The sequence below is a fragment of the Streptomyces triticisoli genome (assembly GCF_003270085.1).
Taxonomy (GTDB): domain Bacteria; phylum Actinomycetota; class Actinomycetes; order Streptomycetales; family Streptomycetaceae; genus Streptomyces; species Streptomyces triticisoli.
Genome location: NZ_QFDQ01000005.1, coordinates 1 through 57,150 on the forward strand (window position 1 = coordinate 1; position 57,150 = coordinate 57,150).

Annotated in this window: 50 protein-coding genes and 3 pseudogenes (1 of these 53 only partly in view); 29 read left to right on the forward strand and 24 right to left on the reverse strand. The window is 71.8% G+C overall.

The genetic code is table 11. From position 1 onward, the window contains the following. The 3 genes and pseudogenes from DEP02_RS01230 to DEP02_RS01240 all read right to left on the reverse strand — a co-directional run. Positions 1-185: pseudogene (locus DEP02_RS01230) on the reverse strand (ATP-binding protein); the annotation flags it as partial. A 15-nt stretch (positions 186-200) separates the two neighbouring features. Further along, positions 201-1,313 carry a fatty acid desaturase gene (locus tag DEP02_RS01235; protein WP_232838904.1) on the reverse strand — a complete coding sequence of 371 codons (1,113 nt, stop codon included), beginning with the start codon at positions 1,311-1,313 and terminating at the stop codon, positions 201-203. Positions 1,314-1,383: 70 nt separating this feature from the next. Continuing rightward, positions 1,384-1,563, reverse strand: a complete 180-nt coding sequence (locus DEP02_RS01240) for a hypothetical protein (RefSeq protein WP_112465444.1) — start codon at positions 1,561-1,563, stop codon at positions 1,384-1,386. Here DEP02_RS01240 and DEP02_RS35240 point away from each other — a divergent pair. The 4 genes and pseudogenes from DEP02_RS35240 to DEP02_RS01260 all read left to right on the forward strand — a co-directional run bounded on the left by DEP02_RS35240 (position 1,562) and on the right by DEP02_RS01260 (position 6,708). Further along, complete coding sequence (locus tag DEP02_RS35240; RefSeq protein ID WP_112465445.1) at positions 1,562-2,491, forward strand: type IV toxin-antitoxin system AbiEi family antitoxin domain-containing protein; 930 nt, start codon at positions 1,562-1,564, stop codon at positions 2,489-2,491. The two genes, DEP02_RS01240 and DEP02_RS35240, sit on opposite strands and share 2 nt — an antisense overlap. A 270-nt stretch (positions 2,492-2,761) precedes the next feature. Next, a pseudogene (locus tag DEP02_RS01250) lies at positions 2,762-3,247 on the forward strand (DUF5753 domain-containing protein); the annotation flags it as partial. Further along, entirely contained in the window at positions 3,244-3,453 is a 210-nt protein-coding gene (locus DEP02_RS01255) for a DUF397 domain-containing protein (RefSeq protein WP_112465446.1), read from the forward strand. The pseudogene DEP02_RS01250 and the gene DEP02_RS01255, both read left to right, overlap by 4 nt. Positions 3,454-3,558: 105 nt before the next feature. Next, the gene (locus DEP02_RS01260; protein WP_112465447.1) at positions 3,559-6,708 is read left to right on the forward strand and encodes a sacsin N-terminal ATP-binding-like domain-containing protein; all 3,150 of its coding nucleotides are present in this window, start codon (positions 3,559-3,561) and stop codon (positions 6,706-6,708) included. A 110-nt stretch (positions 6,709-6,818) separates the two neighbouring features. Here the strand turns inward: DEP02_RS01260 and DEP02_RS01265 are convergent, their stop codons facing one another. Together DEP02_RS01265 and DEP02_RS01270 are read right to left on the reverse strand one after the other, a co-directional pair. Further along, positions 6,819-9,227 (reverse strand): HAD-IC family P-type ATPase, encoded by a 2,409-nt coding sequence (locus DEP02_RS01265; protein WP_112465448.1) that lies wholly within the window; start codon positions 9,225-9,227, stop codon positions 6,819-6,821. A gap of 456 nt (positions 9,228-9,683) precedes the next feature. Further along, positions 9,684-9,971: a DUF2530 domain-containing protein gene (locus tag DEP02_RS01270; protein ID WP_112465449.1), complete on the reverse strand. Its 288-nt coding sequence runs from the start codon at positions 9,969-9,971 to the stop codon at positions 9,684-9,686. 226 nt (positions 9,972-10,197) lie between these two features. Here DEP02_RS01270 and DEP02_RS01275 point away from each other — a divergent pair, with 226 nt between their 5' ends. Further along, a complete protein-coding gene (locus DEP02_RS01275; protein WP_112465450.1) occupies positions 10,198-11,649 on the forward strand; it encodes an NCS2 family permease in 1,452 nt (483 codons plus the stop codon). Positions 11,650-11,697: 48 nt separating this feature from the next. Here the strand turns inward: DEP02_RS01275 and DEP02_RS01280 are convergent, their stop codons facing one another. Continuing rightward, entirely contained in the window at positions 11,698-11,880 is a 183-nt protein-coding gene (locus DEP02_RS01280) for a ribbon-helix-helix protein, CopG family (RefSeq protein WP_198668237.1), read from the reverse strand. A gap of 155 nt (positions 11,881-12,035) precedes the next feature. On the opposite strand from DEP02_RS01280, the gene DEP02_RS01285 reads away from it, so the two are divergent. From DEP02_RS01285 to thpR, 3 genes are all read left to right on the forward strand, one after another. Beyond that, complete coding sequence (locus tag DEP02_RS01285) at positions 12,036-12,473, forward strand: MarR family winged helix-turn-helix transcriptional regulator (protein ID WP_112465452.1); 438 nt, start codon at positions 12,036-12,038, stop codon at positions 12,471-12,473. 211 nt (positions 12,474-12,684) lie between these two features. Next, on the forward strand, positions 12,685-13,956 hold the full coding sequence (locus DEP02_RS01290) for an MFS transporter (RefSeq protein WP_112465501.1): 1,272 nt from the start codon (positions 12,685-12,687) through the stop codon (positions 13,954-13,956). Positions 13,957-14,005: 49 nt separating this feature from the next. Continuing rightward, complete coding sequence (thpR, locus tag DEP02_RS01295) at positions 14,006-14,578, forward strand: RNA 2',3'-cyclic phosphodiesterase (RefSeq protein ID WP_112465502.1); 573 nt, start codon at positions 14,006-14,008, stop codon at positions 14,576-14,578. Positions 14,579-14,723: 145 nt separating this feature from the next. Here the strand turns inward: thpR and DEP02_RS01300 are convergent, their stop codons facing one another. After that, a complete protein-coding gene (locus tag DEP02_RS01300; protein WP_112465453.1) occupies positions 14,724-15,581 on the reverse strand; it encodes an aldo/keto reductase in 858 nt (285 codons plus the stop codon). A 57-nt stretch (positions 15,582-15,638) separates the two neighbouring features. Between DEP02_RS01300 and DEP02_RS01305 the strand changes: the two genes are divergently transcribed. From DEP02_RS01305 to DEP02_RS01320, 4 genes are all read left to right on the forward strand, one after another. Then, positions 15,639-17,315 carry a recombinase family protein gene (locus DEP02_RS01305; protein ID WP_232838905.1) on the forward strand — a complete coding sequence of 559 codons (1,677 nt, stop codon included), beginning with the start codon at positions 15,639-15,641 and terminating at the stop codon, positions 17,313-17,315. Between the two features lie 257 nt (positions 17,316-17,572). After that, positions 17,573-17,923, forward strand: coding sequence for a hypothetical protein (locus tag DEP02_RS34255; RefSeq protein ID WP_232838906.1), 351 nt, complete (start codon positions 17,573-17,575; stop codon positions 17,921-17,923). An 88-nt stretch (positions 17,924-18,011) separates the two neighbouring features. Further along, positions 18,012-18,347, forward strand: a complete 336-nt coding sequence (locus tag DEP02_RS01315; protein ID WP_232838909.1) for a recombinase family protein — start codon at positions 18,012-18,014, stop codon at positions 18,345-18,347. 56 nt (positions 18,348-18,403) lie between these two features. After that, complete coding sequence (locus DEP02_RS01320) at positions 18,404-19,396, forward strand: aldo/keto reductase (protein ID WP_112465455.1); 993 nt, start codon at positions 18,404-18,406, stop codon at positions 19,394-19,396. 146 nt (positions 19,397-19,542) lie between these two features. Here DEP02_RS01320 and DEP02_RS01325 read toward each other — a convergent pair. The 3 genes and pseudogenes from DEP02_RS01325 to DEP02_RS01335 form a co-directional block, all read right to left on the reverse strand. Beyond that, a pseudogene (locus DEP02_RS01325) lies at positions 19,543-19,683 on the reverse strand (aldo/keto reductase); the annotation flags it as partial. A 60-nt stretch (positions 19,684-19,743) separates the two neighbouring features. Continuing rightward, positions 19,744-20,289, reverse strand: a complete 546-nt coding sequence (locus DEP02_RS01330; protein ID WP_112465456.1) for a Uma2 family endonuclease — start codon at positions 20,287-20,289, stop codon at positions 19,744-19,746. Positions 20,290-20,400: 111 nt separating this feature from the next. Beyond that, complete coding sequence (locus DEP02_RS01335) at positions 20,401-21,075, reverse strand: GDSL-type esterase/lipase family protein (protein ID WP_112465457.1); 675 nt, start codon at positions 21,073-21,075, stop codon at positions 20,401-20,403. 87 nt (positions 21,076-21,162) lie between these two features. Between DEP02_RS01335 and DEP02_RS01345 the strand changes: the two genes are divergently transcribed. After that, positions 21,163-22,242, forward strand: a complete 1,080-nt coding sequence (locus DEP02_RS01345; RefSeq protein ID WP_198668238.1) for a TolB-like translocation protein — start codon at positions 21,163-21,165, stop codon at positions 22,240-22,242. A 96-nt stretch (positions 22,243-22,338) separates the two neighbouring features. After that, positions 22,339-23,865 carry a cellulase family glycosylhydrolase gene (locus DEP02_RS01350; RefSeq protein ID WP_112465460.1) on the forward strand — a complete coding sequence of 509 codons (1,527 nt, stop codon included), beginning with the start codon at positions 22,339-22,341 and terminating at the stop codon, positions 23,863-23,865. A 38-nt stretch (positions 23,866-23,903) separates the two neighbouring features. Here the strand turns inward: DEP02_RS01350 and DEP02_RS01355 are convergent, their stop codons facing one another. The 3 genes from DEP02_RS01355 to DEP02_RS01365 all read right to left on the reverse strand — a co-directional run bounded on the left by DEP02_RS01355 (position 23,904) and on the right by DEP02_RS01365 (position 25,618). Continuing rightward, a complete protein-coding gene (locus DEP02_RS01355; protein WP_112465461.1) occupies positions 23,904-24,515 on the reverse strand; it encodes a TetR/AcrR family transcriptional regulator in 612 nt (203 codons plus the stop codon). A gap of 17 nt (positions 24,516-24,532) precedes the next feature. After that, positions 24,533-25,114: a sugar O-acetyltransferase gene (locus tag DEP02_RS01360; protein ID WP_112465462.1), complete on the reverse strand. Its 582-nt coding sequence runs from the start codon at positions 25,112-25,114 to the stop codon at positions 24,533-24,535. A 330-nt stretch (positions 25,115-25,444) separates the two neighbouring features. Continuing rightward, positions 25,445-25,618 (reverse strand): DUF397 domain-containing protein, encoded by a 174-nt coding sequence (locus DEP02_RS01365; RefSeq protein WP_112465463.1) that lies wholly within the window; start codon positions 25,616-25,618, stop codon positions 25,445-25,447. Between the two features lie 861 nt (positions 25,619-26,479). Between DEP02_RS01365 and DEP02_RS01370 the strand changes: the two genes are divergently transcribed. Together DEP02_RS01370 and DEP02_RS01375 are read left to right on the forward strand one after the other, a co-directional pair. Beyond that, entirely contained in the window at positions 26,480-27,490 is a 1,011-nt protein-coding gene (locus DEP02_RS01370; protein WP_232838907.1) for a M48 family metallopeptidase, read from the forward strand. A gap of 101 nt (positions 27,491-27,591) precedes the next feature. Next, positions 27,592-27,948 (forward strand): hypothetical protein, encoded by a 357-nt coding sequence (locus DEP02_RS01375; RefSeq protein WP_112465503.1) that lies wholly within the window; start codon positions 27,592-27,594, stop codon positions 27,946-27,948. An 82-nt stretch (positions 27,949-28,030) separates the two neighbouring features. Here DEP02_RS01375 and serC read toward each other — a convergent pair whose 3' ends face one another. The 7 genes from serC to DEP02_RS01410 all read right to left on the reverse strand — a co-directional run bounded on the left by serC (position 28,031) and on the right by DEP02_RS01410 (position 35,293). Continuing rightward, the gene (gene serC, locus DEP02_RS01380; protein WP_112465464.1) at positions 28,031-29,149 is read right to left on the reverse strand and encodes a phosphoserine transaminase; all 1,119 of its coding nucleotides are present in this window, start codon (positions 29,147-29,149) and stop codon (positions 28,031-28,033) included. Positions 29,150-29,332: 183 nt separating this feature from the next. Then, on the reverse strand, positions 29,333-30,580 hold the full coding sequence (locus DEP02_RS01385; protein ID WP_112465465.1) for a cytochrome P450 family protein: 1,248 nt from the start codon (positions 30,578-30,580) through the stop codon (positions 29,333-29,335). Then, complete coding sequence (locus DEP02_RS01390; protein WP_112465466.1) at positions 30,577-31,818, reverse strand: cytochrome P450; 1,242 nt, start codon at positions 31,816-31,818, stop codon at positions 30,577-30,579. The genes DEP02_RS01385 and DEP02_RS01390 overlap by 4 nt, the downstream gene beginning before the upstream one ends. Next, positions 31,815-32,468, reverse strand: a complete 654-nt coding sequence (locus DEP02_RS01395) for a GTP-binding protein (protein ID WP_198668239.1) — start codon at positions 32,466-32,468, stop codon at positions 31,815-31,817. The genes DEP02_RS01390 and DEP02_RS01395 overlap by 4 nt, the downstream gene beginning before the upstream one ends. After that, positions 32,449-32,796, reverse strand: coding sequence for a DUF742 domain-containing protein (locus DEP02_RS01400; RefSeq protein WP_112465467.1), 348 nt, complete (start codon positions 32,794-32,796; stop codon positions 32,449-32,451). The genes DEP02_RS01395 and DEP02_RS01400 overlap by 20 nt, the downstream gene beginning before the upstream one ends. Next, positions 32,793-33,200, reverse strand: coding sequence for a roadblock/LC7 domain-containing protein (locus DEP02_RS01405; RefSeq protein ID WP_112465468.1), 408 nt, complete (start codon positions 33,198-33,200; stop codon positions 32,793-32,795). Before DEP02_RS01405 ends, DEP02_RS01400 begins: the two co-directional genes overlap by 4 nt. Then, entirely contained in the window at positions 33,197-35,293 is a 2,097-nt protein-coding gene (locus tag DEP02_RS01410) for an ATP-binding protein (protein WP_112465469.1), read from the reverse strand. Before DEP02_RS01410 ends, DEP02_RS01405 begins: the two co-directional genes overlap by 4 nt. 347 nt (positions 35,294-35,640) lie before the next feature. Here DEP02_RS01410 and DEP02_RS01415 point away from each other — a divergent pair, with 347 nt between their 5' ends. The 11 genes from DEP02_RS01415 to DEP02_RS01465 all read left to right on the forward strand — a co-directional run bounded on the left by DEP02_RS01415 (position 35,641) and on the right by DEP02_RS01465 (position 50,306). Continuing rightward, on the forward strand, positions 35,641-38,526 hold the full coding sequence (locus tag DEP02_RS01415; protein ID WP_112465470.1) for an FAD-binding and (Fe-S)-binding domain-containing protein: 2,886 nt from the start codon (positions 35,641-35,643) through the stop codon (positions 38,524-38,526). A 112-nt stretch (positions 38,527-38,638) separates the two neighbouring features. Next, positions 38,639-39,598, forward strand: coding sequence for an EamA family transporter (locus tag DEP02_RS01420; protein ID WP_112465471.1), 960 nt, complete (start codon positions 38,639-38,641; stop codon positions 39,596-39,598). Between the two features lie 96 nt (positions 39,599-39,694). Then, positions 39,695-40,489 (forward strand): TIGR03084 family metal-binding protein, encoded by a 795-nt coding sequence (locus DEP02_RS01425; protein ID WP_112465472.1) that lies wholly within the window; start codon positions 39,695-39,697, stop codon positions 40,487-40,489. Further along, positions 40,486-42,183 (forward strand): acyclic terpene utilization AtuA family protein, encoded by a 1,698-nt coding sequence (locus tag DEP02_RS01430; protein ID WP_112465473.1) that lies wholly within the window; start codon positions 40,486-40,488, stop codon positions 42,181-42,183. The genes DEP02_RS01425 and DEP02_RS01430 overlap by 4 nt, the downstream gene beginning before the upstream one ends. Then, the gene (locus DEP02_RS01435) at positions 42,180-43,778 is read left to right on the forward strand and encodes an acyl-CoA carboxylase subunit beta (RefSeq protein ID WP_112465474.1); all 1,599 of its coding nucleotides are present in this window, start codon (positions 42,180-42,182) and stop codon (positions 43,776-43,778) included. Before DEP02_RS01430 ends, DEP02_RS01435 begins: the two co-directional genes overlap by 4 nt. A gap of 12 nt (positions 43,779-43,790) precedes the next feature. Continuing rightward, positions 43,791-45,674, forward strand: a complete 1,884-nt coding sequence (locus tag DEP02_RS01440; RefSeq protein ID WP_112465475.1) for an acetyl/propionyl/methylcrotonyl-CoA carboxylase subunit alpha — start codon at positions 43,791-43,793, stop codon at positions 45,672-45,674. Beyond that, positions 45,671-46,852 (forward strand): acyl-CoA dehydrogenase family protein, encoded by a 1,182-nt coding sequence (locus tag DEP02_RS01445; protein ID WP_112465476.1) that lies wholly within the window; start codon positions 45,671-45,673, stop codon positions 46,850-46,852. The genes DEP02_RS01440 and DEP02_RS01445 overlap by 4 nt, the downstream gene beginning before the upstream one ends. A gap of 48 nt (positions 46,853-46,900) precedes the next feature. Beyond that, on the forward strand, positions 46,901-48,502 hold the full coding sequence (locus tag DEP02_RS01450) for a 4-coumarate--CoA ligase family protein (RefSeq protein WP_112465477.1): 1,602 nt from the start codon (positions 46,901-46,903) through the stop codon (positions 48,500-48,502). Then, entirely contained in the window at positions 48,499-49,233 is a 735-nt protein-coding gene (locus DEP02_RS01455; RefSeq protein WP_112465478.1) for an enoyl-CoA hydratase family protein, read from the forward strand. The genes DEP02_RS01450 and DEP02_RS01455 overlap by 4 nt, the downstream gene beginning before the upstream one ends. Next, positions 49,221-49,886, forward strand: coding sequence for a TetR/AcrR family transcriptional regulator (locus DEP02_RS01460; protein ID WP_112465479.1), 666 nt, complete (start codon positions 49,221-49,223; stop codon positions 49,884-49,886). The genes DEP02_RS01455 and DEP02_RS01460 overlap by 13 nt, the downstream gene beginning before the upstream one ends. Before the next feature lie 36 nt (positions 49,887-49,922). Further along, complete coding sequence (locus tag DEP02_RS01465) at positions 49,923-50,306, forward strand: RidA family protein (protein WP_112465480.1); 384 nt, start codon at positions 49,923-49,925, stop codon at positions 50,304-50,306. Between the two features lie 4 nt (positions 50,307-50,310). On the opposite strand, the gene DEP02_RS01470 is transcribed toward DEP02_RS01465, so the two are convergent. The 3 genes from DEP02_RS01470 to pdxH all read right to left on the reverse strand — a co-directional run bounded on the left by DEP02_RS01470 (position 50,311) and on the right by pdxH (position 53,471). Beyond that, positions 50,311-51,801, reverse strand: a complete 1,491-nt coding sequence (locus DEP02_RS01470; RefSeq protein ID WP_232838908.1) for a PAS domain-containing protein — start codon at positions 51,799-51,801, stop codon at positions 50,311-50,313. A gap of 112 nt (positions 51,802-51,913) precedes the next feature. Continuing rightward, on the reverse strand, positions 51,914-52,669 hold the full coding sequence (locus DEP02_RS01475) for an SIS domain-containing protein (protein ID WP_112465481.1): 756 nt from the start codon (positions 52,667-52,669) through the stop codon (positions 51,914-51,916). A gap of 124 nt (positions 52,670-52,793) precedes the next feature. Further along, positions 52,794-53,471 carry a pyridoxamine 5'-phosphate oxidase gene (gene pdxH / locus DEP02_RS01480; protein WP_112465482.1) on the reverse strand — a complete coding sequence of 226 codons (678 nt, stop codon included), beginning with the start codon at positions 53,469-53,471 and terminating at the stop codon, positions 52,794-52,796. A 318-nt stretch (positions 53,472-53,789) separates the two neighbouring features. Here pdxH and DEP02_RS01485 point away from each other — a divergent pair, with 318 nt between their 5' ends. Further along, a complete protein-coding gene (locus DEP02_RS01485; RefSeq protein WP_112465483.1) occupies positions 53,790-54,890 on the forward strand; it encodes a citrate synthase 2 in 1,101 nt (366 codons plus the stop codon). A 40-nt stretch (positions 54,891-54,930) separates the two neighbouring features. On the opposite strand, the gene DEP02_RS01490 is transcribed toward DEP02_RS01485, so the two are convergent. Beyond that, positions 54,931-55,959 (reverse strand): isopenicillin N synthase family dioxygenase, encoded by a 1,029-nt coding sequence (locus DEP02_RS01490; RefSeq protein WP_112465484.1) that lies wholly within the window; start codon positions 55,957-55,959, stop codon positions 54,931-54,933. Between the two features lie 651 nt (positions 55,960-56,610). Between DEP02_RS01490 and DEP02_RS01495 the strand changes: the two genes are divergently transcribed. Beyond that, a protein-coding gene (locus DEP02_RS01495; protein WP_112465485.1) for an iron-dependent transcriptional repressor DtxR crosses the window boundary here: on the forward strand, positions 56,611-57,150 show its 5' portion. The gene runs 153 nt beyond the window's last position; only the first 540 of its 693 coding nucleotides appear in the window; its start codon is at positions 56,611-56,613; its stop codon lies off the right edge, out of view.

Consider the following 57,150-nt stretch of genomic DNA (forward strand, 5'->3'; position numbering starts at 1 on the left):
GCCAGCTCGGCCACGAGAAGGTTCGCGGGCTCCGTGGGCAGCCCCCAGCGGCGCAGCTGCGCCTGGGCGAGCAGACGCGCGAGGCGGGCCCCGCGCCGTGTGGACGACAGCAGCACGCTGAAGTTGGGGAACTGGACGCTTTGCCCGGCCGTGAGGTCGGCGATTTCCTGATTCACGTCACTCAGAGTGGCCGAGCGCACCTAGCGTGGGGAGTGACTGAGGGGTTGCGTGTGGTGACTGTCGGTGACGTGTCCGGTGCTGTCCGGGCTGTCGGCGGGGGCGGCCGGGCGTGCCGCGAGAGCGCGCCGGTGGCGGCGGAGTACGGCGGACTCGCCCAGCAGCAGCGCGTGCGGCCGGTAACCCGGGCCGGACAGTGAACGTTCCAGCGAGGGCAGGTAGTTCCAGCGCACCGCCGGGTGCGCCGAGTGCGCGAAGTGGTACAGGTCGCCGTACGGCAACCACGTACCGCGCGCGAGCAGGGCGAGAAGCACGTTGCGCGGATACAGCCGCAGGCACCGCCCGGCCTCCACCGCGACCGGCGCCCCAGTGACCACCTCCGGGTCGAACCAGCGGTGTTCGACCAGCAGCGACATCCAGGCGAGCTGCGGATGCAGCAGCAGCCGGGGCAGCAGGAAGACGAACACCGCCGCCTGCCACCCGAAGACCAGAGTCACGGCCGCCGTCACGGCCACCGGCCCGGCCACCCGCAGCCGCCCGGCGCCCGGCTCCCGCCACAGAGCGGCCAGGCTTCGTACGGTGCCGGACACACCGGCCGGCGTGAGCGGATGGACTGTGCCGAGCACATACCGTGCTGTTCCGGCCCCGGTCCGCAGGCCCGCCCGGTGCAGCTCCGCCAGGTTCGGGTCGGCTCCGGCGATCGTCGCGTTCGGATGGTGCTCGCGTACGTGCCGACGGCGGCGTACGGCCACGGGTCCGAAGCCGAGCGGGACATGGACGGCCGCCTCGGCGAGCAGCGTGTTCAGCCGGCCGCCGCGCACCAGCACGCCGTGCACCGCGAAGTGGCTGACCTCCTGCAAATGGCGGAATTTCACCGCACCGGCGAGGGCGGCGACCGCACACCCCACGCCACCGCCGTGCACGGCAACCACGCACCATCCGACGATCTCCAGCCAGTGCCCGATCAGCAGAAGCACAGGCGTGACGTCGTTCAGCCGCTCACGCTGGAGCGCCGTCACCGACCGGAGCGAGCCCGGCCCGTGCCGCCCCCGTGCCGGACTGAACCACCACCGGTCCGCCTGCCGCAGCACGATCCCCACCGCGATGACCACCAGGCCGCCCGACAGCGCCCCCAATGCCCGCTCCCTCCGTAGCCCCAGCAGACCCGGCACGGAGCCGAAGCCCACCGGCCCGACCAGACGACGATCAGACCTCGGGCGGGTGGATCCCGGCCTCGGGCAACACCTTCATGCCTTCCCGGCCGAGCGCGGCGAACGCGCTGATTTCCGCCATGTGCGCCGAGTCCGCGTACGCCACGGCGCCAGGGGCGGGGGAGTTGTCCACAGCCCACGCGAACCGTTCGCGCCGCACGCCATAGTGCGGCATGACGATCAGCAGCGAAACCCTCCAGCAGGTCCGTGCCACCGCCTCCCGGCAGGACTGGGTGGTGACGATCCCACAGCTCGGGTCGGCCGGCGCCGATCGGAACACCGTACGGCGGATGGTCAGGTCGGGCCGGTGGGTTCCGCTGACCCGGGGCAGCTACTGGGTGGGACAGGACAGCCAGGGCCCCTCACTGCGTTCCCGAGTCCGGGGCGCCCTTCTCACCTGCGGTCCACATGTGGTGGCCGCAGGCCCCACGGCCGCCCGCCTGCTGGGCATCCAGGGCCTCCCCCGGGACGACGGCACCCTGCACCTGGCCGCTCCACCGGGCCACGAGATCCGCAGCCGCCCCGGCATCCGCGTCCACCGGAGCGCCCTTCCCCCCACTTCCCGCACGACCCTGCGGGGCATCCCCGTGACCACCCCGGTTCGCACCTGCGCGGACCTCCTGCTCCACCTCCCGCGCACCGAGGCGGTGAGCGTGCTGGACTCGGCCCTCCACCAGGGCCTGCTGACCGAGCCCGACCTCCGCACCATCCCGCCCCTGCTGTCCGGCCGCCCCCACGCGCGCAGGGCCCGGGAGTGGCTGCGCCTGGCCGACGGCCGGGCCGAATCCCCCCTGGAAACCCGGGTGCGCCTCATCTGCCTGGACGACGGCCTGCCCCCGCCCCTCCTGCAGTGGCGCATTGTGGACCCGGCGCAGGGCTGCTCCTACCGCATCGACCTGGGCTGGCCCACCCACCTGGTGGGCGTGGAGGCGGACGGCAAGGCCCCCCATGGCACCCCCCAGGCCCTCTACCAGGACCGCCACCGCCAAAACCGCCTGACCACCCTCCTCCCCGGCCTCACCCTGCTCCGCTTCACCTGGTCCGACACCCACCACCCCCCGCTCGTCCTGCTCCCCCTCCGCCGCGCCCTGGGCCTTCCATGATCCCGACGAGTGCGACGCCGGGGCCATTTTGGGCACCTGGAGACGGCCCTAACGTCACAACGGATGGGGCACAACCGTGCGACACGGCCGCACGCGCGGCGGGGCGGGGTGGTGGTCAGAGCTCGGTCGGGTGGATTCCGGACCCGTGCAGCACCTTCAGGTTTTCCCGGCTGAGCTCGGCGAAGGCGCCGATTTCCGCCATGTGCGCAGTGCCCGCGTACGTTACGGGGCCATTGCCCAGCATCACGGTGGGGTCGAGCTCGGTCTCGCGGTCTCCTGCAGACCTCTGACCACGCGAGGGCGTTGTTCGAGGCCATGCAGCCCCCATATTCCCCGGACGAGGTGGAACGGATGGTGGCTGCCCGTATGGCTCGCGCGTCGATCTTCGAGCGTTCACCTGCTCCCGCGCTCAGTTTCGTCCTGGAAGAGGCGGCCCTACGCCGCCCGATCGGGGGCACAATGGCGTGGCGACGGCAGCTCGAACGGCTGTTGGAGGTGGGTCGACTGCACAACGTCGTGCTTCAGGTGATGCCGTTGAACTGCGAGACGCATTCCGGCATGGACGGCAAGATCGAGTTGCTGAAGTTCGCGGATGGTTCGGCGGTGGGCCGCTCCGACGGCGCGTTCAACGGTCGGCCGACCTCCGATCCCAAGCAACTGCGCATCCTTGAGCTGCGGTATGGCACGATCCGGGCCCAGGCACTCTCTCCACGGGAGTCGCTGCCTTTCATCGAACAACTTCGGGGAGAGACATGACCCTCAAGCCCTCTGGTGGCGGCAGCTCCGAGCTGGTGTGGTTCAAGAGCAGCTACAGCAGCGGCAACGACGGCAACTCCTGCGTCGAGATCGCGACAGCGCCTCGCACGGTCCACGTCCGTGACTCCAAGACCATCGAGGGCCCCCGGCTCGCGCTCACTCCCGACGCCTGGGTGCGCTTCGTCCCGTACGTCTCCGAAGGCTGATCCCGCCCCCCCGTCAGGGCTGCTCGGCGCACCCGCCGGGGACAATGGAAGCCTGCGTCCGGTGGAGCGGTACCTTCGACCTCACAGCCGTGAGGAGAGTGGGACGTGAGCATGTTCGTGCAGCCGGCCGCCGGAGGCGATCCGTTGGGGACCGCGCGCCTGCGGCGTGGCGTGCTGGATGCCTGGGCCACGAGTCCGGCGCGGTTCCGGGAGGACGCCAACGCCGAGGAGGACCTGGTCCTCGGCGGCTACCGGGACCGGCTCGTCGTCGAGCTGGCGCAGAACGCCGCCGATGCCGCCGCGCGGGCGGGTGTGCCCGGACGGCTGCGGCTCACCCTGCGGGACGGTGTCCTCGGCGCCGCCAACACCGGCGCCCCGCTGGACGCGGCCGGTGTCGAGTCGCTGTCCACGCTCCGGGCCTCCGCCAAGCGGGACGCGCGTGAGAGCGCCGTCGGCCGCTTCGGCGTCGGCTTCGCCGCCGTCCTCGCCGTCACCGACGAGCCCGCGGTGGTCGGCCGGCACGGCGGGGTGCGCTGGTCGCTGGCCGAGGCCCGCGGCCTCGCCGAGGAGACCGCCCGGCACAGCCCCGGCCTCGGGGACGAGATCCGCCGCCGCGACGGACACGTACCGCTGCTGCGGCTGCCGTTCGCCGCCGAGGGCACCGCCCCCGACCCCTACGACACGGTCGTCATCCTGCCCCTGCGCGACACGGCCGCCGCCGACCTCGCCGAACGGCTCCTGCGCTCCATCGACGACGCCCTGCTCCTCGCCCTGCCCGGCCTGGAGGAGGTCGTGGTCGAGATCGGCGACGAGGAGCCACGTACCCTGAGCCGCCGTACGGACGGCGCGTTCACGGTTGTCGAGGACTCCCGGGACGGCGTCACCCACTGGCGCACCGCCGCCGCCCACGGCGCCCTCACCCCCGACCTGCTCGCCGACCGCCCGGTCGAGGAGCGGCTGCGCCCGCACTGGTCGGTCACCTGGGCGGTGCCCGTCGACGCCTACGGCAACCCGGTCCGCCCCCGCACCAGCCCCGTCGTGCACGCGCCCACCCCGAGCGACGACCCCCTCGGCGTCCCGGCCCTGCTCATCGCGTCGTTCCCGCTGGACAGCACCCGCCGGCACACCGCGCCCGGACCGCTCACCGACTTCCTGGCGCAGCGCGCGGCCGACGCCTACGCCGAGCTCCTCGCCGAGTGGCGGCCGGTGAGCGAGGGCGTCATCGACCTCGTGCCCGGCCCGCTGGGCAAGGGCGAGCTGGACGGCGTACTGCGGCAGGCGATCCTCGACCGGCTGCCGCGCACCTCCTTCCTGCCGCCGGCCGCCGTGCCCGCCGACCACGACTCCCACCTGCCCGAATCCCTCCGTCCGCGGGACGCCGAGGTGGTCGAGGGGGCGGGCGCCGACACCGTGCGCGTCCTCGCCGAGGTGCTGCCCACCCTGCTGCCCGCCGGACTGGAACGGCGGGTGGAGCTGCGCACACTGGGCGTGGCCCGCCTGCCGCTGACCGACGCCGTCGACCGGCTGGCCGGGCTGGAGAAGGAGCCCGGCTGGTGGCGGCGGCTGTACGACAGCCTCGCGGGCGTCGACCCCGACCGGCTCTCCGGGCTGCCCGTGCCGCTCGCTGGGGGTACCTCCCAGGCGTCCAGCACTGGGGGAAGCCGTACGACCATCGGGCCCCGGCAGGTCCTGCTGCCCGCCCCGGGCACCCCCGGCACCGATCCGGAGGTGCTGGCCCGGCTCGGACTGAAGGTCGCCCACCCGGACGCCGCCCATCCCATCCTGGAGAAGCTCGGCGCCCTGCCCGCCACCCCGCGCGCCGTGCTCACCACCCCGCAGGTGCGGGCCGCCGTCGCCGCCTCCCTCGACGAGGACACCGGCGGATGGGACGAGGACACCCCCGACGCCGAGGAACTCGCCGACACCGTCCTCGCCCTCGTCCGGGACGCGGGCCTGGAGCCCGGCGACGAGCCCTGGCTCGGCGCGCTCGCCCTGCCCGACGAGGACGGCGAACTCGCCCCGGCCGGCGAACTGGTCTTCCCCGGCGGCCCGTTCGCGCGCGTCATGCACGAGGGCGAACTTCCGACGGTGGACGCAGAGCTGGCCGAGAAGTGGGGCGAGCAGCCGCTCGCCGCGTGCGGTGTGCTGGTGAACTTCGCCCTCGTACGGGCCACGGATGTCGTTCTTGATCCGGATGAACTGGAGCCCCGGGAAGGGGACTTCCCCGAGCCGGACGACCCCGGGCTGCTGGACGCGGTGGACGTGTGGTGCGAGGACCTCCTCGACCGGTTCCCGGACACCCCCGTGCCGCCGGTCGCCACCGAGGTCGTGGCGGTACGGGACCTGGACCTGGTGGACGACGACCAGTGGCCCCGGGCCCTCGCCCTGCTGTCCCGGCCGCCGCTCAGGGACGCCCTCACCCAGCCGGTGCGGATCCTGCTGCCGGACGGCACCCACGAGATCGTCCGGCCGTACACCGCCTGGTGGCTGCGCGGCCACCCGGTGCTGGGCGGGCGCCGCCCGGCCGGTCTGCGCGCCGCCGGCTCCGACCCGCTGCTGCGCGGCCTGTACGACGAGGCGGACGCCGCCGGCTTCGACGACGAGCAGGTGCTGCGGGCGCTGGGCGTCCGGACGTCCGTCGCCGCGCTGCTCGACGAGCCGGGCGGCGCGGCTGAGCTGCTGGACCGGCTCGCCGACCCCGAACGTCCGGTGACCTCCGCCCAACTGCATGCCCTGTACGGGTACTTGGCCGAGGTCGACCCGGAACAGGTCACGTTGCCGGAGGAGTTGCGGGCCGTGGTCGACGGCCGGGTGGAGGTCGTGGACGCCGCCGACGCCGTGGTGTGCGACTCCCCGGACCTGCTGCCGTTCACCTCCGGTGTTCCGCTGCTGCCCGTACGGCCGTCCCTGGTCGCCGAGTTGGCCGAGCTGTTCCAGGTGCGGCGGCTGAGCGAGTCCGTCATCGGCGAGGTCGACTCCGAGGGCGCCGAGCACGACGTACCGGAGCCGGTACGCGTCCTGCTCGGTCCGCGTACGCCCGCCACGTACGTCGAGCACGAGGAACTCGTCGTCGACGGCACCGAGCTGGACTGGCGCCTGACCTCCGACGGCGTCCTGCACGCGGCCACCCTGGAGGGCGTGGCCGCCGGCCTGGCCTGGGCGGCCGGCCAGTGGCCCCGCCGCTTCGAGGTGGCGGCGCTGCTGGAGGACCCCTCCCGGACGGAGGAGCTGGCGCGGGACCGCTGGTTCGACTGACGGGCGTCCACAGAAATCCAACTTCACGCTGGTGCGGCGCTACGGCTTCGCGGGCACCTCGACCACCCCGGCGGTGAAGCAGGCCGCGTCAGACGGGGAAGCAGGCCGCGTCAGACGGGGAAGCGGCGGTCGACCCACCTCCACAGGAGTTCCAGGACGGCCGCCGCCACCACGGCGATGCCCACCGCCAGCCAGGGCATCGCCGTACCGACCAGGTGCAGTGCGAAGAAGCGCTGCAGGGTCGGCACGAGCAGGACGAGGACGAAGACCGCGCCCATCGAGGCCACCAGGGCGACGCGCCACCAGGTGTAGGGGCGGGCGACGATCGCCAGGACCCACATCGCGACCAGGAACAGCGTGAGCGTGGCCGCGCTGGTCTCCGCGTCCAGGGTGTCCGGGCCGGTGTAGTGGTGGCGGGCGGTCAGGTACGTCGTGAAGGTCGCCACGGCGGTCACGGCCCCGCCCGGCAGCGCGTAGCGCATGACCCGACGCACGAAGTGCGGCCTGGCGCGTTCCTTGTTCGGGGCGAGGGCCAGGAAGAAGGCCGGAACGCCGATGGTGAGGGTGGACAGCAGGGTCAGGTGGCGCGGCAGGAACGGGTACTCCACCTGCGAGCACACCACCAGCACCGCCAGCAGCACCGAGTAGACCGTCTTCACCAGGAACAGCGTCGCGACCCGGGTGATGTTGCCGATGACCCGCCGCCCCTCGGCGACCACGGACGGCAGGACCGCGAAGCTGTTGTTCAGCAGCACGATCTGCGCGACGGCCCGGGTGGCCTCCGAGCCCGAGCCCATCGCCACGCCGATGTCGGCGTCCTTCAGGGCGAGTACGTCGTTCACGCCGTCGCCGGTCATCGCGACCGTGTGCCCGCGCGACTGCAGGGCGCCGACCATGTCCCGCTTCTGCTGCGGGGTGACCCGCCCGAACACCGTGGTCCCGTCGAGCACCCGCGCCATCTCCTCCCGCTCGGCGGGCAGCCGGCGGGCGTCGACGGCGCTGCCGTCCAGACCCACCTTCGCGGCGACCGCGCCGACGGACACCGCGTTGTCGCCGGAGATGACCTTGGCACGGACGTTCTGCTCGGCGAAGTAGCGCAGGGTGTCGGCGGCGTCCGGCCGCAGCCGCTGCTCCAGGACGACCAGGGCGGCGGGCGCGACGGTCCGGGCGACGTCCGGGGCGTCCAGGTCACGGGTGGCGCGGGCGAGCAGCAGCACGCGCAGGCCCTGCTCGTTCAGCCGGCCGGTCTCGGTGAGGGCGGGCGCGTCGGCGGGCAGCAGGACGTCCGGGGCGCCGAGCAGCCACGTACTGGACTCGCCGTTGCCCTCGCTGAAGCTGGCGCCGCTGTACTTGCGGGCGGAGGAGAAGGGCAGCGACTCCACGCAGCGCCACTCGTCGGTGTCGGGGTAGGCGTCGATGATCGCCTGCAGGGAGGCGTTCGGGTGCGGGTCGGACTCGCCGAGGGCGCCGAGCACCTTGCGTACGTACGTCTCGTCGTAGCCGTCCAGGGATCTCAGTTCGGTGACGTCCATGCCGCCCTCGGTGAGGGTGCCGGTCTTGTCCAGGCAGACCGTGTCCACGCGGGCCAGGCCCTCGATCGCGGGCAGCTCCTGGACCAGGCACTGCTTGCGGCCCAGCCGGATCACACCGATGGCGAAGGCGACGGAGGTGAGCAGGACCAGACCCTCGGGGACCATGGGGACGATGCCGCCGACGGTGCGGGCGACGGACTCCCTCAGGTCGCTGTTCTTCACCACCAGCTGGCTGATGACCAGGGCGATCGCGGTCGGGACCATCATCCAGGTGACGTACTTGAGGATGGTGGAGATACCGGTGCGCAGCTCGGAGCGGACGAGCGTGAAGCGGGACGCCTCCTCGGCGAGCTGGGCGGCGTACGCGCGGCGGCCGACCCTGGTCGCCTGGAAGGCGCCGCCGCCGGCGACGACGAAACTGCCGGACATGACGGGGTCGCCGGGGCGCTTGACGACGGGGTCGGCCTCGCCGGTGAGCAGCGACTCGTCGATCTCCAGGCCGTCGGCCTCGACGCAGGTGCCGTCGACGACGACCTTGTCGCCGGGGCCGATCTCGATGAGGTCGCCGAGGACGATCTCCGAGGTGGCGATCTCGGTGGCGGTGCCGTCGCGGCGGACCGTGGGGCGGGCCTCGCCCACGAGGGCGAGGGAGTCCAGGGTCTTCTTCGCCCGCCACTCCTGGATGATGCCGATACCGGTGTTCGCGATGATCACGAAGCCGAAGAGGCTGTCCTGGATCGGGGCGACGGCGAGTGTGATCAGCCACAGGACGCCGATGATCGCGTTGAACCGGGTGAAGACGTTGGCGCGGACGATCTCGGGGAGGGAGCGGCTGCTGCGGACCGGTACGTCGTTGATCTCGCCGCGGGATTCGCGTTCCGCGACTTCGGCGGAGGTGAGGCCGGTCGAGCGGGCCGTCGCCGGGACGGGCACGGGGTGCACGGGGTGCACGGGGTCGAGCTCCGTGTCCGCGTCGGTGTGCGTCATGTCTCCGACGGTACGTGCGGTTGTGCTGCCGCACGCGTTGAGGGGGGGAAGATCCGACCTGGGGAGGAGGGGGGTCGTGCGGGGGGTGTACGGGGGTGGCTTTGTCCTCGGTGGGGGGGAGGGGTCCCGTCCCCGGGGCTCCGCCCCAGGCCCCTGTTCGGGGCTGCGCCCCGGCTTGGCCCACCCGGCCCGCCCGTCTCGGTGGGGAGAGGGGTTCCGTCCCTGGGGCTCCGCCCCAGACCCCGGCGGGGGCTTCGCCCCCTGCGCCCCGGTTTCCCACCCTCCCGCCCGTCTCGGTGGGGAGAGGGGAGACCGCCCTGGGGCTCCGCCCCAGACCCCGGCGGGGCTCCGCCCCTGCGCCCCGGCGGGGACTCCGTCCCCTGCACCCCGGCGGGGCTCCATCCCCTGCACCCCCGGCAGGGCCTCGCCCCAGACCCCCAGCGAGGGCTCCGCCCCCTACTCCGCCGACGCCGGCTGTCCCATCCGCGCGGATTCCTCCTCCTCCGCCACCCGCCTGATCGCCGCGTCCCGCTTCCGCACGTACCAGATGCCGATCAGGCCCAGGCCACCCCCGGCCAGGCAGGTCCAGAGCCACCAGGCGTGGCCGTGGTCGTGGAACCAGCCGTAGAAGGGGAGCTGGATCAGGAAGAGGGCGAACCAGACGATCGTGCCGCCGGTGATGGTGGCGACCACGGGGCCCTCCAGGGGCTCCGGCGCCTCGTGCTTGGGGGTCCACTTCGCCATGGGGGTCAGTTTATGGCCCCTGCTGCCCAAGGGGTCCTCCCCTGGCAGTGCACGTATCTACGCGCGGAGATGGTGTTTCCGGCTTCATATGTTCATACTGAAACGGTTCGAGTCTGGCCACTTCTCTTCGTAGAAATCTCCAAATGTGAGACGACGGAGGCGTGGGGGAACCCGTCGGCCCAGACTCGGTACCCCGTCCCCACCCGCATTCTCTGAGGTCACACGCATGTCCACCTCGGCCACCGCCAAGGCCCCCGCCCCGGAGCAGCCGGGAACTCCGCCGGCGTACGGCGCTCTCGACCGCTTCTTCAAGATCTCCGAACGGGGCAGCACGCTGTCCCGGGAGATCCGCGGCGGTTTCGCCACCTTCTTCGCGATGGCCTACATCATCGTGCTGAACCCGATCATCCTCAGCAGCGCGAAGGACATGTACGGGCACCAGCTCGACAACGGGCAGCTCGTCACCGCCACCGCCGTGACTGCCGCCTTCACCACGCTCCTCATGGGTGTCGTCGGCAACGTGCCGATCGCGCTCGCCGCCGGCCTCGGCATCAACACCGTCGTCGCGCTGCAGCTCGCGCCGCGCATGGCGTGGCCGGACGCCATGGGCATGGTCGTCCTCGCCGGGTTCGTCGTCATGCTGCTCGTCGCCACCGGGCTGCGCGAGCGCGTCATGAACGCCGTGCCGCTGGGCCTGCGCAAGGGCATCGCCATCGGTATCGGCCTGTTCATCATGCTGATCGGGCTCGTCGACTCCGGTTTCGTCTCCCGCATCCCGGACGCCGCCCAGACCGTCGTCCCGCTCCAGCTCGGCGCCAACGGTCACCTCACCGGGTGGCCGGTCCTGGTCTTCGTCCTGGGCGCGCTGCTCACGCTCGCACTGATCGTGCGCAAGGTGCCCGGAGCGATCCTCATCTCGATCATCGCGATGACCGTCCTGGGTGCCGTGATCAACGCCGTCGCGCACGTGCCCTCCTGGGGGCTCACCACCCCGAAGTGGCCCGGCAACCCCGTGTCGACCCCCGACTTCGGGCTGATCGGCCAGGTCAGCCTGTTCGGCGGCTTCGCCAAGGTCGGCGTGCTGACCGGCATCCTGTTCGTCTTCACCGTGCTGCTGTCCTGCTTCTTCGACGCCATGGGCACGATCATGGGCATCAGCGACGAGGCCAAGCTGACCGACGCCCAGGGCCAGATGCCCGGCATCAACAAGGTGCTCTTCGTCGACGGCATCGCGGTCGCCGCCGGTGGCGCCAGCTCCTCCTCGGCCACCACCTGCTTCGTGGAGTCGACGGCCGGTGTCGGTGAGGGGGCCAGGACCGGCTTCGCCAACATCGTCACCGGTACCCTGTTCGCCCTGGCGCTCTTCCTCACGCCCATCGCCACCATGGTCCCGTCCCAGGCGGCCACCCCGGCCCTGCTCGCGGTGGGCTTCCTGATCCTGGCCGGGGGGATCAAGGAGATCGACTGGGCGGACTACACGATCGCCATCCCGGCCTTCGTGACGATGGTGATGATGCCGTTCACCTACTCGATCACCAACGGCATCGGCATGGGCTTCATCACCTTCGCGCTGCTGCGCCTGGCGGCCGGCCGGGGCCGGGAGGTCCCGGTGGCGATGTACGTGGTGGCGGGCGTCTTCGCCTTCTACTACCTGATGCCGGCCCTCGGCCTGACCTGATCCCCGTGCCACGCTGCACGAGGGCACGGGGCACACGGGGCACGGCGTTCAGGTGACCCCGTAGAACCTCTCCGTCTCCTCGACGGCGGACTGGAACCGCTCGTCGAAGTCATCCCGAATGAGCGTCCGGACGACATAGTCCTGGACGCTCATTCCTCTTTTCGCGGCATGGCTCCTGAGCCGTTCGAGCAGCTCATGGTCGATGCGCACGCTCAGCACGCTGGATCCCATGGAGATGAGGGTCGCGGGACCTCTCGGCGGGAGGCGTCACGTTCCGTATCGAGCTCACCCGAAAGAGTGATTCGATCTTTCAGTGGCAGGCATCACGGGTGTAGAGGCATGTTTTCGGTGGTATTTAGCGAGAGTAATGAGTTAATCTAAAGAACATGCCGGACCTTAGCCATGGCGACGACGCAGCCGCCGTGAACTCCCTGCGCTCCGCCGTGATGCGGCTGTCCCGTCGGCTCAAGCACCAGCGCGTCGACGAGTCGCTGAGCCCCACCGAGATGTCGGTGCTGGGCACCCTGTCCATCTGCGGAAGTGCCACCCCGGGCGAGCTCGCCCGCAGGGAGCACGTCCAGCCCCCCTCGATGACCCGCATCGTGGCGCTGCTCGAGGGCAAGGGACTGGTCCGCCTGGAGCCGCACCCCGAGGACCGGCGCCAGAAGGTGGTCACGAGGACCGCGCAGGCCGAGACAATGCTCGCGGAGAGCCGCGGCAAGCGGAACGCCTTCCTGGCCGGCCTGGTCGAGGGGCTGGACGAGGACGAGTGGGCGAAACTGCGCGACGCCGCCCCCGTACTGGAAAAGCTCGCGCACCTGTAAAGCACGTCAGCCGAGGAGGCGAATCCTTTTGAGTACGGGATCCGGAGCAGACTCCGCCCCCGCACCGACCACCCACGACTCCCCCGACGACACCCAACCCGTACCCGACGATACTCAGCCCGTCCCCGACGGCACCCGGACCGTCCCCGACGGCACCCGGACGGTCCCCGACGGCACCCGGACGGTCCCCGACGCCCCTCGCAAGTACTCGATGTTCAGCTCGCTGAGGGTCAGGAACTACCGCCTGTTCTTCCTCGGCCAGGTGGTCTCCAACACCGGTACCTGGATGCAGCGCATCGCCCAGGACTGGCTGGTGCTGAGCCTCACCGGCTCCTCCGCCGCCGTCGGCATCACCACGGCCCTGCAGTTCCTGCCGATGCTGCTCTTCGGACTCTACGGCGGCCTCCTCGTCGACCGACTCCCCAAGCGGCCCACGCTGCTCGTCACCCAGTCGGCCATGGCCCTCTCCGGTCTCGCGCTCGCCGCGCTCACCCTCACCGGGCAGGTCCAGGTCTGGCACGTCTACCTCGCCGCGTTCGCGGTCGGCCTCGCCACGGTCGTCGACAACCCGGCCCGCCAGTCCTTCGTCGCCGAGATGGTCGGCCCCCAGCAGCTGCCGAACGCGGTCAGCCTGAACTCCGCCAACTTCCAGTCCGCCCGTCTGATCGGCCCCGCCGTCGCGGGCCTCATGATCACCGGTGTCGGCACCGGCTGGGCGTTCCTCGCCAACGGCCTGTCCTTCCTCGCCCCCATCGCCGGCCTGCTCATGATGCGCGCCCGCGAGCTGCAGGTGGTCGAGCGCACCCCGCGCGGCAAGGGCCAGCTCCGCGAGGGCCTGCGCTATGTCGCCGGCCGCCCCGAGCTGATCTGGCCGATCGTCCTGGTCGGCTTCATCGGCACCTTCGGCTTCAACTTCCCGGTGTGGCTGTCGGCCTACGCCGAGGACGTCTTCCACTCCGGCGCCGGCGCCTACAGCCTGTTCAACACGGTGATGGCGGTCGGCTCGCTGGGCGGTGCCCTGCTGGCGGCCCGCCGCGGCACGGCCCGGCTGCGCCTGCTCATCGCGGCGGCCGCAGCCTTCGGCGCCCTGGAGATCGTGGCCGCGATGGCCCCGTCGTACTGGCTGTTCGCCCTGCTGATGGCTCCCATCGGGATCTTCGGCCTGACGGTCAACGTCACGGCGAACACCGCTGTGCAGATGGCCACCGACCCGGCCATGCGCGGCCGGGTGATGGCCCTGTTCATGATGGTCTTCATGGGTGGTACGCCGCTGGGCGCGCCCCTCGTCGGCTGGATCACCGACGTCTACGGCGCCCGCGCCGGCTTCGCCTTCGGCGGCGTGGTCTCGCTCGCCGCGGCTGCCACCATCGGCCTGGTCCTGGCCCGCGTCGGCGGCCTGCGCCTGTCCTTCGGCTGGAACCGCGGCCACCCGCGCGTCGGCCTGGTCCCGCGCGGGCGGAGGAAGGAACTGGTGGTGGCGTAGAAACCGGGTGCGCGTCCCGGCCGGCGGGAAGACTGACTCCATGGGCTCCATGAGACTCTTCGCCGCCGTACTGCCCCCCGAGCACGTCCTCGGCGCACTCGCGCACGAGGTCACCGGGCTGCGGAAGCTGCCCGGCGCGGACCGGCTGCGCTGGACGCACCACCCCGGCTGGCACTTCACCCTCGCCTTCTACGGCGAGGTCGACGAGGAGGTCGTACCGGAGCTGTCGGCACGCCTGGAGAAAGCCGCGCGGCGCACGGAGCCCTTCGCGCTGGCGCTGCGCGGCGGCGGGCAGTTCGGGCGAGGCAAGGCGCTGTGGACGGGGGCGGAGGGCGATCTGGTGACCATGCGGCTGCTGGCCGAGCGGGCGCAGGCGGCGGCCCGCAAGGCGGGTGTACGGATGGAGGAGCACCGCTCGTACAAGGCCCATCTCACGGTGGCCCGCGGCCGGGGCACGGTGGACGTACGGTCGTACGTCCAGGCGCTGGCGGACTTCACGAGCCCCGCGTGGACCGTGCAGGAGCTGGTTCTCGTCCGCAGCCATCTGCCGAAGTCCGGTGTGGCGGGTACACAGCCCCGCTACGAGCCGGTCGCCCGCCGGCCACTGCACGGGGCCGGTTAGTCTCGAATACGTGGACCCGAAAACCCGGAACCGGATCATGGCCGGTGCACTTGTGCTGATGTTCGCCGTCGTCGCCCTGGCAGCCGCGTTCGGCAGGTGATGCCTCCGAGCGCGGCCGCCGGGGTCGGTCAGTGGCCGGTGACGGTCACCAGGCGAAGGCCTCCGGGGACGGCCCCGGGCCCGGGAAGATCTCGTCGAGTCCGTCCAGCAGCTCCTGGCTCAGCTCCAGCTCGACCGCCCGCAGGGCCGAGTCGAGCTGCTCGGCGGTGCGCGGACCCACGATCGGGCCGGTCACGCCGGGCCGGGTGAGCAGCCAGGCCAGCGCGGCCTCGCCGGGTTCGAGGCCGTGCTTGTCGAGCAGGTCCTCGTACGCCTGGACCTGGGAGCGTACGGAGGTGTTGGCGAGCGCTTCGGCGGACCGCCCGGAGGCGCGCCGGCCGCCCTCGACCTCCTTCTTGAGGACGCCGCCGAGCAGTCCGCCGTGCAGCGGCGACCAGGGGATGACGCCGAGCCCGTAGTCCTGCGCGGCCGGGATGACCTCCATCTCGGCACGGCGCTCGGCGAGGTTGTACAGACACTGCTCGCTGACCAGGCCGATGGTGCCGGAGCGCCGCGCGGCGATCTCGTTAGCCTGGGCGATCTTGTAGCCGGGGAAGTTGGACGAGCCGACGTAGAGGATCTTGCCCTGCTGGATCAGTACGTCGACGGCCTGCCAGATCTCCTCGAAGGGGGTGCTGCGGTCGATGTGGTGGAACTGGTAGACGTCGATGTAGTCCGTCTGCAGCCGCTTGAGGCTGGCGTCCACGGCCCGCCGGATGTTCAGGGCGGAGAGTTTGTCGTGGTTCGGCCAGACGGGGGTGTCGTCCGGGACCATGTTGCCGTACACCTTGGTGGCCAGCACGACCTTGTCGCGCCGGTCACCGCCCTTGGCGAACCAGTTTCCGATGATCTTCTCGGTACGGCCCTTGTTCTCGCTCCAGCCGTACACGTTGGCGGTTTCCAAAGATCAATTTTGACGCCATGATCCGAACCACATACCGTCACCCCTTGTGCGCGATGCGTGCCACAGGGGAGAGGGAGAACGAGCATGGCGAGAGTTCTGGGTGTGGTCCGTCTGTCGAGGGTGTCGGACGAGACCACATCGCCGGAGCGTCAGCGTCGGTCCATCCAGCGATGGGCCGATCAGGAGGGGCACGTCGTCGTGGGGTGGGTCGAGGACATCGACGTGTCCGGCGGGGTAGAGCCGTGGAAGCGCCCAGAGTTCGGCAAGTGGTTGCCTTCGACGATCGGAAAGGAGGTCAGCGCGATCGAGCACCGGATCGCGATGGAGGAGTCGCGCGCCGATGAGTACGACATCCTCTGCGCGCTGAAGATCGACCGCCTCTCGCGGCGCGTGCTGCACGTGCACACCCTCCTGGAGTGGTGCGAGAAGAACGGCAAGGAGGTCGCGACCGTCGAGGACGGGATCAACCTCAACACGCAGATGGGGAAGCTCCTCCTGAGCCTGATCGCGTCCTTCGCGGAAGGGGAGCTCGAAGCCATCAAGGCGCGGGCCAAGTCCTCGTACAACCACCTGGTGAAGGAGGGTCGCTGGCGTGGCGGCCGCACTCCGTACGGCTACCGCGAGGAGAAGCAGGAGACCGGCGAGGGGTGGAAGCTCGTCCCTGACGACTACGGGACCGACACGGCCGGGACACTCCGTGAGATCGTCCGCCGTCTCATCGCGGGCGAGTCGGCGAACAGCATCGCGCAGTGGCTCAACGAGGACGTGTCGAAGACCCCGACGTCACTCGACGCTCAGATGATCCGCAGCGGCAAGACCCCGAAGGGCAGCCGCTGGACCGCCGCGAACACGGCCAAGGTCGTACGCTCCCGCTGCATCCTGGGGCAGATGGAGGTGTCTGAGGAGGTGATGGTCGACGGGAAGAAGACGACACGACGCCGGGTCGTCCGGGACGCTGACGGCCAGCCCCTTCAGCGCGCGGAGCCGCTGATCACGCACGAGGAGTGGGAGCTGGCCAACAAGAAGCTGGACGAGAACACCAGCAAGCGCAACGGCAACCGCAAGGGTGGGTCGCCCTTGCTCCGGGTCGCGTTCTGCACATGTGGGGAGCCGGCATATCTCGGCCCTGGCCGTAACTGGCCCTACTACCGCTGCGCCTCCCGTACCACGCACAAGCCGTGTCCGACCGGAAGCAAGGGCATCGCGGCGCACACGCTGGAGGGCGCCGTGGAACAGGCGTTCCTCCTCGCTGCCGGGGATGTCGAGATCGTCCGGAAGGTCTTCCGGCCGGGCGTGGACTACACGCGTGACATCGAGGAAGTGAACCGCGCCTTGTCGGACCTGAGGGAGGATCGCGAGGCGGGCCTCTACTCCAGTGAGCTGGGCAAGCAGGAGTACCGGGAGGCGTACAAGCGGTTGGACGCGCGACGTGAACAGCTCATCGCGCAGCCCACGCGTCCGGACACCTGGGAGGAGATTCCGACAGGGGAGACCTACCTGGAACGGTGGAGCACGTTGTCGACCCAGCACGAAAAGGGTAGGGAGCTACGCGCCGCAGGGGTCAAGGCCGTCATCCATGCCGAGCCGATTCCTGGGATGACCGCCACGCAGCTCATGGCTCCCGATGGCCATGACGGGATGTGGCAACACCCAGTCGGGAGGGTTCAGGTTCTGATCCCGATGGACTTCAAGCAGCGTCTGCGCAACATGGCGGCGGTCCACAGCGAAGGATGACCGACAACTGCAGGTGACGAGGAGGGTCCTGTGGTCGGGGTCCTTCTGCGCGTTTGTAAGATGCCCGGCAGGTCGCCGCCGTCGCTCCCGACCGCACGAGACCGAGTCCAGGCCCGAAGGCTTGGGCGTCCACCTGTGAAGAGAGACCGCGCCATCCGTGCACGGTCCACCCCCGCGAAGAAAGGGAGGCACATGTCCCTCCATCCGGCGGGGGACTGGCGCACGCGTGTGCGCCTCACAGGAAGGAGCCACACCCGGTGGCTATCAGCTTCGGCCATGACCGCCCGTGGGGCGGTGTCTCTCAGCACGAGTACCGGCGCATGGCGCAGAACCCTGCGCACCAGCTCGCCTACCGCGTCCACTTCGCCGCCATCGGATGGGCAGACCGGCACGGACACGCGGGCTTCGCCCCCGGCCGGCTGGCCGCACTGCTGGGCAAGGAAGGTAAGCCACTGTCCGAGCAGAGCACCCGCAACGCGGTGGCCCGCGCCAAGGAGCTGGACCTTGTGTCGCCCCGTTCCGGGGCCGCTTGCCTCGTGCTCCCTCCCCACCTGTTCCAGAAGGGCAAGGGTGCGCCAGTTCCCTGCCGTCTCCACCAGGACCGGTAAGTACACGCTGTCCGTGTAGTCAGAGCACGCCCGGCGTGTACCCAAACAGCATCCGAACTGCGGGAACGCTCGCGTCCTCCTTGTGACCATGGTCGACACGCTTCGGGAGTGTGGTATCGGGTTCAAGGTGCTCACGGGTGCACTGGCCAACATCGACCCCGGCACGGCCGATGGCCGTCTCATGCTTCAGGTGGTAGGAGCCATGGCGGAGTTCGAGCGCAGCCTCATCAAGGAGCGCACCCGCGCCGGACTCGACGCAGCCAAGGCGCAGGGGCGTACCGGCGGACGGCCGTCCGTCGTGAACGAGGACGCGCTGACCGTGGCCCGCGCGAGGAAGGCGAAGGGAGAGAGTGTCAGCGCCATCGCCAAGGCTCTGGGCGTCTCTCGGGCCACGCTGTACCGGCACCTCGGAGACGACTCCTGACGGCGGCACCTGATGCCCTTGCCTGGAGCGGGCTCGAAGCAGTTGGCTTGTGGTCCATGAAGTACACGCAGCTCGGACGCACCGGACTCAAGGTCAGCCGACTCGTTCTCGGTACGATGAACTTCGGTCCGCAGACAGACGAATCAACCAGCCACGACATCATGGACGCCGCTCTCGACGCGGGTCTGAACTTTGTAGACACGGCCAACGTCTATGGGTGGGGTGAGAACAAGGGCCGCACCGAGGAGATCATCGGTACTTGGTTCGCCCAGGGTGGCGGGCGGCGCGACAGGACGGTCCTCGCCACCAAGGTGTACGGGAACATGGCCCCGGACGACTCCTCCGTCTGGCCCAACCACGACAAGCTCTCCGCGGTGAACATCCGCCGGGCCGTCGACGCCTCCCTCAAGCGGCTGCAGACCGACTACATCGACATCTACCAGTTCCATCACATCGACCGGTCGACGCCGTTCGAGGAGATCTGGCAGGCGATCGACGTCCTGGTCCAGCAGGGCAAGATCCTCTACGCCGGGTCGTCCAACTTCCCCGGCTACAAGATCGCCCAGGCCAACGAGCTGGCTGCCCGGCACGGCCGCATGGGCCTGGTCAGCGAGCAGTGCCTGTACAACCTCGCCGAGCGCCGCGCCGAGATGGAGGTCATCCCGGCCGCGCAGGACTACGGGCTCGGCGTCATCCCCTGGTCGCCGCTGCACGGCGGACTGCTGGGCGGAGTCCTCAAGAAGGAGGCCACGGAGGGGCGCCGGGCGAGCGGCCGCGCTGCCGACGCGCTCAAGGACACCAAGACACGCGAGCAGATCCAGGCGTACGAGAACCTCCTCGACAAGCACGGCCTGGAGCCCGGTGAAGCGGCGCTCGCCTGGCTGCTGACCCGCCCCGGCGTCACCGGCCCGATCGTCGGCCCCCGCACGCAGGAGCAGCTGGACTCGGTGCTGCGCGCCCTGGAGCTGGAGCTGAGCGAGGAACTGCTGACGTCTCTGGACGAGATCTTCCCCGGTCCCGGACCGTCTCCCGAGGCCTTCGCATGGTGAGGTAGCGGGTCTGTGTGAGGGGCCGTCGCCTTCTGCTTGCGTTCGAAGCGAGTTGGAGGCGGCGGCTTCGTCGTTTCCACTCGGGGTCCGCAGGAGCAGTGAGCGTCAGCGATGCGCTACTGTGCAACCTGGCGTCAAAGTTGCCGGTTTGCCCGATCGAAGAAGTTGATCCCCGCGTCCATGATCGCGTGACTGTCCGCCTCGTCGGTCTGCGGACCGAAGTTCATCGTGCCGAGCACCAGTCGGCTGACCTTGAGTCCCGTGCGTCCGAGCTGTGTGTACCTCATGGTCCACAAGCCAACGTGTTGGAGTGCGCTCGAAGCAAGGGGAGTTCGGGTGGTGAGGGGTCAGCCCCGGGAGAACTCGTCGGTCTTGAGGGTGAGGCCGAGGGGGGTGGTGGTCATGTCGACGTCCGTTCCGAAACGGACGGAGAGTTCGCTGAGATATTCGCGGCCCTCGGGCCGGGTGTACAGGCGGCACTTGCCCTGGAAGGGGTCGGCGATGAGATACACCGGGACTGCGGCGTGGGCGTAGGCGGTCTTCTTGGGCCCGTAGTCGTTGTGGGCCGTGCCCTTCGAGATGACCTCGGCGACAAACTCGACGTCCTGGTGGTGGAGCGGCTCTCTGGTGGTCTTGTCCGTCAGGAGCGTCACGTCGGAGGCGAAGCCGTTCAGCGGACCCGGGTAGTCGACACGGACGTCGGACAGCAGGCCCTTGTGAGGGTGCCTGGCGCTCACCTGCTCGACGATGTCCCAGATGATCTGCCAATGGACATGCGTCTGCGGCACCATGAAGACGGCGCCTTCGACGATCTCTGCTTTGTAGCCCTCGGGTACGGTCATCTGGTCGAACAACTCGTCCAGCACCCGTTTGTCGGCGTCGGCCGTGTCCATCTCGCGCCCCTGTCACTGACATCAGCACAGTCGGGCAGTACAACGATACGCGTGGTGACCGGGTCACGGGGGCATAGTCACGGGGGCATATGCCGACGGACGGTGCGAGGCTCAGCCCCCGTACTCCCCGCCCCACCCCCACGCCTGGTGCATCGCCCCCGCGAACGCCTCCGCGATCCTGTGCTCGCCGCTCTCGTTCGGGTGGGTGCCGTCGTAGGTGTCGGTGTGGATGTCGTACGTCGCCGGAGGAGAGGCGAGGAGCAGCGGGGAGCGGGGTTCGTCCAGGTCGGCCAGTGTCTTGGCGAGCAGCTCGTTGAAGAGGGTCACCTGGGCGCCGAAGGGCGGGTCGGACTCGGCGCGGATGTTGGGGATCACGGGGAGGACGGCCATGCGTATGCGCGGGTTGCCGTTCCGAGCCGAGGTCACGAAGGCGCGCACGTTCGCCGCCGTCTGCTCGGCGTTCGTGTAGAAGCCGAGGTCGATCAGGCCCAGGGACACCAGCAGTACGTCCGCCCGGTGCTCCCGTACCGTCTCTCCGATCACCGGGGCCATGTGTCCCCAGCCCTCGCCCCAGCCGGCCAGGTGGGCGCGGGGGAAGTCGGGGGCGGCGTAGGCGTACGAGGTCGGCGCGTCCGCCGCCTTGTCGTGCAGCGTCTCGCGCGGGCCGACGAACGTGAACGGGCCGCCGTACGTCGCGCACAGGTGCCGCCACAGCCGGTAACGCCATGTGTGTTCGCCCGCGCTGCCAATGGTCATGGAGTCGCCGACGGGCATGAGCCTGAGCATCCGCTCATGATGGACGATCACGGGGCGCGGCGGGATGTGAGGCCTGCCACGCCGTTGAACTTCCCTGTGGGATGGCAGGCTTGGGGCATGCGCCGACCGTTCGCCCTGCTCGCCGGGGCCCTCCTCGTGGGGGCGCACGCCGTGCCCGCCGCGTCCGCCGTGCCCGCCGTGCCCGCCGTGCCTGCCGCGTCCGCCGTGCCTGCTGCGTCCGCCGCGTCCGCCGCGTCCGTCGCCTTTGCCGCCGACGGCGACGACGGGTTCACGATCAAGGATCCGCGGATCGAGGAGTCCAGCGGCCTCGCGGCCTCGCGCCTGCACCCGGGCGTCTACTGGACGCACAACGACAGCGGCTACGGCCCGCAGATCTACGCCGTGGACGGCAGGACGGGCGAGACCGTCGCCACCGTCACGCTCAGCGGCATCGGCAAGCCCCGCGACGTGGAGGCCATATCCATCGGACCCGGCAACCAGATCTACGTCGGCGACATCGGCGACAACCTCGGCGGCACCTGGCCGTACGTGTGGATCTACCGGTTGCCCGAGCCGAAGGAGCTGAAGGACCGGACGATCCGGGCCACGCAGTACGTCGTGAAGTACGCGGACGGCGCCCGCGACGCCGAGTCGATGGTCGTGCACCCGAAGACGGGACGCGTCTACCTCATCGACAAGAAGGAGGACGGGGGGCACCTGTACGAGGGCCCCGCCGAGCTGTCCGCCTCGGGCACGAACGTCTTCGAGCCGGTCGCCCCCGTCGACCTGTGGGCCACCGACGCCGCCCTCTCACCCGACGGCAAGCGGCTCGCCGTACGCGGCTACTTCGGGGGCATCCACTACGACTGGAACGGCGGGAGGATCAAGCGGGCCGGCCGGCTCGACGTACCGCTGCAGCGGCAGGGCGAGTCCGTCACGTACAGCGCCGACGGCACCAAGCTGCTGTACGGCAGCGAGGGCGCCGGCAGCCCGGTGGAGGTGCGCGACGCGCCCGGCGCCGCCTCCTCCGCCGAGTCGCCGTCCGCGCCGGGCGGTTCGAGCTCCGCGGGTTCCGGTTCCGGGTCTGGTTCCGGCTCGGGCGGCAGCGGCGGCCCGGGGACGGGCACCGTCGCGGTGGCCGTCGTGGCGGTGGTCGCGGTGCTGGGGCTGGGGCGTCTGTTGCGTCGCCGCTCTTGACGGGTGGCTGTCACCTGACTTCCATTGGATGCGCGGGTTGTGTGGGAGCGCTCCCACTCGTTCCGGCCCCGCGGCCCCTCGAGAGGAAGCAGCACCATGTTCCGCACCTTACGAAGAGCGCTGTGCGCTGCCGTGGCGGCGCTCCTGCTGCCGCTGGGCCTGGGACTCGGCCTGCCGGCCACCGCGCACGCGGCCCCCGCCGCGGGCGGCGCCGGCTACTGGCACACCAGCGGACGTCAGATCCTGGACGCGTCCGGGCAGGCCGTCCGGATCGCCGGCATCAACTGGTTCGGCTTCGAGACCGACAACCGTGTCGTGCACGGATTGTGGTCTCGTGACTACAAGAGCATGATCGACCAGATGAAGTCGCTGGGCTACAACACCATCCGGCTGCCCTACAGCGACGACATCCTCAAGTCCGGCGCGACACCCACGGGCATCGACTTCTCCGCGGGCAAGAACGCCGACCTGCAAGGGCTGACCTCCCTGCAGGTCATCGACAGGATCGTCGCGTACGCGGGCCAGGGCGGCCTGAAGGTCGTCCTCGACCGCCACCGCCCGAACTCGGCCGGACAGTCGGCGCTGTGGTACACCTCCGCCGTCCCCGAGTCGACGTGGATCGCCAACCTGAAGTCGCTGGCGTCCCGTTACAAGGGCAATTCCACGGTCATCGGCATCGACCTGCACAACGAGCCGCACGACCCGGCCTGCTGGGGCTGCGGGGAGCAGGCGACCGACTGGCGCCTGGCCGCCGAACGGGCCGGCAACGCGGTGCTCTCCGTCAACCCCGACCTGCTGATCTTCGTCGAGGGCGTGCAGACCTTCAACGGCGTCTCCGGCTGGTGGGGCGGCAACCTGATGGGCGTCGCCCAGTACCCGGTGCGTCTCGACGTCGCGAACCGGGTCGTGTACTCGCCCCACGACTACGCGACCAGCGTCGCCCAGCAGAGCTGGTTCAGCGACCCGTCCTTCCCCAGCAACATGCCGGGCATCTGGGACAAGTACTGGGGCTACATCTTCAAGCAGGACATCGCCCCCGTGTGGCTCGGCGAGTTCGGTACGACGCTGCAGTCCACCGTGGACCAGAAGTGGCTGGCGGCGCTGGTGAGTTACCTGCGCCCGACGTCGACGTACGGTGCGGACTCCTTCCACTGGACCTTCTGGTCCTGGAACCCCAACTCCGGTGACACCGGCGGGATCCTGAAGGACGACTGGCAGACCGTGGACACCGTGAAGGACGGCTACCTGGCGACCGTCAAGGCACCGGGCTTTCCGAGCAGCGGGGGTGACGACGGCGGGGGTGACGACGGCGGCGGCAGTACGGCCGCCTGCCGAGCCGCCTACGTCGTCAGCAGCGACTGGGGCGGCGGCTTCAACGCCGATGTGACGGTGACCAACACGGGCACCGCCGCGATCAAGTCCTGGAAGGTGACCTGGACCTGGAGCGGCTCGCAGAAGGTCACGAACATGTGGAACGCGACGTACACCCAGAGCGGCTCGACCGTGACGGCGACGAACGCCGCCCACAACGGGTCCGTCCCGGCGGGCGGTTCGACGAGCTTCGGCTTCGGGGGAGCCCCCGGTGGCGGGAGCGCGCCGAGCCTGAGCTGTACGGCGTCGTAAGGGAACAGCTCATTCGTGTGGCCCGTGGGGGCGCGAGGTCAGGTCGCGTCCCCACGGGCAGCTGGGGTGGGCGCCGGCTCCGTGGCGGCAGCGGCAGCGGTGGCGGCAGCAGCGGTGGTGATGCGGGCGACGGCCCTTCGCGTCAGTTCGCGGTCGTGCGGGTCGGTGTCCAGGGCGCGGTGCAGGGTCAGGCCCTCGATCAGCGCGTCGAGCTGGCGGGCGGTGTCCGCGTCGAAGTGCTGCTCCAGCAGATGGCGGCTACGGCGCATCCACGCCCGGGTCAGCTCCCGGTAGGCCGGGCGGCGGGCGGCGAGGGTGTACAGCTCCTGGCTCAGGACCAGGTCGCGGCGGGGGCCTTCCGAGAGCGTGTGGATGAGGTCGGTGACCGCTTCACGGGCCTGTTCGGGGCTGCCGACCCGACCGAGGTGCTGCTCGAAGACGGCCACGATGTGGTCGGCGAAGCGGGTGAAGGCCTCGCGCAGCAGGTCGTCGATGCCGGTGAAGTGGTACGTCATCGACCCGAGGGGGACTCCGGCGCGGGTGGCGATCTTGCGGTGGGAGACGCCGGCGACCCCCTCGTCGGCGATCAGGTCGAGGGTGGCGGCGAGGATCCGCTCGCGTCGCTGCGGATCGGTGTGTCCGGTGGCCATGAGCAGGGGGTGCGCGGCTAGATGTCGCGGACCGGGCGGGCGGGGTTGCCGAGGGCGACCACGTTCGCGGGCACGTCCTTGGTGACCACCGCTCCGGCGCCGATGACGGAGTTGTCGCCGATGGTCACTCCGGGGCACACGATGACTCCGCCGCCGAGCCAGACGTTGTCCCCGATGGTGATGGGCAGCGCGGCCTCCAGCTTGTCGCGCCGGGGCTGCGGCTCCACGGGGTGGGTGGGGGTGAGGAGCTGGACGTTCGGGCCGATCTGGCAGTCCTCGCCGATGGTGATCCGCGCGACGTCCAGCGCGGTCAGGTTGTAGTTGACGAAGGTGCGGGCACCGATGCTGATGTTGCTGCCGTAGTCGACGTACAGCGGCGGCCGCACGTCGACGCCCTCACCCACCGCGCCGAGCAGCTCGGCCAGCAGCGGCCCGGCACCCTCGGCATCCTCGACGTAGGCGGCCTGGTAGCGGGCGGCCAGCCGCATCGCGCGCTGCTGCCGCCGGGCGATCTCCGGGTCGTCGGCGATGTACAGGTCGCCCGCGAGCATGCGCTCCAGGTTGGTGCGCGGGTCGTCGGCGAAGTAGTCCTTCGGCATGCGTACGACCGTACACCAGGGAGCGTACGACCGTACGCGTGCATCACGAGAGCGCGATCTCACCCATTCACGGGGCACGGCAGATCGAGGTTCGCGCGGTTCGGGCGCTGGATCAGTTCGGGCCGGCTGCCGGGCGGGGGCGGCTCGGGATGGGGCGGACGTCGCAGCGCCTCCTGGTCGAAGTGAGCCTTCGGGCCGGTCCACAGATAGCCGTGGTGGTGCACCGGTGGTCCCGTTCGATGTCGTTCGGTGTGTTGTCCCGGCGGTGACGGGACCCCGGCCGGTCCGGGCGAGTCGACGTCCCGCCAGGACCGGCTGTGAAGGGGATGCTCAGATCGTCGGGCCGAAGCGCGTCGGGTCGATACCCGCCACGCTCAGCTCCTCGGTGGTGAACCGCAACGGCGGTACGTCCGGTCGCTTGCTGTCACCGAGGGCCCAAGCGTCCTCGCCGATCCGGGCCAGGGTCACGCACCCCTCGGAGCAGGGGCCTCCGCAGGCCTTCACGAACGAGGCTCCACCGAGGGCGAGGGCGAGGGCGAGGGCGAGGGCGGTAGAGGTCGTTTCCGTCGAGCATGACTGCCCTTCCCGTTTTGCCCGGTTGTGGCTGAGTGGTTGCTCTGAGTGGTGACCGTGGGACGGGACGCGATCTCCCGGCGGGGGTTCGTGGCACCCGTCCTGCTGAAAGCGTGAGCACCCGGCAGGTGAATGTCGCTTACGCGCTCAAATGAGCGGCGTGTGAACACCGGAGGCCGAGACGCTCTCACTTTTCGGAGGAGGGGATGTGCCTCCTGGCCGGGCGTCTCGCGGGGCGTGTCCCACAACGTGGTGCAGGCGAGCAAGCCCTCCGCGTCAAGGAAGAGTGACGTGAGCGAGGTTGTGGGCACCTTTCGAAAGTCGCCGTACTCCGCACAGCAGGGCGACTGCCAGGCAGCGTCGGCCAGCACCTGATCGCGAGTCTGCGCCTACGGCAGCGCGCTCGCCGTCGTACCGGTGAAATGGCGCTTTACGAGGGCCAGTTCGTGTGATCAGATCTCCCCGCCAGGTTCGGGCGGCCCTGGGGAGGGGCCGTGGGAGGCGGGGAGTTCACATGCGTACTGCGGCGGAGGAGACGGCTCAGCCGTGCCCGGAGTGCGGAACCGAGATCCGTGTGGGCGGACGGTTCATCGTCTGGTGCGCCGCCTGCGACTGGAACGTCGACCCGAACGGGCAGCAGGATGAGCAGGGGGGACAAGGGCGGCTGGAGCGGGCGAGGCGCAGCCTGGCCCGGCGGCACGGTGAGAGGCTCCTCGTCGAGGTGACGCAGGGGGTCGGCTGTACGCGCGGCGGGACGCCGCCGCGGTTCTCGCGTATGCGATCGCTCTCGCCGTGCACGGTGTCACCGTGGTGCTGCTGGCGGGCGGTGTCCTCTGCCTCGTGTGGGGTTCGGGCGGTCTGGTGCTGCTGGGGCTGTTCTTCCTGGCGATGGCCGTGATGCTCAGACCGCGGTTGTCCGCACGGCCCGAAGGGGAGACCGTACTGCACCGTGCCGACGCGCCGGAGCTGTACGCGCTCGTCGACGAGGTGGCCCAAGTGGTCGGTACCCGCGGCGTGGACGTCATCGTCGTCGACAAGGAGATCAACGCGAGCGTCAGGTCCTACGGCCTGCGGGGGCGCCGTGCACTGAGCCTGGGCCTGCCTCTGTGGGAGGTGCTCACACCACAGCAGAGGGTCGCTCTTCTGGGTCACGAGCTGGGCCATTACAGCAACGGCGACACCCGGCACGCCGTGGTGGTGGCGACGGCGTTGCACTCACTGACCATGTGGTGCCACTACCTCGCCCCGATCCGGCAGCCGTCCGCCGTCGAAATGTTCGTGAACCTGTTCTACGCCGTTCCCCGTCTGCTCGTTCAGGGTGTGCTGGTCCTGCTCGACCATCTGACGTTGCGGGCGACCCAGCGTGCCGAGTACCTGGCCGACCGGGAGGCCGCGCGGGCCGCGTCCACCGAGGCCGCGGCCGGCCTCATGGACCGGCTGCTGCTCGCGGATTCGGTCGAGGTCTTCCTGCGGCGCGAGGTGAACAGTGCGGCGCTGGCCGGGCGGCGTTCGGCCCGCAGGGCCCCGGACCGGACGGACGAGTTCTGGGAGCGGCTGACCGCGCACATGGCGTCCGTCCCGGAACACGAGTACGAGCGTCAGCGGCGTGCCGGGGCCCGGCGCGGCCACAGCGTCGACGCGACCCATCCGCCGACGCACCTCAGGCGCGCCTGCCTGCTTTCCGGCCCGCCCACGGAGGCGGCCGTCGCCCTGGACGAGGGCCGCCGGCGGCGGATCGCCGCCGAACTCGCCCGTGCGCGCACGGAGGTGGCCCGGAGCATCGTCCGCGACGGCATCGGATGAGCGGATGAACGGAGGGCAGTGAGCGGTGTCCGGGCGTTCTGTACGAGGTGGCCGCCCGCCGGGTGGCGGAGCGGGTGGACGAGGAGGAAGGGGCCGATGCTATGAGGGTACGCACCCTGATGTTCGGTCTGTACGCCGATGAGGAGGGGCTGGCATGGGTCGGGGGGCTCGTCGACGAGGCCGTGGGTGCGCGGAGCGCCCGGCTCGTCGGGCGGACCGTGGCACGCACCTGTGAGGGGAGCGGGGCGACGACCGCCGAGATGTACGACTACCTGGCGGACCAGTGGGCCTGGGAGAACCCCGGGCAGAGCAGCGGTGCGCGGGAGCCGGTCGAGCTGCGCGTGCGCCTGGCGTGCTCGCTGCGGACCTGGCGGGCGGTCCGCAAGGCGGTGATCAGGGCGTTGTGCCCCGAGGGCGATGCGTCCCACACTTGCCGGGTGCCCTGGTCCGCAGCCTGAGTGGACGTGATCGGCTCCATGGACGCCGGAGGGCGCCCGGCGGATCGTTCGCCGGGCGCCCTTCGCAACCGTGAGGCGGTGCCTACAGCCGCTCGATCACGTAGTCCACGCACTTCGTCAGGGCCTCGACGTCCGCCGGGTCGATCGCCGGGAACATCGCGACGCGCAGCTGGTTGCGGCCGAGCTTGCGGTAGGGCTCGGTGTCGACGATGCCGTTGGCGCGCAGGACCTTGGCGACGGCGGCGGCGTCGATCTCGTCGGCGAAGTCGATCGTGCCGATGACCTGGGAGCGCTTGGCCGGGTCGGTGACGAACGGGGTCGCGAACTTGACGTCCTCCGCCCAGCCGTACAGGGTGCGCGCGGAGGTGGCGGTGCGGCGGACCGCCCAGTCCAGACCGCCCTGGCCGTTGATCCACTCCAGCTGCTGGTTCAGGAGGAAGAGGGTGGCCAGCGCCGGGGTGTTGTACGTCTGGTTCTTGCGGGAGTTGTCGATCGCGGTGGGGAGAGAGAAGAACTCCGGGATGTGGCGGCCGGACGCGTGGATCCGCTCGGCGCGCTCGACGGCGGCCGGGGAGAACACGGCGATCCACAGGCCGCCGTCGGCGGCGAAGGACTTCTGCGGGGCGAAGTAGTAGACGTCGGTCTCGGAGATGTCGACCGGCAGGCCGCCGGCGCCGGAGGTGGCGTCGACCAGGACCAGGGCGCCCTCGTCGGCCCCGGCCACCCGCTTGATGGGCATGGCGACACCGGTCGAGGTCTCGTTGTGCGTGAGGGCGTGGACGTCGACGCCCGCCTCGGCCTTCGGCTCGGGGTGTGTGCCCGGGTCGGAGGAGACGACGGAGGGGTCGGCGAGCCAGGGGGCGAGCTGGGCGGCCTTGGCGAACTTCGAGGAGAACTCGCCGAAGCTGAGGTGCTGCGACTTGTTCTCGATCAGACCGTGGGTCGCGATGTCCCAGAAGGCCGTGGAGCCGCCGTTGCCGAGCACGACCTCGTAGCCGTCGGGGAGCTGGAACAGCTCGCTGATGCCCTCGCGCACCTTGCCGACCAGGTTCTTGACCGGGGCCTGGCGGTGGGAGGTGCCCATCAGGGACGTACCCGTGGCGGCGAGGGCGTCCAGGGCCTCCGTCCGCACCTTGGAGGGACCCGCGCCGAAACGTCCGTCGGCGGGCTTGATGTCAGCGGGAATCGGGATCTCAGCCACGACGGGAGCCTAGCGGCTCGGAGAAACCCGGGTGAAACGTCGTCCGTCGGCTGAGACGGGGGCTGAGACGGGGATTGACGGTGCGGGTGCGCCGACGGCGGGGCGCGGTGCGGGCGGGAGAGGGCCGGCGGTGGATCGTCCGTCCTCGTCCGCCCGCCTCGGCGCCCGCACCGACGCCCGGGATCAGCCCCCGAGCTTCACCGGAAGCTCGTACAGGTCGTTCTGGGTGACCACCGGCTTGTTGCGCAGCTCGCTCGCCGGGACCGCCAGGTCCAGATCCGGGAAGCGTGCGTACAGGGCGGGCAGGGCCACGCCCGCCTCCAGGCGGGACAGGGCCGCTCCGGGGCACACGTGCGGGCCGTGGCCGAACGAGATGTGGCGGTTCGCGGTGTCGCGGGTGATGTCGAAGGCGCCGGCCGTCGGACCGTGGGCCTGCTCGTCGCGGCCGATCGCGGCGTACGACACGATGAGCGCGTCCCCGGCCGGCAGGACCTTGTCCCCGACCCGTATGTCCTCCGTGGCGAACCGGATCAGCACATGGGACGTGGGGGTGGAGTACCGCAGGGTCTCCTCGATCACCGCCGACCAGTCCACCTTGCCGGCCAGCACCAGCGCGCGCTGTTCGGGGTGGGTGGAGAGGTTGACCACCGCGTTGACGATGAGGGAGATCGTCGTCTCGTGACCGGCCGCGACCATCAGCTGGAGGGTGGAGACGATCTCCTGGTCGGTGAGGCTGTCGCCGTCCTCGGACGCCCGGATCAGCGCGGAGGTCAGGTCGTCGCCGGGGTTCTCGCGCTTCCGCGCGACCGTCTCGGACATGATTCCGGCCAGCTCGGTCAGGGTCGCGACGACCTCATCCGGCGGGGTCTGCGTCGAGAAGAACTTCTCGAACAGCTCCTTCAGCCGCGGCAGCCGCTCCTCCGCCAGCCCCATCAGGTCGGCGATCACGTACATCGGCAGCGGGTACGCGAACACCGACTTCAGGTCGACCGTGTCGCCCTCCTGCTCGGCGACGCGGTCCAGCAGCCCTTCCGTCAGCTCCGCGATCCGGGCGCGCATCTGCTCCACCCGGCGGGGCGTGAGCGCCTGGGCGACCAGGGTGCGCAGGCGGCGGTGGTCCGCGCCGTCCACGGTCAGCATGGACCGGCCCGGGTTGGCCAGTCCGATCAGCGGCCAGTCGGGGGCGATCTCGCCGCGCTGCCAGGCGCCCCAGACGTTGATGTCCTTCACCACCCGGGGGTCGGTGAGCAGCTTCTTGGCCTCGGCGTGGTGCGTGACCGCCCACACCGGTACGCCGCCCGGCAGCATCACGGGCGTGAGGGGTCCGGCGGCCCGCAGCGCGGCGCTCTCCCCGTCCAGGTCGGAGACGAACGGGTCGAGGTGGATGCGGGACTGTTCGATGTCCGTCGTCGTGTCCGCAGCAGCCGTCATGAGAACGTGCCTCCAAGGGCGGGGGTGGGAGTGAACGTGACCGGAAGTTCGGACAGTCCGCGCAGCCACGGCGACGGGCGGCGGGCCAGGGACGCGGCCGGTACCGCGAGGTCGATGTCCGGCAGCCGGTCCAGAATGACCTCGATGCCGGTCCGCGCGATCACCTCGGCGATCTCCTGCGCCGGGAACGGGCAGCGGTGCTCCCCGTGGCCGAAGGAGAAGTGCGCGCTGTTGCCGCCGGTCAGGGCCGAGCCGTCGGTACGCACCTGGGGGTCGGAGTTGGCGCCCTGGAGGCCGAGGAGCAGCATGTCGCCGGCGCGGATGCGACGACCGCCCAGCTGGGTGTCGCGGGCCGCCCAGCGGCCGGCCACGTTCTGTGTGGGGGTGTCCTCCCACAGCACCTCGTTCATCGCCTCGGCGATGCTGTTGCGGCCACCGAACAGGGACGCGGCGAACCGGCCGTCCGTCAGCATCAGGTGCAGGGAGTTGCCGATCCAGTCGGCGGTCGGCTGGTGTCCGGCCGCCATCATCACCATCAGGTCCTGGCAGATCTCCTCCGCGGTGAATCCGGAGGTGTCGGCGAGCATCCGGGACACGACGTCCTCGGCGGGCTTCTCCTTGCGGCTGGCCACCAGCTCCGTCATCGACGTGAACAGGTGGGTCTGGCCCGCGATGGCCCGCTCCCGGCCGTCGATCATGTCGTTGAGGGCGGTGACCAGGGCCGGGCCCGCCTCGTCGGCGAAGCCGTAGAGGCGGGCCAGTACGCGCACCGGCAGCAGCATCGCGAACTCGGCGACGATGTCCGCGCTGCCCCTGGGACAGATGCCGTCGATCAGCTCGTCGGCGAACTTCTCGGCGTAACCGCGCAGTTCGAACGGGTCCACGGCCTCCAGCGCGGTGACCATCATCCTGGCCCGCTTGCGGTGCCGTTCGCCGACGGTGTACAGGATCGACGGCTGCTTACGGCCGATCATCGGCAGCAGCGGCCAGTCGTCGGGGATGTTCACCCACTGGTTCCACAGGTCGGAGTCGCGGCTGAACAGCACCGGGTCCCCGGTGATCTGGTGCAGCTCGCGGTAGCCGAGCACCAGCCAGGCCGGTACGTCGCCGTCGAGCAGTACCGGCACCACGCTGCCGTGCTCGCGCCGCATCTCCCGGTACACCTTGGCCGGGTCGTCCTGGAGCAGGGGACCGCTGAGGTGGATGGGGGCGGAAGCGGAGGCGGGGACGGGGCTCACACCAACTCCTGACGGGGGGTTCGGGAGAGGTCGGAGTACAGGGCCTGGATGTGCTCCACCAGGGTGATCAGCACCAGCTTGCTGGATTCCCGGGATCGCGCGTCACAGGTGACCAGCGGCACGTGCGGATCGAGGTCGAGGGCCTCGCGGATCTGCTCCGGCGTGAAGGCGGGGCCGCCGAAGTCGTTGCAGGCGACGATGAACGGCGTGCCGTGTTTCTCCAGCCGGTCGATGGCGTACCAGGAGTCGTCGATGCGCCGGGTGTCGACCAGGACGACCGCGCCCAGGGTGCCGGAGAACAGCCGGTCCCACAGGAACCAGAAGCGTTCCTGACCGGGCGCCCCGAACAGGTACAGCACATTGCGCGAGTCGAGTGTGATCCGGCCGAAGTCGAAGGCGACGGTGGTCGCGGTCTTGCCGCGCACCCCGCTGATGTCGTCGACGGCCTCTCCGGCCCGGGTCATCGTCTCCTCGGTGTTGAGGGGACGTATCTCGCTCACCGAGCGGACCATCGTCGTCTTGCCGGCGCCGAAGCCGCCCACGATCACGATCTTGAGGCCGTTGTCGGCCGACGCGTCCAGCGGTGTGCGCGTCTCGGAGGTCGTGCGCGGCGCAGAGGTCGTGCGCGGCTCAGAGGTTGCGGAGTCCAACGAGCACCTGCTCCAGGATGTCGAGGTCGGGAACGGCGGCCTTGCGGGGGTGGCGGGCGCTGACGCGGCCCGCCGCGAGGAGGTCGGAGAGCAGGATGCGGGTGATGCTCACCGGCAGTTCGAGCTCGGCCGCGATCTCCACGACCGCCGTGGGGCGTCCGGTCAGCCGCAGGATCGCGGCGTGCTCGGACTGCATGCCGGGCACCGGATCGCATTCGGCGACGACGAGGGTCACCAGGTCGAAGGGGTTGTCGGGCCCGGACCGGCTGCGTCCCTGGGTGAGGGTGTAGAGCCGGTCCGGGGCGTCGTCCCGGCCGGGCCTGCTCATGAGGTGCGCGGCTGCGCGGTCAGGTGCTCGCCGATCTGCTCCACGAGTTCGCTCATGTTGTGCCCGACGAGCCCGGAGTCCGCCTCCTCGGTGGTGACGACGGCCAGGTGCGCGCCCTCACCCGCCTCCACGATGAACAGCACGCCGCCGTAGAACTCGGTCATCGCGGACCGGACGTCGCCGCTGCCGTCGCCGAACTCCACGGACGCGCCGTGCGACAGCGACTGGATGCCCGCGGCGATCGCGGCGAGCTGGTCGGCCTGGTCGGCGGAGAGTTCCGGGGTGTGGCACAGCTTCAGGCCGTCCCGGGACAGCACCAGGGCGTGCCGAGCACCCGGCGTGCGCTCCAAGAGGCCTTCTATCAGCCAGGTGAGCTTCTCGTCGGCGGTTGTCGTGCCGGTCATGAGGTGGTGTCGCCTTCCGGGGTCGTGGGGGTGGTCTGGAGTCCGATGGACTGGGGTTCGTCGGTCTGGGATTCGTTGGTCTGGAGTTCGTCGGACTGGGGTTCGTCGGTCCGGTCGGGGGTGGTGCCGGAGGTTCCGGCGGTTGTACCGGTGCCGGCGGCCGTGTCGTCCGGGGTGGTGGCGCGTACGGCCTGGCGGAAGCTGCTGAAGCGGGCCGTACGGGCCTTGGTCTCCTCGGCGGTCGGGGCCGGCCGCAGGGCGGCGGTGCGACTGGCGGAACGGGTGCGCTCGGCCTCGGCGAGGGTCCGGCCGCGTCGGCGGCGCGGGAGGCTGAGCGGGGACGCGTCCGTACCTGGGGCCGGGGACTCATGGGTGGGGACCGGGTCGGGGTCGAGGTCGTCGGCTCCCGCGCGGGACGCCGCGTACGAGTGGCCGGGGGCCGGCGCGGGGCGGGAGGTGGCGCGGGGCGTCGTGCCGCGTTCCGCCGGGGCGGTGTCGTACGAGGTGGCGTGGTGCGTTTCCGGTTCCACCCCGTCGGCGGGGCGGGCCGGTTCGTCGGCGGGGCGGGTGCCGCGGCGGCGGGGGAGACGCAGGGCCGACGGCTCGGACGCCGTGGCCGCCGGGGTCTCGTCCGCGGGCGACGTGGACGGTGTGGACGGTGCCGGTGTCCCGGTGAGGGACGCCGATGTGGCGGTGACGGGCGGTGCGGTGGTCGTCGTGGTGGCGTCGGCGGCCGGGGTCCTGGGCGCGTCCGGCTCTACGAGGATGTCCTGCGGGACGAGCATCAGCACGCCCGTGCCGCCGCGGGCCGAGGGGCGGTAGGAGACCCGGAGGCCGTACCGCCGGGACAGCCGGCCCACCACGGCGAGTCCGAGCCGCGTACCGGTGAGGCCCCCGAGTCCGGTGGACTCGCCGGAGACCGCGCGCTCGGCGCGACGCAGCTGGGCCTCGCCCATGACGAGCCCGCTGTCCTCGACGGACACGATGACCCCGGCCGGCACCTCCTCGACGTAGACGTGGACCTCGGCGGTCGGCGGCGAGAAGTTGGCCGCGTTGTCGAGGAGTTCGGCGAGCGCGTGCATCACGCCCTCAGCGGCGTGCCCGGCGACGGCGATGTTGCTGGTGGAGTGGACACGGACGCGCTGGTAGCCGTTGATCCGGCCCATGGCCCCGCGCAGGATCGACTCCATGCCGATGGGCCGGGCCCAGCGGCGACCCGAACGGGCGCCGGTGAGGACGGCGACGGAGTCGGCGAGCCTGCCCGCCTGGGCGGTGCGGTGGTCGAGGTGGAGGAGGTCGGCGAGGACCTCCTCGTCGTGGTGCTTGTCCTCCATCGCGCGCAGGTCCGCGAGCATGCCGGTGGACAGGGCCTGCATACGGCCGGCCGCGTTGGCGGTCGCGGACAGCGCGGTGGCCCGGGCGTTGTTGGCCTCGCGCAGCCGGGCGGCCAGCCGCGCGCTCTCCGCGATGAGCCGGTCCCGGTCCTGCGCCAGCCGGTCGCGCTCCCCGCTCAGCCGGGCCTGCTCCTCGGCGTGCTCCTGCGTCAACCGGTCGGTGTGGGCGGTGTGTTCCCCGGTGAGCCGCTTGAGCTCGGCGGCGTGGTCGTCCGTGAGCCGGGCCCGCTCCTCGGCGTGCTCCCGTGCCAACCGGGCGGTGGCGGCGTCGTGCTGCTCGGTGAGGCGGTCGCGTTCCGCCGCCAGGTCCTCGGCGAGACGGGTCCGCTCCTGCTCCAGGTCGGCCGACAGGCGGGCCCGCTCCCGGTCGAGTTCGCCGGTCAGCCACTCGTGTTGGCGGCGGGCGTCCTGGGTCAGCCGGGCCCGTTCCTGGAGCAGCCGTCCGACGTCCTGGGTGACCGCTTCCAGCCGCCCGCGGGCCGCCCGTGCCGACAGGACGGCGTGTGCGGCCACCGTGACGGCCGCGCACAGCAGCAGGGCGGCGACCACCCCGGCCACCGCGAGCGCACCGCGCGCGGACTCCGGCCCCAGCAGCACGGCGGCGGTGACCGCGACCGCGGCGAGCACCGCTGTGAGCAACGGGACGGGGAGCAGGCTGCGGGGGGTGGGGCGGTCGCCGGGGAGCAGGGGGGAGGTCATCAATCAGGGTCCTCGGTCGGGTCCTCGGTCGGGGGTTCGCGGCGTGCACCGTCGTCTGCGCGGCCCTCGCGCGGTTCGATGAGGTTGCCGGACCGGGTTCCGGGTCGCTTTTGGAACGAGGGCCGACAACTATGCGCAACTCGCGGTCACTATAGGAGATTTCGTGATCGACTTGGGAGTGTTCCGGTTCCGTTCCCGGTAGTTGAGCCGATCCGGAGGGAACCGGGTGCCGCCCGGGGTCCCTCCCCGGGTGCCTCCCCGGGCCCCGCCCAGGGTCCCGCCCCGGGGGCCGCGCGGGGGTGTGCGCGGTCACTGGTGGCCCGTCCGTCGAGAGGCATCCTGGGGGAATGAGGGATCTCCGGGAACTACGGGCCGGGCTGCGGGCGGCCGTGCGCGGTGAGGTGGACTTCGGCACCACCGCGCGGGCGCTGACGACCATGGACGCCTCCAACTACCGCCGGGTGCCGCTCGGTGTGGTGGCTCCACGGGACGCCGACGACGTGGCGGCGGCCCTCGCGGTCTGCCGGACGTACGGCGTCCCCGTGGTGCCGCGCGGCGGCGGCACGTCGATCGCGGGACAGGCGACCGGGACGGGCGTGGTGCTGGACTTCACCCGGCACATGAACCGGCTGCTGTCCGTCGACCCGGAGACGCGCACGGCCGTCGTCCAGCCCGGCCTCGTCCTCGACCGGCTCCAGGAGGCTGCCGCCCCGTACGGCCTGCGCTTCGGACCGGACCCCTCCACCCACAGCCGCTGCACTCTCGGCGGCATGATCGGCAACAACGCGTGCGGCTCCCACTCGGTGGCCTGGGGGACGACCGCGGACAGCGTGCGGGAGCTGTCGGTGGTCACCCCGCGCGGAGAACGGCTACGGCTGGGACAGGGGTGGGCCGGGGCCCCGGCGGGACTGCGGGAGCTGGTGGACGGCGAACTGGCCAGGCTGCGCACCGGCTTCCCCGGGCTGCCCCGCCGTATCTCCGGATACGCCCTGGACGCGCTGCTGCCCGAGAAGGGCGCCGACGTGGCCCGCTCCTTCTGCGGCTCGGAGGGCACGCTGGGCGTGCTCACGGAGGCGGTCGTGGAGCTGGTGCGTGCCCCACGCGCGTGTGCGCTCGTCGTACTGGGTTACGCCGACGAGAGCGGGGCCGCCGAGGCGGCGGCCGGGCTCCTGGCGTACGGGCCGTTGACGGTGGAGGGCATGGCGGCCGACCTCGTGCCGTCCACGACGGGACTGCCGCGGGGCGGCGCCTGGCTGTTCGTCGAGACGGGCGGGGAGACGGAGGAAGAAGCACGCGCGGGTGCGGAGACGATCGTCCGCGCGGCGGACGCCGTGGACTGCCTCGTGGTGACCGACCCGGCCCGGCAGCGCACGCTGTGGCGGATCCGGGAGGACGCCGGCGGTACGGCGACCCGGATGCCGGACGGCACCGAGGCGTGGCCGGGGTGGGAGGACTGCGCGGTGCCGCCGGCCCGGCTGGGCCCGTATCTGCGCGACTTCCGGGCGCTGCTGGCCGCCCACGGGCTGCGCGGCACGCCGTACGGGCACTTCGGGGACGGCTGCGTCCACGTCCGCATCGACTTCGACCTGCTGACGGAGGCGGGGATCGGCCGCTTCCGGCGGTTCTCGGAGGAGCTGGCCGAGCTGGTGGTGGCGCACGGCGGTTCGCTGTCCGGGGAGCACGGGGACGGGCAGGCGCGGGCCGAGCTGCTGCCGAGGATGTACGGCGCGGAGACGGTGGCCCTGTTCGAGCGGGTCAAGGGCGTCTGGGACCCCGACGACCTGCTCAACCCCGGGATACTGGTCCGTCCGGCTCCCCTGGACGCCGGCCTCCGCTTCTCCGTGCTGCCGCGCCGTCCGGTCGACGTGGTCTTCGGCTACCCGGGCGACGGCGGCGACTTCTCGGCGGCGGTGCGCCGGTGCGTGGGCGTCGCCAAGTGCCGTACGACGACCGTGTCGGGTCCGGCGGTGATGTGCCCCTCCTTCCGGGTCACGGGTGAGGAGCGGCACTCCACGCGCGGGCGTGCCCGGCTGCTGCACGAGATGCTCGCGGGCGAGCTGGTGACCGACGGCTGGCGGTCGGCGGAGGTCCGGGACGCGCTCGACCTGTGCCTGTCGTGCAAGGGCTGCCGGTCCGACTGCCCGGTCGAGGTCGACATGGCCACGTACAAGGCGGAGTTCCTGCACCACCACTACGCCGGACGGCGCCGGCCCGCCGCCCACTACTCCATGGGGTGGCTTCCGGTGTGGCTGCGCTGGGCGGCCCGTACGCGCACCGCGCCACTGCTGAACGCGCTCGCCGCCGTACGCCCGCTGGCCGCGGTGGCGAAACGGCTGGGCGGAATCGCGCCCGAACGGGGGATCCCGCGGGTGGCGGGGGAGCCGTTCACCCGGTGGTGGCGGAGGCGGGGAGGCGGTGAGAAGGAGCGGGGTGAGCTCGTCGTCCTGTGGCCGGACACCTTCACCGAGCACCTGTCGCCCTCCGTCGGCCGCGCGGCCGTACGCGTGCTGGAGGCGGCCGGGCTGCGGGTGGCGCTCCCGCCGACGCTGCGGCTGCGCCGGCCCCCGGTGGGCGACGGAAGCTCGGCACTGCTGAACCCCGTGTCCGTACTGCGCGGCCGGGGCCGGGTGTGCTGCGGGCTGACGTACGTCTCCACCGGCCAGCTCGACCGCGCCCGTACGGTGCTGCGCCGCACCCTCGACCTGATGGAACCGGTGCTGGAGACCTCCGCCCCGGTCGTCGTCCTGGAGCCGAGCTGCGCCGCCGCCCTCCGTACCGACCTGCCGGAACTGCTGCCCGAGGACCCGCGCGCCCGCCGTCTGGCCGACCGCGTGCTGACCTTCGCCGAAACCCTCCGGCGCCACGCCCCGGGCTGGGCCCCGCCCCGCCTGGACCGTCCGGTCGCCGGGCAGACCCACTGCCACCAGCACGCGGTCCTCGGCGACACGGCCGACCGGGAGCTGCGTACGGCGGCGGGGCTGACCGGCGAGCTGTCCGGCGGCTGCTGCGGCCTGGCCGGGAACTTCGGCTTCGAGAAGGGCCACGCGGAGGTGTCGGCGGCCTGCGCCGAGGAACAGCTCCTGCCGTCGGTGCGGCAGGCGCCGGACGGGGCGGTGATCCTGGCGGACGGCTTCTCGTGCCGTACGCAGCTGGAGCAGCTGGCGGGGGTGCGGGGGCGGCACCTCGCGGAGGTGCTGGCGGAGGGGCTGGGGGAAGGGCTGGGTGCGGACTGAGCCGGGCGGGACAGCGGCGTGCGGGTCCCACACACCTGACTGGGTCCATTACCCTGGACCGAGCAGTACATCGCGATGAACGAAACCCGAGCTCAGCCCCCTGGATCGCCCCGTGACCACGCCCAGCGCCGCCACCACCCCGTCCCCCTCGACCCCCGTCGCCTCCCCGTCGGCCGATGTGTCCGCGTCCGGAGGGCCGGGCCGTTTCGGTTCGCTCGGGCCGGTCGGCCTGGTGCTCGGCGGCTGTGTCTCGGTGCAGTTCGGCGGCGCGCTGGCCGTGCTGCTGATCCCCAGGGCGGGTGCGCTCGGCGTGGTGACCCTGCGGCTGCTGGTGGCCGCGATCGTGCTGCTGCTGGTCTGCCGGCCGCGGCTGCGCGGGCACTCGCGCAGCGACTGGGGCACGGTCGTCGCCTTCGGCATCGCCATGGCCGGCATGAACGGCCTCTTCTACCAGGCCGTCGCCCGTATCCCGCTCGGCCCTGCCGTCACCCTGGAAGTGCTCGGCCCGCTCGCCCTGTCGGTGCTGGCCTCGCGTCGCCTGATCAACGTCGTGTGGGCCGGCCTCGCCCTGGGCGGTGTCTTCCTGCTCGGGGGCGGCGGCTTCGGCAGTCTGGATCCCGTGGGTGCCGCCTTCGCGCTGGCCGCGGGCGGGATGTGGGCGGCGTACATCGTCTTCAGCGCCCGTACCGGCCGACGCTTCCCGCAGGCCGACGGGCTGGCCCTGGCGATGGCGGTGGGGGCGGTGCTGTTCCTGCCGCTGGGGATCGCCGAGTCGGGCGCGAAGCTGGTCGATCCGACGACGTTCGCGCTGGGCGCGGCGGTCGCGCTGCTGTCCTCGGTCCTGCCCTACACCCTCGAACTGCTCGCCCTGCGCCGCCTGCCCGCCTCCACCTTCGCCGTCCTCATGAGCCTGGAACCGGCCCTCGCCGCCACGGCCGGCTTCCTCATCCTCGGCCAGTCCCTCACCACGCCCCAGTCCATCGCGATCGCCCTGGTCATCGCGGCGAGCATGGGGGCGGTGCGGACGCAGGTGGGGCGGGGGAAGGCGCCGGCGCCGAGGGTGGAGTCCTGAGGGCGGGCTCGCCTTCGAGGCGGCGGCCGAAAAACGCGCGGGAGGAATCATGCAAGCACGCTTGATTGCTTCAGTGGCCGCTGCCATGCTCCCCTCATGGCCGATCCGACGCCCGTGTTCGACGATCTGTGTGAGGAAAGCGAAGAGCTCGACCGGCTGGTCGCCGGGCTGAGTGCCGAGCAGTGGGGACTCTCCACCCCCGCGGCCGGATGGACTGTCGCCCACCAGATCGCCCATCTCGCCTGGACCGACCGGTCCGCCCTGCTCGCCGTCACCGACCTGGACGGCTTCCACGCGCTGGTCGAGCAGGCGCTCGCCGCGCCCGGGTCGTTCGTCGACCAGGGCGCGGAGGAGGGCGCCGGGCTGCCGCCGGGTGAGTTGCTGGCGAGGTGGCGGAAGGGGCGGGCGGACCTCGACTCCGCGTTGCGTGCGGCGCCGCCCGGTGTCCGGTTCCCCTGGTACGGGCCGCCCATGTCGGGTGCGTCCATGGCGACCGGGCGGCTGATGGAGACCTGGGCGCACGGGCAGGACGTGGCGGACGCACTGGGTGTGGTGCGCACACCCACGGACCGGCTCAGGCATGTGGTGCGCATCGGGGTGCGAGCGCGGGACTTCGCCTTCGGAGGGCACGGGCTGCCCGTACCCTTCGAGGAGTTCCGCGTGGAGGTCGTCGGTCCCTCGGGCGACCTGTGGACGTACGGCCCCGAGGACGCCTCCCAGCGCGTCACCGGGCCCGCCCTCGACTTCTGCCTGCTGGTCACCCAGCGCGCCCACCGCGCCGACCTCGCCGTGCGCGCCGAGGGGCCGGACGCCGACCGCTGGCTGGACATCGCCCAGGCCTTCGCCGGGCCGCCCGGCGCCGGGCGGGCGCCCAAGGGGGCGGGCGAGTGACGCCGCGGCCCCTGCGGATCGGCAACGCCTCCGGCTTCTACGGCGACCGTTTCGACGCCATGCGCGAGATGCTCACCGGCGGCGAGCTGGACGTCCTCACCGGCGACTACCTCGCCGAGCTGACCATGCTGATCCTGGGCCGGGACCGGCTCAAGGACCCGGCGGCCGGGTACGCCCGCACCTTCCTGCGGCAGCTGGAGGAGTGCCTCGGGCTCGCCCACGAGCGGGGCGTGCGGATCGTGACGAACGCCGGCGGGCTGAACCCCGCCGGACTCGCCGACGCGGTGCGGGAGCTGGCCGGCCGGCTCGGCCTCCCCGTGCGCGTCGCCCAGGTGGAGGGCGACGACCTCACCGCCCACCACCCCGGCAGCCTCACTGCCCACGCCTACCTCGGCGGCTTCGGCATCGCTGCCTGCCTGCGCGAGGGCGCCGACGTGGTCGTCACCGGCCGGGTCACCGACGCGGCCCTGGTCACCGGGCCCGCCGCCGCCCACTTCGGCTGGCGGCCGGATCAGTACGACCGGCTCGCGGGCGCCGTCGTCGCCGGGCACGTGCTGGAGTGCGGCGCCCAGGCCACCGGCGGCAACTACGCCTTCTTCACCGACCACGCCCTCCAGCGGCTGCGCCGCCCCGGCTTCCCGCTCGCCGAGATCCACGAGGACGGCACCTGCGTCATCACCAAGCACCCCGGCACCGGCGGTGCCGTCGAGGTGGGCACGGTGACCGCCCAGCTGCTGTACGAGACGAGCGGCGCACGGTACGCCGGGCCCGACGTCACGACGCGGCTGGACACCGTACGGCTCAGCCAGGACGGCCCCGACCGGGTGCGCGTCGAGGGCGTGCGCGGGGAAGCCCCGCCGCCCACCCTCAAGGTCGGGCTCAACCGCCTCGGCGGCTTCCGCAACGAGGTCACCTTCGTGCTCACCGGGCTCGACATCGAACGCAAGGCCGAGCTGGTGCGGCAGCAGATGCACGACGCGCTCGCGGCCGTCACGTCACCCCCCGGCGAGGTCCGCTGGGATCTCGTGCGCACCGACCGGCCCGACGCAGACACCGAGGAGACGGCGAGCGCGCTGCTCCGGCTGGTCGTACGGGACCGGGACCCGGAGGCCGTGGGGCGGGCGTTCAGCGGGGCCGCCGTGGAACTGGCGCTCGCCGGCTACCCCGGCTTCCACATGCTCGCGCCTCCCGGGAAGGGCGCGCCCTACGGCGTCTTCGAGGCCGCGTACGTCCCCCAGGGCGCCGTCGATCACACGGCCGTCCTCCACGACGGCCGTCGTATCCCCGTGCCCGCCCCCCACGACACACGCGTCCTTGAGGGCGTACCGGAGCCACCCCTGCCCGATCCCCCTCCGGACGGTCCCACCCGGCGTGCCCCGCTCGGGCTCGTCGCCGGGGCCCGCAGCGGGGACAAGGGAGGGGACGCCAATGTCGGGGTGTGGGCGCGGTCGGAGGACGGCTGGCGCTGGCTCGCGCACGAGCTGACCGTCGACCGGTTCCGGCAGCTGATCCCCGAGAGCCGTGCGCTGCCCGTCGCCCGGCACACCCTGCCCGGCCTGCGCGCGCTGAACTTCGTCGTCGAGGGCATCCTCGGCGAGGGCGTCGCCGCCCGGCACCGGTTCGACCCGCAGGCCAAGGCGCTCGGCGAATGGCTGCGCTCCCGCCACCTGGACATCCCGGAGGTCCTGCTGTGACGGTCCTTTCCTCCGCCCTGGACACCGGCTCCCCCGACTACCGGGCCCACCGCGAGGCCATGCTCGCCAAGCTCGCCGAGCTGGAGGCCGAGCACGCCAAGGCGCTCGCGGGCGGCGGTCCGAAGTACGTCGAGCGGCACCGGCGGCGCGGCAAGCTGCTCGCGCGGGAGCGGATCGAGCTGCTGCTCGACCCCGACACGCCGTTCCTGGAACTGTCGCCGCTGGCCGCCTGGGGCAGCGACTACACCGTGGGCGCCTCGCTCGTCACCGGGATCGGGGTCGTCGAGGGCGTGGAGTGCCTGATCACCGCCAACGACCCGACCGTGCGCGGCGGCGCCAGCAACCCGTGGAGCCTGCGGAAGGCGCTGCGGGCCAACGACATCGCGCTCGCCAACCGGCTGCCCTGCATCAGCCTCGTCGAGTCGGGCGGCGCCGACCTGCCCTCCCAGAAGGAGATCTTCATCCCCGGAGGCGCCATCTTCCGGGACCTGACCCGGCTGTCGGCGGCCGGCATCCCGACCGTCGCCGTCGTCTTCGGCAACTCCACCGCCGGCGGCGCCTACGTCCCCGGCATGTCCGACCACGTGATCATGGTCAAGGAACGCGCCAAGGTGTTCCTCGGCGGACCGCCCCTGGTGAGGATGGCGACCGGCGAGGAGAGCGACGACGAGTCGCTGGGCGGTGCCGAGATGCACGCGCGCGTGTCCGGCCTCGCCGACCACTTCGCCGTCGACGAACACGACGCCCTCAGGCAGGCACGCCGTGTCGTCGCCCGCCTCAACCACCGGAAAGCCCACCCCGATCCCCCCGTCGCAGAGCCACCGAAATACGACGACGAGGAGCTTCTCGGCATCGTTCCCGGCGATCTGAAGATCCCCTTCGACCCCCGCGAGGTCATCGCCCGGATCGTCGACGCCTCCGACTTCGACGAGTTCAAGCCGCTGTACGGGACGAGCCTCGTCACCGGCTGGGCCGGCCTGCACGGCTATCCCGTCGGCATCCTCGCCAACGCCCGGGGCGTGCTGTTCAGCGAGGAGTCGCAGAAGGCCGCCCAGTTCATCCAGCTCGCCAACCAGCGCGACATCCCGCTGATCTTCCTGCACAACACCACCGGCTACATGGTCGGCCGCGAGTACGAGCAGGGCGGCATCATCAAGCACGGCGCCATGATGATCAACGCGGTGTCCAACTCGCGGGTCCCGCACCTGTCCGTCCTCATGGGCGCCTCCTACGGCGCCGGGCACTACGGCATGTGCGGGCGGGCCTACGACCCGCGCTTCCTGTTCGCCTGGCCCAGCGCCAAGTCCGCCGTCATGGGCCCGCAGCAGCTCGCGGGCGTGCTGTCGATCGTCGCCCGGCAGTCGGCGGCGGCGAAGGGGCAGCCGTACGACGAGGAGGCCGACGCGGCACTGCGGGCGATGGTGGAGCAGCAGATCGAGTCCGAGTCGCTGCCGATGTTCCTGTCCGGGCGGCTCTACGACGACGGCGTCATCGACCCGCGCGACACCCGCACCGTCCTCGGCCTGTGCCTCTCCGCCGTCCACACCGCCCCCTACGAGGGCGCGCGCGGCGGCTTCGGCGTCTTCCGGATGTGAGGGACCGATCCAGTGATTTCGACTCTGCTCGTCGCCAACCGGGGCGAGATCGCCTGCCGGATCTTCCGCACCTGCCGTGAGCTGGGCATCCGTACGGTCGCCGTGCACTCGGACGCCGACGAGGGCGCCCTCCACACGCGCGTGGCCGACGCGGCGGTACGGCTGCCGGGGACCACGCCCGCCGAGACGTATCTGCGCGGCGACCTGATCGTGAAGGCGGCGATCGCGGCCGGCGCGGACGCCGTCCACCCCGGCTACGGCTTCCTCTCCGAGAACGCCGGCTTCGCCCGTGCCGTCCAGGACGCGGACCTGGTCTGGATCGGACCGCCCCCCAGGGCCATCGAGGCGATGGCCTCCAAGACCCGCGCCAAGGAGCTCCTGGGCATCCGGCCCCTGAAGGACGTCACCGAGGCCGACCTGCCGGTGCTGGTGAAGGCGGCGGCGGGCGGCGGCGGGCGCGGGATGCGGATCGTACGGCGGCTCGCGGACCTGGAGGGCGAACTGGCCTCCGCACGCGCGGAGGCGGCGAGCGCCTTCGGGGACGGCGAGGTGTTCGTCGAGCGGTACCTCGGGGGCGACGCAGGCGGGCGCCACGTCGAGGTGCAGGTCCTCGCCGACAGCCACGGAACCGTGTGGACGCTCGGCACCCGCGACTGCTCCCTCCAGCGCCGCCACCAGAAGGTCGTCGAGGAGGCCCCGGCGCCCGGACTCTCCGGGGAGCTCGACCGGGAACTGCGGGAGCTTGCCGTACGGGCCGCGCGTGCCGTCGACTACGCCGGCGCCGGCACCGTCGAGTTCCTGGTGGCCGACGGCCGGGCGCACTTCCTGGAGATGAACACCCGCCTCCAGGTCGAACACCCCGTGACCGAGGCCGTGTTCGGCGTCGACCTGGTCGCCCTGCAGATCCGTGTCGCCGAGGGCCACCCCCTGGACACCGACCCGCCACGCGCGCGTGGGCACGCAATCGAGGCCCGCCTGTACGCCGAGGACCCGGCCCGCGACTGGGCCCCGCAGACCGGCACCCTGCACCGCCTCGCCGTCCCCGCCGGCGTCCGCCTGGACACCGGCTACGGCGACGGCGACACCATCGGCGTCCACTACGACCCGATGCTCGCCAAGGTCGTCGCCCACGCCCCCACGCGCGCGGAGGCGCTGCGCAAGCTGGCCGGCGCACTGGAGCGGGCCGCCGTGCACGGCCCGGTCACCAACCGGGACCTGCTCGTCCGCTCCCTGCGGCACCAGGAGTTCGCCGAGGGCCGTATGGACACCGGTTTCTACGACCGCCACCTCGCCGAACTCACCCGGCCCGCCCCCGACCCGTACGCCCCGCTGGCCGCCGCGCTCGCCGACGCGCACGGCCGCTCCCGGTTCGGCGGCTGGCGCAACGTGCCCTCCCAGCCGCAGGTCAAGCGGTACCTGATGGCGGGCGAGGAGCACGAGGTGCGCTACCGGCACACGCGTGAGGGGCTCGCCGCCGACGCCGACGGGGTGCGCGTGGTGCACGCGGACGCGTGCCGGGTCGTCCTCGAAGTGGACGGCGTACGGCGCACGTTCGAGGTCGCCCGCCACGGCGACCAGGTGTACGTGGGCGGCTCCGCACTCACCGCCCTGCCCCGCTTCCCCGACCCCGCCGCCCAGCGCGCCCCCGGCTCGCTGCTCGCCCCCATGCCCGGCACCGTCGTCCGCGTCGCCGACGGCCTGGCCGTGGGAGCCGCCGTACGGGCCGGAGAGCCACTGCTGTGGCTGGAGGCGATGAAGATGGAACACAAGATCTCCGCGCCCGTCACAGGGACGCTCAGCGCCCTGCACGCCGCCCCCGGCCGCCAGGTCGAGGTCGGTGCCCTGCTCGCCGTCGTAGAGGCCACTGCCGTAGAGGCACATCAGGAGGATCAGTGAGCGCCACACTGGAAACCGACGAACACAAGGCCCTGCGCGCCGCCGTCGCCGCGCTCGGCAAGCGCTACGGGCGCGACTACATCACCCGGACCTTCGCCGAGGGCCGCCACCCCACCGAACTGTGGGCCGAGGCCGGCAAACTCGGCTACCTCGGCGTCAACCTGCCGGAGGAGTACGGGGGAGGGGGCGGCGGCATCGCCGAACTCGCGATCGTCCTCGAAGAACTCGGCGCCGCCGGCTGCCCGCTGATGATGCTGGTCGTCTCACCCGCCATCTGCGGCACCGTCATCGCCCGCTTCGGCACCGAGGAGCAGAAGCGGACCTGGCTGCCCGGACTCGCCGACGGCACCCGCACCATGGCCTTCGGCATCACCGAACCCGACGCCGGGTCCAACTCCCACCGCATCACCACCACCGCCCGCCGCGACGGTGGGGGAGGAGCCGAGAGTGGGGGAGACTGGCTGCTCACCGGCCGCAAGGTGTTCATCTCCGGCGTCGACATCGCCGACGCCGTACTGATCGTCGGCCGCACCGAAGACGCTCGCACCGGCCGTCTCAAGCCCTGCCTGTTCATCGTCCCCTCGGACGCCGAGGGCTTCCAGCGGCACCCCATCGACATGGAACTGAACGCCGCCGAGAAGCAGTTCGAGCTCGTCCTGGACGACGTACGGCTGCCCGCCGACGCGCTCGTCGGCGACGAGGACGCGGGCCTGCTGCAGTTGTTCGCCGGACTCAACCCCGAGCGCATCATGACGGCCGCCTTCGCGGTCGGCATGGGCCGCCACGCGCTCGCCCGGGCCGTGGAGTACGCGCGCGAACGCACCGTCTGGAAGACCCCCATCGGCGCCCACCAGGCCATCGCCCACCCCCTCGCCCAGGCCCACATCGACCTCGAACTCGCCCGCCTGATGATGCAGAAGGCCGCCCACCTGTACGACGCCGGAGACGACGTGGGCGCCGGGGAGGCCGCCAACATGGCCAAGTACGCGGCCGGTGAGGCCTGTGTGAAGGCCGTCGACCAGGCCGTGCACACCCTGGGCGGCAACGGCCTCACACGCGAATTCGGGCTCGCCTCGCTGGTGACGGCCGCACGCGTGACCCGTATCGCCCCGGTGAGCCGGGAGATGATTCTCAACTACGTCTCCCACCAGAGCCTGGGCCTGCCCAAGTCGTACTGAGCCCCACCGAGCCGTACCGAGACACCCGCCGGCGTGCGAGGAGGACCCGTGTTCCGCAGCGAGTACGCAGACGTCACGGCCGTAGAACTGCCCATCCACGAGGCCGTCCTGGGCCATGCCGCCCGGTTCGGCGACACCCCCGCGCTGATCGACGGCACGGACGGCACCACCCTCACCTACGAGCAACTGGACCGCTTCCACCGGCGTGTCGCCGCCGCGCTCGCCGAGACCGGTGTGCGCAAGGGCGACGTCCTCGCCCTGCACAGCCCGAACACGGTGTCCTTCCCCGTGGCCTTCTACGCCGCCACACGCGCGGGCGCCTCGGTCACCACCGTCCACCCGCTCGCCACCGCCGAGGAGTTCGCCAAGCAGCTGAAGGACTCCGCGGCCCGCTGGATCGTGACCGTCTCCCCGCTGCTCCGAACGGCGCGCCGGGCCGCCGAACTCGCGGGCGGGGTGGAGGAGATCCTCGTCTGCGACAGCGCACCCGGACACCGCTCACTCACCGACATGCTCGCCTCCGCCGCGCCCGAGCCGGCCGTCGCCATCGACCCGGCCGAGGACGTCGCGGCCCTGCCGTACTCCTCGGGGACGACCGGCATCCCCAAGGGGGTGATGCTCACCCACCGGCAGATCGCCACCAACCTCGCGCAACTCGACCCCGCGGTCACGGCCGGACCCGGCGAACGCATCCTCGCCGTGCTGCCCTTCTTCCACATCTACGGGCTCACGGCCCTGATGAACGCGCCTTTGCGCAAGGGCGCCACCGTCGTCGTCCTGCCCCGCTTCGAGCTGGACACCTTCCTCGCGGCCATCCAGGACCACCGCATCACCGGCCTGTACGTGGCCCCGCCGATCGTCCTCGCCCTCGCCAAGCACCCCGCAGTGGCCCGGTACGACCTGTCGTCGCTGAAGTACATCATCAGCGCGGCGGCCCCGCTGGACGCCGGACTGGCGGCGGCCTGCTCGCAGCGGCTCGGCCTGCCGCCGGTGGGCCAGGCCTACGGCATGACGGAACTGTCCCCGGGCACCCACGTCGTCCCCCTGGACGCCATGCGCGAGGCGCCGCCCGGCACGGTCGGCAGACTGATCGCCGGCACCGAGATGCGCATCGTCTCCCTCGCCGACCCCGGCAAGGACCTCGGCGCCGGCGAGCCCGGCGAGATCCTGATCCGCGGGCCGCAGGTGATGAAGGGCTACCTCGGCCGGCCCGACGCCACCGCCGCGATGATCGACGCCGACGGCTGGCTGCACACCGGCGACGTCGGACACGTGGACCGTGACGGCTGGCTGTTCGTCGTCGACCGGGTCAAGGAACTGATCAAGTACAAGGGCTTCCAGGTGGCGCCCGCCGAACTGGAGGCCCTGCTGCTCACCCACCCGGGCATCGCGGACGCCGCCGTCATCGGCGCCTACAACGACGACGGCAACGAGGTGCCCCACGCGTACGTGGTGCGCCAGCCGGCCGCCGGTGACCTCTCCGAAGGAGAGGTCATGATGTACGTCGCCGAGCGCGTCGCCCCCTACAAGCGCGTCCGGCACGTCACCTTCCTCGACGCGGTGCCCCGCGCCGCCTCCGGGAAGATCCTGCGGCGCGAGCTGCGGGACCTGCGGGAGCGGCAGCAGCGGGAACCGGAGGAGACCCCGTGACGTTGATCGGACGTACGCGCGCGCGTGCCGTCGAAACGATCGGCCTGGACTCGCCGGACAACCGCAACGCCCTGTCGGCGGCGCTCGTCGGCGAGCTGGCGGACGCACTGGCCGACTGCGCCGAGGACGACGAGGTCCGCGCGGTCGTCCTCACCCACAGCGGCAACACCTTCAGCGCGGGCGCCGACCTGCGCGACCCTCTCCACCCGGACGCCCTGGTCGGCCTGCTGCGGCAGATCGTCGAACTGCCCAAGCCGGTCGTCGCCCGCGTCACCGGACACGTCCGCGCCGGAGGCCTGGGACTGCTCGCCGCCTGCGACATCGCCGCCGCCTCGCACCAGGCCACCTTCGCCTTCACCGAGGTGCGCATCGGGGTCGCCCCCGCGGTCATCTCCCTGCCGCTGCTGTCCCGCACCGACCCGCGCGCGCTCGCCCGTTACTACCTCACCGGGGAACGCTTCGACGCGGCCGAGGCCGCCCGGACCGGCCTGGTGACCGCGGCCGGGGACGACGTCGACGCCGTACTGGAGCCGGTGCTCGACGGCCTGCGCCGCTCCTCCCCCCAGGCCCTGGCCGAGACGAAGCGGCTGCTCACGGCTAGGGTGCTGGAAGCCTTCGACCGGGACGCGGCCGGCCTGACCGCGCTCTCGGCCCGGCTGTTCGCCTCCGCGCAGGCGCGCGAGGGCATGACGGCCTTCCTCGAACGACGGGATCCGGAATGGGCGGTGTGACCACACAGGACCGCACGGAAGGCACGGACCGTGCGGACCGGGCGGATCGTACGGACCGTGCAGGCCGCGCCGAGCGCGTTCCCAAGCAGGACCGCAGCCGCGTCACCCGGCAGCGGCTGCTGCAGTCCGCCGTGGAGTGCCTCGCCGAACACGGCTGGGCCGGCTCCACGGTGTCCGTCGTCGCCGAACGCGCCGGAGTCTCCCGCGGGGCCGTCCAGCACCACTTCCCCACCCGCGAGGACCTGTTCACCGCCGCCGTCGAGTACGTCGCCGAGGAACGGTCCACCGCCCTGCGCGCCCTGTTCCCCCAGGGCGCGGCCGGCGACCGGCACGCCGTGGTCGCCGCCCTCGTCGACCTCTACACCGGCCCCCTCTTCCGCGCCGCCCTCCACCTGTGGGTGGCCGCCTCCAACGAGGACCAGCTGCGCCCCCGCGTCACCGAGCTGGAGGCCCGCGTGGGCCGCGAGACCCACCGCATAGCGGTCGAGCTGCTGGGCGCGGACGAGTCCCGCCCCGGCGCCCGCGAGACCGTCCAGGGCTTCCTCGACATGGCCCGCGGCCTGGGCCTGGCCAACCTCCTCACCGACGACACCGCCCGCCGCGAACGCGTCGTGACCCAGTGGACGGCCCTGCTGGAACAGGCGCTGGGCTGAGCCACCGGAGGCCGTTGACCGCCTACCGTTCAGCGCATGACAGAGCGGCGAGCGGCTCTCAGCGGGTCGGCGTTCGAGGAGCGGATCGGGTACGCGCGGGCCGTGATGGACGGCGACCGGGTGCACGTGTCGGGGACGACCGGGTACGACTGCGCGACCATGACGATCTCCGAGGACGTGGTGGAGCAGGCGGAGCAGTGTCCGCGGAACATCGGGGCCGCGTTGGCGGAGGCCGGGTGCGGGTTCGGGGATGTGGTGCGGGTGCGGTGCCTGCTGCCCGTGCGGGAGGACTTCGAGCCGTGCCGGCCGGTGTCGCGGCGGGTGTTCGGTGAGGTGCGGCCGACGGCGACGATGATGGTGTGCGGGCCGGCGGACCCGAGGATGAGGATCGAGGTGTACGCCCGCAGGCGGGCCGCCTGACTTCTCAGGTCCGCCCGTTCTTCAGCAGGTCGGCCAGGTCCAGGGCGGTTGCGATGCGCCCGGCCACGTCCTCGGCGTAGGCCGCGTCGGGGCGTTCGAAGGGGGTGCGGCCGGCGGCGCGGAGGAAGGTGACCACGCCGAGGGTGCGGCCGCGGCTGCGGAGGACCGTGCACAGGGCGTGCACGGCGTCCGGCGGCCACTGGCGGGCCTCGGCCCATGCGCGTGCCTGGTCGGGTGGGGCGGTGCCGACGGTGGCCCGTACGGAGCCGATGCGGTCGACGCACTGCAGGGCGGGGTGGCCTTCGGTGGGACGGAGGGGCAGTCCGGCCCGGCCGGTGAGCAGGCTGGGGCCGGGGCCGACGGAGGGGGTGGCCGCGATGCGTACCAGGCGGACCGGGGTCCCGGTCGCGTCGTCGGGCGGGGCGGTACCACCTGCCACGCGGTCGATCAGGGCGTGGTCGGCGAAACCGGCGAGGGCGAAGTCGAGGTGGACGGTGGCGGCCTCGGCGGGATCCTCGCACTCGGCGGCGGCGCGGGCGGCGCGGTGCAGCTGGTTGGTGCGGAACCGCAGCAGAGACGCCTCCTGTTCGGCCTGCTTGGCCTCGGTGACGTCGACGAAGAGCCAGGCGACGCCGAGCGGCACCGGTTCCTCGGCGAGCGGTGAGGCGAGCCGGACGAATCCGCTGCGCCAGCAGCGCCGCTTGTCGCCCTTCGGAGTGCGTACGCTCACCCGGATCTCGGCGGGGGCGGGCGGGGCTCCCTCCGCAAGGACGTGGGTGAGCGCGCCCTCGAGCTCCTCGACGCCCTGGGAGAGCAGTTCGCCGAGCGGGCGGCCGAGGACCGCCGTGCGGCCGGCGCCGAAGGCGCGGGCGGCGTGCGCGTTGACGACGGCGGGCCGCAGGTCGGCGTCGACGAGGACGACACCCCAGGAGGCGTCCTCGAACAGGGCCTCGCTGAGCGCGATGGACCGCTCGAGGTCGATCTGCGCGTGCACCTCGCTGAAGGCGCAGTACAGGCCGGCGGGCTTGCCGTCGGGTCCGTGCACGGCCGCGGACTGGGTGCGTACGAGTACGCGGCCGCCGTCCTTGGTGAGCAGCGCGAACTCGTGCACCTGCCGTCCGGGGGCGTGCATGGCGGCCATCAGCCGCCCCTCGACCTCCTCGGCGTCCGCGCTGCGCACGGCCCATCCGGCCAGGCCGCGCCGGCCGACGGCCTCGGCCGCGGTCCAGCCGAGGATGCGCTCGGCCTCGCGGTTCCAGTGGGTGACGGCGCCATCGGCGTCGAAGGCGCACAGCGCGGCGTCCATGCCGTCGAGGAGGGCGGCGAGCAGATCGGAGCCGTCATGGCTGTCGGGGCAGTTTGGGCCCCGCGGACCGTCCCGCTCCGGCCCGGGCTCGTCCGGCCCGAGCGCGTCGGTGGCCCCACTACGCCGGGAAGCACTCACCTGGACCCCCTGCAGGCTGCGTCCGCACGTACGGCGCGTCGGTTCACTCACTGGTTCTCATTCAACTTGAACGTGACCCAGCACACACCGAGTTCCCGCAACATTGAAGGAATTGTTGTCCGCGGAGGTCCCGCGGGGATCCCGCGGACGTTTCCGTGCGCCGTCAGCGCCGGTAGAAGATCCGGTCGGCGTACTGGCCGAAGATCCGGCTGTTCCACTCGTGGCCGCCGTCGACGTTGCCGGAGCGGAGCAGCGGGGGTTCGGTACCGCGTTCGGCGAGGGTGGTCGCGGTGGTGGCCAGGACCGCCTGGAGGAGGGCGGCGGTGACGACGGTGGAGGCGGGGGCGAAGGGGGCCGCGACGGTGTCGAGGGCGAGTTCGGCGTCGCCGACCGCGATCTTGGAGTCGAGGACGATGTCGCAGTGGTCCTTCAGGTACGTCCCCGAGGCGTGCCGGGAGGTGGTCTCCGTGGCGTAGGCCACCGAGGTCACGCCGATGACCTGCACGCCGAGGGCGCGGGCCCTCATGGCCATCTCGACGGGCAGGGCGTTGCGGCCGGAGAGGGAGATGATCACGAGGGCGTCGCCGGAGCGGAGGGGGGAGCTGTCCAGGACGGCGGTGGCGAGGCCGTCGACGCGCTCCAGGGCGGAGCCGAGGGTGGCGGGCACGACGTCGACGCCGACGGCGCCGGGGACGGCGAGGAGGTTCATCAGGGCCAGGCCGCCGGCGCGGTAGACGACGTCCTGGGCGGCGAGGGAGGAGTGGCCGGCGCCGAAGGCGAACAGGCGGCCGCCGGCGGTCACGGTGTCGGCGAGCAGCGTCCCGGCGACGGTGATCGCCTCGGCCTCCTCGTCGCGGACCCGCTGGAGCAGGCCGATGGCGGCGTCGATGAACTGGCCGGCCGGAGTGCGGTCGCTCATGCGGGGTCCGTCCCTTCGGGAGGTTCGGGGAGGCTGTGTGTCGCGGATCACGGTGGGATCACCGTGAGGTCTGGACCACTGCCGTGTCAATACGGCGCTCGCGACGGGGTGCGTCAGGCGTGCCTCAGGGGCTCAGCCGCTCCACGCGCCAGCCGCCGTTCGGTTCGGCGACGTACCGCAGCCGGTCGTGCAGGCGGTTCTCGCGGCCCTGCCAGAACTCCACCGACCGCGGGGCGACCCGGAAGCCGCCCCAGTGCGGCGGGACGGGAACCTGCTCGCCCTCGGGGTAGCGGGCGGCCAGTTCGGCGTAGGCGGCGTCGATCTCCGCGCGCGTGGCGACCACCGTGGACTGGGCGCTGGCCCAGGCGCCGAGCTGGGAGCCGTGCGGGCGGGTGCGGAAGTACGCGGCGGTCTCGTCGCGGCCGGTGCGGCGGGCCACGCCCTGGACGATGACCTGGCGGGCCATCGGGTGCCAGGGGAAGAGCAGGGAGACGTACGGGTTCCGGTCGAGGTCGCGGGCCTTGCGGGAGCCGTAGTTGGTGTAGAAGACGAAACCCCGCTCGTCGAAGGACTTCAGCAGCACCGTGCGGGAGCTGGGCCGGCCCTCGGCGTCCGCGGTGGAGACGACCATGGCGTTGGGTTCGAACAGCCGGCCCTCGGTGGCGGCCTGCTGGAACCAGCGGGCGAACTGGGCCACTGGGGTGTCAGCCAGATCGGCCTCGGTCAGACCCTCCTCCCGGTAGTGCTTGCGCATGGAAGCGAGGTCGAAGGGGGCGGTTTCGCCGGCTTCTCGGTCGGTCACGCGGTCATCCTGCCGTATCGGCGGGGCGCCTCCGCGGGGTGCCCCGGGGCAGCGGGTGGCCTGGGGCAGCGGGTGGCACTGGGTGCCGGTACATCTCCCCTTCCTTGACACTCGGGGTTATGGTGCTGCTGCCGTACCGGTGGGGTGACCGCCACCGGCACGGGGCATCACAGGGATGACCGCCCCGGACCGCGAGTCACAGCCGTACCGGCCGTGGACCCGATCGGCGGACACCCGCTTCCGACATCTCCGACATCCGACACTTGGTCGTCACCCCCATCGCACCATCTGTCGCACAGACCCACGAGGAGCCGCCTGATGTCCGACTTCGTACCCGGGCTCGAGGGAGTCGTCGCGTTCGAGACGGAGATCGCCGAACCCGACAAGGAGGGCGGCGCCCTGAGGTACCGGGGCGTCGACATCGAGGACCTCGTCGGTCACGTCTCCTTCGGCAACGTCTGGGGGCTGCTGGTCGACGGCGCCTTCAACCCGGGCCTGCCGCCCGCCGAGCCGTTCCCGATCCCCGTGCACTCGGGTGACATCCGGGTGGACGTCCAGTCGGCGCTGGCGATGCTCGCCCCGGTGTGGGGGCTGAAACCGCTGCTGGACATCGACGTGGAGCAGGCCCGCGAGGACCTGGCGCGGGCCGCCGTGATGGCGCTGTCGTACGTCGCCCAGTCGGCGCGGGGGCAGGCACTGCCGATGGTGCCGCAGCGGGAGATCGACAAGGCGAACTCGATCACCGAGCGGTTCATGATCCGCTGGCGGGGCGAGCCGGACCCCAAGCACGTGGCGGCCGTCGACGCCTACTGGACGTCCGCCGCCGAGCACGGCATGAACGCCTCCACGTTCACCGCCCGGGTCATCGCCTCCACCGGCGCCGACGTGGCGGCCGCCCTGTCGGGCGCGGTGGGCGCGATGTCCGGACCGCTGCACGGCGGCGCGCCCTCCCGCGTCCTCGGCATGATCGAGGAGATCGAGCGGACCGGGGACGCCGTGGGGTACGTCAAGAATGCCCTGGACCGCGGCGAGCGGCTGATGGGCTTCGGCCACCGGGTGTACCGGGCCGAGGACCCGCGCGCGCGGGTGCTGCGCCGTACCGCCCGGGAGCTCGGCGCCCCGCGGTTCGAGGTCGCCGAGGCCCTGGAGAAGGCCGCCCTGGACGAGCTGCACAACCGCCGCCCGGACCGGGTGCTGGCCACCAACGTCGAGTTCTGGGCGGCGATCATGCTGGACTTCGCCGAGGTGCCGGCGCACATGTTCACGTCGATGTTCACGTGCGCGCGTACGGCGGGCTGGTCGGCGCACATCCTGGAGCAGAAGCGGACGGGACGGCTCGTGCGGCCCTCCGCCCGCTACGTGGGCCCCGGGTCGCGCAGCCCGCGGGAGATCGAGGGCTACGCGGACCTGGTGCGCTGACCTGCCTCGCCGGTCTGACCGCACGCGCGCGTGCGACGCATCACGCGGGGCTGAGCAGCTCCGCGTGATGCCGCCCGGCGACCAGCGGGTGGGCCCGCAGCTTTCCCTTGAGTTCGTTGTAGCCGTACTCCGCGAACAGCGGGTTGCCCGGGTCGTCGGTGACGCCGGGCGCGGTGGAGGCGTGCGGGAAGGGCAGCGGGACGATGCGGGCGTCCAGGCGCGGGTTGTAGAAGAACGGCACGGAGAACCGCTCGGTGGCGCCGGGCGGGGAGACGACCCGGTGGTTGGTGGCCACCAGGTAGCCGTTGGTGGCGACCTCCAGCAGCTCTCCGAGGTTGACCACGAACGCGCCCGGGACCGGCGGCACGTCGTGGAAGAGACCGTCCTCGCGCTGCACCTGGAGCCCGCCGATCCGGTCCTGCAGGAGCAGGGTGAGGAAGCCGTAGTCCTTGTGGGTGCCGACACCCTGGTCGGTGCCGTCGCCGGCGCTGCCGGGGTAGCGGACGAGCTTGAGGTGCGGGTGGGCGTGCTCGCCGAAGACCGGGTCGTAGAAGTCGGCGGGCGCGCCGATGGCGGTCAGCAGCTCGTGCAGCAGCTTGCGGGCGACCCCGCTGAGCCGGTCGATCCAGTGCAGGGCGGCGGTGCGCAGTTCGGGCAGGGCGGCGGGCCACTGGTTGGGGCCCTGGAGCCACCAGTACGCCGGCTCGCCCGGTCCCGGGACGCGGGCGGGCCGCTCGGCGCCTATGTCGAGCTGGTCGCGCCAGTCGCGGGCGCCGCCGGTGCGCTCGTCCCCGGTGCGCGTGTAGCCGCGGAAGTGCGGCGAGTTGACGTTGTCCAGGGCGAGGCGGTCGGCCTCGGGGAGCCGGAAGAAGGCGTGCATGGCCTCGAGCAGCGCGTCGGTCTCGGCCTGGGTGACGCCGTGCCCGACGAGCTGGAAGAAGCCCACGTCATGGGCGGCGCCGTGCAACTGCGCGTGCAGCAGCGCCCGGGCCCGGGGGCCGCGGTCGGCCGCGGAGAGGTCGATGAGGGGGAGCTGGTCGTACGACGGGTTCGTCGCCGTGTTCGTCATGATCACGTCCGCAGGGTGTACGGGGCCCGGACCGCGGCCATGGGTGGGCGCGCGGCACGGGTGCCGGGTGAGAGGAACCGGGTGAGGCGTGCGAGGCGATCAGGTCGCCGGAAAGGGGCCGGATCAGGCAGAGCGCCGACAGCCCATGCTCGTGACGCGCCTGTAGTCCACGTGGCGGCGTCGCACGAGCGGCAAGAACATGCGCCACAGGGTACTGCCCGGGACGTGGGGGGATTCCGTCAACCTCTGGAAAAACCTGTTGAGCATTCTCTCCTTGCTTCTTAGGGTGGGGCTTACACGGAAGGGAGGTGGTTCGGCAGATGTATGGAAACCGGACGCGTGAGGTGGCTGCGGGCTAGCGGCCCGTCACCCCACCCAGTGCGGTGCCGGACCAGCGCGTGCGAGACGCGTGCGGCCGGCCCAATCCCAAGCAGTCACCCGACCCGCGAGCTGCCGGTACGTCCGGCCGGCTTCTCCGTCGTTCAGGCGGAGGGACCCAGCTCGCGGGTCGTCTGCGTGTTCGGGGCCTTCGAACCGTGGTTTCGGCGGAGCGGTCCGGTTGTCGGCGGGATGGGCGAGAATTGAAGGTCAGGGCCAGCGCACGCGCCGGGGAGCCGCCGGGCTTCCGGCCGAGGTAATCGAGGGGCACGTATGTCCGGACTGATCGATACTACGGAGATGTACCTCCGCACCATCCTCGAGCTGGAGGAGGAAGGCGTCGTCCCCATGCGCGCCCGGATCGCGGAGCGGCTGGACCAGAGCGGGCCGACGGTGAGCCAGACGGTGGCGCGGATGGAGCGTGACGGTCTCGTCTCGGTCGCTCCGGACCGGCACCTGGAGCTCACGGAGGAGGGCCGCCGGCTGGCCACGCGGGTGATGCGCAAGCACCGGCTCGCGGAGTGTCTGCTGGTCGACGTGATCGGCCTGGAGTGGGAGCAGGTGCACGCCGAGGCCTGCCGCTGGGAGCACGTGATGAGCGAGGCCGTGGAGCGCCGGGTGCTGGAGCTGCTGCGGCACCCGACCGAGTCGCCGTACGGCAACCCGATCCCGGGCCTGGAGGAGCTGGGCGAGACGGACGGCGCCGACCCGTTCCTCGACGAGGGCATGGTGTCGCTGGCCGACCTGGACCCGGGGACCGAGGGCAAGACGGTGGTCGTCCGCCGTATCGGCGAGCCGATCCAGACGGACGCG

Bases quoted from the DNA above. Each gene is read 5' to 3' on its own strand.
- DEP02_RS35240 (WP_112465445.1), top strand. From the start codon at position 1,562: ATGACGATCAGCAGCGAAACCCTCCAGCAGGTCCGTGCCACCGCCTCC.
- DEP02_RS01240 (WP_112465444.1), bottom strand. From the start codon at position 1,563: ATGCCGCACTATGGCGTGCGGCGCGAACGGTTCGCGTGGGCTGTGGAC.
- DEP02_RS01255 (WP_112465446.1), top strand. From the start codon at position 3,244: ATGACCCTCAAGCCCTCTGGTGGCGGCAGCTCCGAGCTGGTGTGGTTC.
- DEP02_RS01265 (WP_112465448.1), bottom strand. From the start codon at position 9,227: ATGACGCACACCGACGCGGACACGGAGCTCGACCCCGTGCACCCCGTG.
- DEP02_RS01270 (WP_112465449.1), bottom strand. From the start codon at position 9,971: ATGGCGAAGTGGACCCCCAAGCACGAGGCGCCGGAGCCCCTGGAGGGC.
- DEP02_RS01275 (WP_112465450.1), top strand. From the start codon at position 10,198: ATGTCCACCTCGGCCACCGCCAAGGCCCCCGCCCCGGAGCAGCCGGGA.
- DEP02_RS01280 (WP_198668237.1), bottom strand. From the start codon at position 11,880: ATGGGATCCAGCGTGCTGAGCGTGCGCATCGACCATGAGCTGCTCGAA.
- DEP02_RS01285 (WP_112465452.1), top strand. From the start codon at position 12,036: ATGCCGGACCTTAGCCATGGCGACGACGCAGCCGCCGTGAACTCCCTG.
- DEP02_RS01290 (WP_112465501.1), top strand. From the start codon at position 12,685: ATGTTCAGCTCGCTGAGGGTCAGGAACTACCGCCTGTTCTTCCTCGGC.
- thpR (WP_112465502.1), top strand. From the start codon at position 14,006: ATGAGACTCTTCGCCGCCGTACTGCCCCCCGAGCACGTCCTCGGCGCA.
- DEP02_RS01315 (WP_232838909.1), top strand. From the start codon at position 18,012: ATGGTCGACACGCTTCGGGAGTGTGGTATCGGGTTCAAGGTGCTCACG.
- DEP02_RS01320 (WP_112465455.1), top strand. From the start codon at position 18,404: ATGAAGTACACGCAGCTCGGACGCACCGGACTCAAGGTCAGCCGACTC.
- DEP02_RS01330 (WP_112465456.1), bottom strand. From the start codon at position 20,289: ATGGACACGGCCGACGCCGACAAACGGGTGCTGGACGAGTTGTTCGAC.
- DEP02_RS01335 (WP_112465457.1), bottom strand. From the start codon at position 21,075: ATGCTCAGGCTCATGCCCGTCGGCGACTCCATGACCATTGGCAGCGCG.
- DEP02_RS01345 (WP_198668238.1), top strand. From the start codon at position 21,163: ATGCGCCGACCGTTCGCCCTGCTCGCCGGGGCCCTCCTCGTGGGGGCG.
- DEP02_RS01350 (WP_112465460.1), top strand. From the start codon at position 22,339: ATGTTCCGCACCTTACGAAGAGCGCTGTGCGCTGCCGTGGCGGCGCTC.
- DEP02_RS01355 (WP_112465461.1), bottom strand. From the start codon at position 24,515: ATGGCCACCGGACACACCGATCCGCAGCGACGCGAGCGGATCCTCGCC.
- DEP02_RS01360 (WP_112465462.1), bottom strand. From the start codon at position 25,114: ATGCCGAAGGACTACTTCGCCGACGACCCGCGCACCAACCTGGAGCGC.
- DEP02_RS01375 (WP_112465503.1), top strand. From the start codon at position 27,592: ATGAGGGTACGCACCCTGATGTTCGGTCTGTACGCCGATGAGGAGGGG.
- DEP02_RS01385 (WP_112465465.1), bottom strand. From the start codon at position 30,580: ATGACGGCTGCTGCGGACACGACGACGGACATCGAACAGTCCCGCATC.
- DEP02_RS01400 (WP_112465467.1), bottom strand. From the start codon at position 32,796: ATGAGCAGGCCCGGCCGGGACGACGCCCCGGACCGGCTCTACACCCTC.
- DEP02_RS01405 (WP_112465468.1), bottom strand. From the start codon at position 33,200: ATGACCGGCACGACAACCGCCGACGAGAAGCTCACCTGGCTGATAGAA.
- DEP02_RS01410 (WP_112465469.1), bottom strand. From the start codon at position 35,293: ATGACCTCCCCCCTGCTCCCCGGCGACCGCCCCACCCCCCGCAGCCTG.
- DEP02_RS01415 (WP_112465470.1), top strand. From the start codon at position 35,641: ATGAGGGATCTCCGGGAACTACGGGCCGGGCTGCGGGCGGCCGTGCGC.
- DEP02_RS01425 (WP_112465472.1), top strand. From the start codon at position 39,695: ATGGCCGATCCGACGCCCGTGTTCGACGATCTGTGTGAGGAAAGCGAA.
- DEP02_RS01460 (WP_112465479.1), top strand. From the start codon at position 49,221: ATGGGCGGTGTGACCACACAGGACCGCACGGAAGGCACGGACCGTGCG.
- DEP02_RS01465 (WP_112465480.1), top strand. From the start codon at position 49,923: ATGACAGAGCGGCGAGCGGCTCTCAGCGGGTCGGCGTTCGAGGAGCGG.
- DEP02_RS01475 (WP_112465481.1), bottom strand. From the start codon at position 52,669: ATGAGCGACCGCACTCCGGCCGGCCAGTTCATCGACGCCGCCATCGGC.
- DEP02_RS01485 (WP_112465483.1), top strand. From the start codon at position 53,790: ATGTCCGACTTCGTACCCGGGCTCGAGGGAGTCGTCGCGTTCGAGACG.
- DEP02_RS01490 (WP_112465484.1), bottom strand. From the start codon at position 55,959: ATGACGAACACGGCGACGAACCCGTCGTACGACCAGCTCCCCCTCATC.